Below are 57505 nucleotides of genomic sequence, written 5' to 3' on the forward strand. Positions count from 1 at the left end.
AGGCACCCGCGCCGACCGGATTCGGCACGGGCGCCTACACGATCGAGGCCTGGATCAAGCCCGCCGCACGGCCGGGAACCATCGTGGCCACGGACGGCGGCCTCGCCCTCTCCCTCGACGCGGACGGGCGCCTGACCCTCGCCCACGGAAGCGTCCTCCTGGCCTCCGGCACGGGTGTTCACGACGACGACGGCGCCGCCACCGTTGTCCCCCAGGGCAGGTACACCCACGTCTGCGCCCTCTACGACGGCGTGGAGGCCGCCCTGTACGTCGGCGACCTGCAAGTGGCCATCGGCCCGCTGGCGCCCGCCGCCACGCCGACCAAGCTGTTCATCGCCGCCAAGAGCCCCACGGACGACCTCTTCGCCGGCGTGCTGGACGAGATGCGCCTGTGGTCCCGGGACCGCAAGCCCGAGCGCGTGGCGGCGACCCGGGGCGAGCGGCTGGTCGGCGACGAGCCGGGGCTCGCCGCGTACTACCGCTTCGACGAGACCGTGCACGGAGGCGGCGGCACCTTCGACCAGACCGACAACGGCCTGGACGCCAGGATCAGGGGCACCGGCGGGGTCTGGTGGGTCGCCTCCGAGGCGCCGGTCGCCGACCACCCCGGCATCCGCCGCGACTGCTTCCGGGTCCTCGGCCGCAGCGTTGTCGGAGGCCTGTCCGCCGTGCTCCTGCACCAGCAGGAGGAGGCCGCGTCGGGACACGACGGGCGGCTCAGGCCGCTCAAGCGTCAAGCCCGGGTACTGCTCACCTGGACGACGAGCGCCTCGCACAAGGACAAGGACAAGAGGAGCCGGATCGCCGCACTCGACCTCGCGGTGGGCCGCGACGGCCGCCTCGCGCAGATGACCGACAACCTCGACCTCCCCTCGGTCGGCTCGGCCATCGAGGAGGTCGACCCGGCAGAGGAGAACCGTCTCAAAGCCGAGATCGCCGTCCTGGAGAAGGACCTCGCGACGGCTGAGGAGCAGCTGAACGGTCTGCGCCTGGACCTCAAGGACCCGGGCCGGATCCGGAACGCGTTCCGCGAGGCCCTGGGCACCGCCACCACCGCGGCGGGGATGCCCACCGCATCGGGCGGGAAGACGGACTGCTGGGTCTACATCGACAACGACATCGACATCAGGCTCCTGAAGGTCGCCGATCCCGACGGGGACGGGGAGTACGAGCCCGTCACCGCCGTGGAACTCGCCGACCCGTCCGACCGCCCGGCCCGGTGGCAGCTGGAGAAGGCGAACTCGTACCACCGGCTGATCAGCGCGGTGACCAAGGAAGTCCTCGCCCCGGATGGTGGTTCCGTGGTGCTGCGGCGCGACCCGGGGGCGGCCCTGTGGCTGGACTTCCAGGCCCGGGGCGCCGGATACCGGATGAAGACCGGCATCAACAAGGACGGCGGGACCAAGGGCACCATGGAGCGGGGCTACGGCAACCTGCTCCACTGGGACGACCGGGACAGGAAGCTGGTGATGCGCGGGGGCGAAGGCGACCGCGTCGCCGTCTACTGCGTCGCGATGACCCCGGCCGACGACAAGGCCAAGCAGGCCGCCGCAGCCCTTGCCGCCGCCGAAGTGCGCCGCCGGCTCGTCGCGGACGGCCCCGCGAACATCGCCGGCCACACCGACAGGATCACCCGCCTCAAGGACTCCCTGGCGGCCAAGCAGGAACGCCTCGGGCGCATCACCGGCGGCACCAAGGGCCGCAGCAACCGCACGCTGCCCATGGTCCAGCTCGGCCAGGACAGGCTCGGCCTCGGCTGGGCCGGCGCCGTCCTCGACTTCGCGACCACCTCGGGCTCGCCCTTCCTCGCCGAGAGCGGCACCGGACACATCGGCCTGTACTACCGCGACGACCACGACCGGTTCACCGGGCTCTTCTACGAAACGACCATCGGCCGGGCCGGCAAGGTGCTCGCCACATCGAACAACACCACGGTCCACCTGACCGCCCGGGACGCGGGCTGCGAACTCGCCAAGTACGAGGTTCGGGTCGCCGCGGACACCGTCGGCCCGTTCGCCGACCGCTGCACCCTCACCCTGACCGGCGGCGACGGCGGCTCCGAGACCTGGACCCTCCTGCCGCGCGCCGCGAGCGGGATCGTGGCCGCCCTCAACGGCGTCCGCGCCGAGCCGGTCGCGGTCGGAACCGTCGCCTCCTTCAAGGACGGGGCGCTGACCCTGGCCGCCCCCGGCGCGCGCCGGGCGCTCGCCGCCGGCGACCTGATCGACGTCGGCGGCACGACGTACGCGCTCACGACACAGGTCGCCGCGAAGGCGACCGGTCTGCGGCTCACCCACGGTCCGAGCGACGCGACCATCGCCGCAGGCACCGCCGTCCGACTCGTCTCGTACGCCCCTGAACTCGTGACGCACGAACGCCCCGGATCCGGCGGCGCATACGGCTCCCGCTTCGTCACCGCCGCACTGATCGGCGGCTCGGGGGAGGTCAAGGACGGTACGGCGACCGACGAGGGCGAGGCACGCCCGTCACGCTGGTGGGGGGACCTGCCGGGCCGTGCGCTGAACTTCGCCGCCACGACCGAGCCGCCCGCCCTGCCCCCGGCGCTGCGGTCCGCCGCCCGGCACGCCGACGACCTCACCATCGAGGCATGGCTCAAGCCGGAGGAAGGCGACGTGGCGCGCGTCGTCCATGCCAACCTGGGCGAGGAGTCGCAGTACACGCTCGCACTCGGCACGAAGGACACGACCGGGCGGCGACCGGTCGTCCTCGGCGTCGGCACGAACTTCGCCGCGTCCCGTGCCACCGTCGCCGCCGGCGAGTGGACGCACGTCGCCGCGGCGTTCGAGCAGTCCTGGGGGCTGCGCTTCGCCCATCAGGCCTACGCCGACACCCCGCATGCCGACGACCTGAACATCTCCAAGGACCTCACCCTGGAGGTGTTCCTCCAGACCGGGGAGCTCGGCTCCGCCCAGGGCGTGCTGTCCAAGGGCCGCGTCGACGACGGCGGGGGAGGGCGGGTCCCGTACCAGTTCGGCATCGAGGCCGACGGCCGGCTGTTCTTCGCCTTCGAGGATGCCGACGGCAACGAGGTGCGGCTGAACTCGGCGAACACCGGGCGGGGCAAGGTCAAGGCCGGCGCCTTCCACCGGATCGGTATGGTCCGCAAGCTCGGCGAGAGCCGTGAGGAGACGCGCCTGCCCAAGGACCTCGACACCTCCGACGCCGCCGCGCTGGAGAAGGCCGTCACCGCCTTCGTCGACTCCATCGTCGTCCGGCAGTGGTCCGACATCACCTTCTACATCGACGGCGCCGCCGCCGGGAACGTCCGCTACGCCGGAGCGCCCGACCTGGGCCACCCCGGTGTGCTGGAGATCGGCCGGGGCCGCCGGAGTTCCGGGGACCAGCCGTTCGCCGGAATCATCGGCGAGGCCCGGATCTGGAACACCGCCCGGGACGTGAAGGAGATCGGCGCGGACCTCCCCGTGACCGAGGGCCGGACGTGGGACACGCCCACGCTCCGCCCCGAGGGGCTGATCGCCCGCTGGCGGTTCGAGGAGAAGCTGGGCAACCTCGCCGCCGACGACGCCGGCAGCCACCAGGTCCGACTGCACGGCGTGAAGTGGGTGAAGAACCCCGACCCGAAGGGCAGCGCCTTCCGCCTGTACCTGAACGGCCGGCCCACGCAGAGCCTCCCGCTGGCCGCGGTCGACGCGCCCGCCCGGGGTTCCTACGGCTCCGAGCAGTTCGCCCTGGGCGGCCGGGTCGACGGGAACGAGGCCGCGGAACCGTACCTCGGCGTCTTCGACCAGGTGCGGATCTGGCGGGTGGCCCGCAGCGAGGAGCAGATCCTCGACAACCTCTTCGGCCGCCTGATCGGGGACATCGCGGACCTCATCGCCTACTACCCCTTCGACGACGAGTCGACCGAGGCAGAGGCGACCGCCGTCCGCGACCACGGCCCGCGCGCCCTGGACCTTCCGCTGCCCGAGGCCGCCGCGGCCCGCCCGGCGCCGCTGATGTCCACCGCGCCGATCTCCTCGGACTCCCCGGAGGTCCGCCCGGTCTTCGCCACCGGGCAGCCCGGCTACGTACGGACCATCAGCGGGACCCCGGCGGTCGGCGAGTACGCCGACCTCCAGCGGAACCGGCGGGACGGTTCGACGCGCGGCGTGCTCAAGCGGGCGTACGGCTACGTCCAGGACGGCGCCTGGAACCTGGTCACCGGTTACAAGCTGGGCGACCTGAAGTCCGAATGGGTCAGCCAGGTGCAGTTCGACCCGCAGCTCGTGGGCTACGTCGAAGGCGCGCCGCCGATCCCGTCGGAGAACCTGGTCGCCACCCGGCGCCTCAGCTCCCTGAGCTACATCAACGCCACGTCGGTGGAGTTCCAGCAGGCCGACCACGTGGTGCAGACCCTGTCCTCGGGCGGCGAAAGCAGCGTCGACACGTCGCTGGCCGTCCAGTTCAACAACACCGTGGACAACGACACCCTCCTGATCCAGGCGCCGCTCGGCATCGGTGTGGCGACCCCGGCCGCGAGCGTCGACAACGTCATCGGCCTCGGCGGCACCCTGGAGTACTCCAACGCCTGGGGCCACCAGACCGACGTCGCCGAGGGCGTGGACACCGCGCGCTCCACGACCGTGGGCCTCAGCGGCGGCTGGGAGCCGGACACCTCGAAGGACCAGATCGACCCGGACGGCGGCCGGCGTTTCGTACCGGCCAACACCGGCTACGCGCTGGTGCAGTCGGAGACCGCCGACGTGTTCGCCTTGCGGATCGAGCACAGCGGCGCGGTCGTGGCCTACCGGATGCTGCCCAACCCGGACATCCCCCGGGACTGGAACCTGCTGCCGTTCCCGCTCAACCCCCGCTACGTCAAGCAGGGCACCCTGGACGGCACCGTCGGTTTCACCGCGACCGGCAAGCTCCTCGACCCCGACTACAAGGACGCCTCGGACTACGGCGAGTACAGCTACTTCAAGCCGAGGGAGGCCTACGCGCTCAAGCGCCGGATCACCGAGGACCAGCAACGACGCCAGGCGTTCTACGAGGGCCTCTCGGCCGGGGCCTCGGATCCGGACCCCACGTTCCGGCGGGCCGAGGAACTCCTGAGCCGCTTCACCGGCCCGATCCCCGGCCCCGGCAAGGACCGGGGCGCCAAGGACGAGGCGGGCGCCTTCGCCCGCCGCGACCTCGTCAACACCTACGTCTGGTCCGCCGACGGCGGCTTCTTCGCCGAGACCACCGAGACCACGGACGTGGTCACCGAGACCACCACGGGCTCCTACCGGTTCAACGGCACGGCCACGGCCGGTCTGAACACCGGCTTCACGGTGTTCGGCGTCGGCATCGGCGTCCAGATCGACTCCGCCCTCGGGGGCGGCATCAGCCGGACCCGGGCGAAGTCGAAGGAGTCCACCCGCGCCTTCGGCCTCAACGTCATGGTCGACACCCCCGGAGACATGCAGAAGTACGACGCCGACGCCAACCCGGTCTACAAGGACGGCAAGCCCGTCGAAGTCCCGGGACGGGTCGACGCCTACCGGTTCATGACCTTCTACCTGGACAGTGACAAGAACAACTTCGAGGACTTCTACGGCAAGGTCGTGGACCGGAAGTGGCTGGAGGGAGCGGATCCCAACGCCGCGGCGCTGCGTCAGGCCCGGCAGTCCGAGGCCAAGCCCCCGTGCTGGCGCGTCCTGCACCGGGTGACCTTCGTCAGCCGCAAGCTCCCCCCGGTCTCCCCGGCCGGCGCCACCGGGCTGGAGAAGGCCATGCGCTCCGCCGACATCGCGAGCAACTACGAACTGGTGCGCCGCGTCGATCCGTTCGTCGACCCCGCGGTGAAGGACCGGGACGAGCTGACCCGCCAGGTCCGCACCGCCATCGGCGCCAACCTGCCGGAACTGGCCCGCCACTCGGACCGGATCGCCGAGTTCTACGCGGACTTCCACGGCATCGCCTGATCGCCGACCGGCACACGGAAGGAGCTCCGAACCCGATCCCGGTGGGGCGGCGCCCGGTTCGCCGCCCCACCGGCTCGCCTCCGAGCGCGGGGCCCGTCAGGCGGAACGACAAGCACACGGCTGGGCCGCTCGGACGCGGCGTCGTGGCTCGTTCCGGTGAACGCGTCCGGGTGTCGCGGCGTGCTGACCGTGCGCCGGGGTGCGGGGCGCGCGACGATCGACGGTGGCTCGGGCCCGGTGGGTCCGGATTCGGGGCCGGTATCCGCGTGGGCCGTGGTCGAACAGAGGCGGGCGGTGGGTGTGACGGGTGGGCCGGTGCGCAGGCTCCTGAGGGAGTGCCCCGAGGCAGGGGTGTGCTGCGTCCGTCTGCCTCCGGCGGGTGCCGGGGCGGGCTGCCACCGGTCGTGGCGCGGGACGCCTTCGTCGACGCCCTCGCACCCACCGCCGTCCTCGCCGCCGCGGTAGCGCCGACGACCGCCGCGGCCGCGGCACGCCACCCGCCCACCCCCGCACCAGCCCGCCCGAGCCGGCGGGTGCGGGCGCATCCCCTCCGTCCTGACCACCCCATCCGCCACACCCCCGTGAGGACCCGCCATGACGACCACCCTGGACGCGATCACCCAGGCGCTCACCGAGACGTTCCCGATCGACGCGGCCGAGATCACCCCCGACAAGACGTTCGATGAGCTGGGTCTGGACTCCCTGGCCCTGATCGAGATGAGCCTGATCGTCCAGGAGACGACCGGCATCACCCTCAGCGAAACGGCACTGCCCCAGACCGTCCAGGAGCTCGCCGACCTCCTCGACGCCGCCGACGCCGCGGCGGTCAAGACCCCGGCCACCGCGGACAGCCGCGCATGACCCGCATCACGGTCACCGGCCTCGGCATGGTGACACCGGCCGGCCTCACTCCCGACGCCACCTGGCAGACGCTCCTCACCGGCGCCTCCACCGCCCGGCGTGACGAAAGCCTCGACGGCCTGCCCGTGGACATCTCCTGCCGGGTACCCGACTTCGACCCCCGCCGGACGGTCCCGGGATACGGCTGGCGACTGGACCGGTTCACCGCCATGGCCGTCCTGGCCGCACGCCAGGCCCTGACCGACGCGGGCCTCGACCCGCAGACCTGGGACGGCGCCCGCGTCGGCGTGGTGATCGGCTCGGGTACGGCCAGCATGGAACGGTACGGGCAGGAGTTCGCCAAGATCGCCGACGGACGCCCCCTGGACGTCTCGCCCCTGGCCATCCCGCGCAGCGTGCCCAACATGTCCGCCGCCGAGATCGGACTCGACACCGGCGCCACGGGCCCGAACTTCACCGTCTCCACCGCGTGCGCGTCCGGCGCCACCGCCATCGGCGTCGCCCGCGACCTGTTGCGCGCAGGCACCTGCGACATCGTCCTGGCCGGCGGTGCCGAATCCGTCCGCCACCCCATCCCCGCGGCCTGCTTCCACCGCATGGGAGTCCTCTCCCGGCGCACGGAGGCTCCCGACCAGGCCTGCCGGCCCTTCGATTCCGCCCGCGACGGGTTCGTGCTCTCCGAAGGCGCCGCCGTCCTCGTCCTGGAACGGGCGGCCCACGCACGAGCCCGCCGCGTACGCCCCCGCGCCTTCCTGGACGGCTACGCCGCCACCTGCGACGCCCACCACTACGCCGCCCCCCACCCCCACGGCGCGGGCGCCGCGGCAGCCATGACCCGAGCCCTCGCCGACGCGGCCCTGCACCCCCACGACATCGGACACGTCAACGCCCACGGCACGGCCACCCGCCTCAACGACCTCGCCGAAGCCCGGGCCCTGCGCACCGTCTTCCCCACCCCGCCCCCCGTCACCTCGGTCAAGGGGGCGATCGGCCACGCGATCGGCGCCGCGGGCGCGATCGAGGCGGCCGTCACCGTGATGACCCTCCAGCACGGCCTGATCCCCCCGACCGCCAACCACGAGGACACCGACCCGGACGTCGACCTCGACATCGTCGCCAAGGCCCCCCGGCCCCTCCGCGCCCAGGCGGCGATGAGCACCTCCTACGGCTTCGGAGGGCAGAACGCCGCCCTGGTCTTCACGACCTGCTGACCGCGGCCGGGTGGGCGGCATCCGGCGACGCGTCCACGGGCCCCGTGCGCCCGTGGACCCGGCCGTGCCGTACCGACCGGGTCCATACGGGTACCGCGACCCCTTCTCGCGGAGATCGGACCGTTGCCGGGAAACGATCTCCTTGTGCACACTGCACTACCGGGTACCGGGCGATGAGGAGGAGCGGATGAGCACGGCCCACGAGGGACGTCGGTGGCCGGACGCGGTCAGTGTCGACAACGCGAGGACCACGCTGCTGCAGCTCCTCGCACGGGCGGGGGTCCCCTCCGGGGACGCGCGCCAGCTGATCGGGCTCGTCGAGGCGGGGGTCCTGGCCCTCGCGCACGACGAACTGAACGGCGCCGGACCGGGCGTCCCGGGGGACAAGGGCGAGGAGTACCGGTCGGGCTGGCTCGACGGGGCCGAGACGCTGGTGGCCGAGCTCGGCGCCGTCGCCGAGCGGACCCTGGCGGGGGTCACGGGGCCCGACGGGGACCAAGGCGGGGCCGGCGCGCATCCTCGGGCCCGGCGGATGGAAGTGGAGCGGGTCAAGGTCGCGCTCACCCCCCTGTACCTGTCGTTCACCGCGGTGTCCGAGCTGGATCCGGAGGTGACCGAAGAGGTGCTCGTCGCCGTCCTCGGGACGATGGGCCCCCGGCTGCGGGCCGGGTACGCCGGACGGCTGACGGAGTTCGCCACGCTCCACCGCGGCCGGCTCGAGCGGCTGTTCGCGGCCTTCGGACCGGACAGCGCCACCCAGGTGCACGGCCGCTACTCCCTCCTGCACTCCGCGACGAGCGTCGCCGTCCTGGAACGGCTCCTGGCCTCCCCGCAGGCACTGCGGGAGCAGTGGGAGGCCGCGGAACTGCCGCCCGCGTGGCTCGACGGGCTGACGGCCGCCTGGACCACCTCCGCCTGACCCCGGTGCACGCGCGCAGGAGGCCGTTCGTCGGGGCGTTGGCGGTGGGGAGGCGGGGCGCAACCCGGAACGTTCCGGATGCCCCGCGCCGCGCGCCCCCGGCTACCTTGCGGGTCGCCGGCGGCGGACCACGCCGCCGCGCGGGAAGGCCACGCGCCGCCGCCGCATCGAGGACGGCGAGGCCCGTGGATTCCGCACGTCGCATGGGCGGCGTCGACGGTGTCCTGGGCGCGCCGGCCGAGACGTCGCTGTTCAGGTTGGTCGCGGTGTTCTGGTGCTCGCCGGGGCTCGCCCTGCCATCGGGCCCCGGATACCGGGAGAGCCGGGCGTCGACCATCAGGTAGGTCTGCGCCAGGGTGCAGATGTCGTCCTCGGCCGCCGCGTATCCGTAGCCCGTTCCCAGCCCCTCCCGGTCCGAGGCGATGAGGTGCGGGATTCCGTATCCGGTGTACCGGATCGTCGGCCGGTCCGGCCCCTGCCCGGCGCCCCGGTGGCCCGCGGCCCGGCCGCCGACATCGTGCCGATCACCGCCACCGCGGCCACCGCGGCCACCGCGGCCACGGCCGCCCTCGGCGGCCTCGCTCTGCGTCCCCGCGCCATCGGGTCGCCCTTCCCCTGCGGCTCCGTCGTCTTCGGACGCGGCCGCGCTAGGAAGGGGCGATGAAATCCCGATGACCCTCACACCCGGCTACGTCCCCTCGGCGCAGTCGCCCCCGCCGGCGAGGGCGGCCAGGACCCGGTCGGGGGTGAGGGGCAGCTCGCGCAGGCGTCGGCCGGTCGCCCGGCTCACGGCGTTGCCGATGGCCGCCGCGGCGCCGACGATGCCGATCTCCCCGATGCCCTTGCTGCCCATCGGGTTGAGGTGCTTGTCGTGCTCGTCGATCCAGTGGGCCTCGACGGTGCGGACGTCGGCGTTCACCGGCACGTGGTAGGAGGCCAGGTCGCGCTCCGCGAAGTCGCCGAACGCCGGGTCGAGGCCGCCGTGTTCGGTCAGCGCCATGCCCAGCCCCATCACCATCCCCCCGATGAACTGCGACCGGGCCGTGCGCGGGTTGAGGACGCGTCCGGCGGCGAAGACCCCCAGCAGCCGGCGGACCCGTACCTCCCCGGTGACCGTGTCCGCCTGGACCTCGGCGAAGTGCGCCCCGAACGCGTGGCGCGCGTACGGGGACTTCTGCTTCGCCGACTGGGTGGTGTCGGCGGACGCGCAGAGCCCCGCGTCGGGCAGCGGGCCGTGGTGCCGGGCCAGCCGGTCGGTCAGGGCGGTGCAGGCGTCGTGCACTGCCCAGCCCCAGGACGCCGTCCCCGTGGAACCTCCGGCCACGGGGCCGGCGGGCAGCGCGCTGTTGCCCAGGGACAGCGCGACGGCCTCCAGCGGGACCCCGAGCGCGTCGGCGGCGATCTGGGAGAGGACCGTACGGGCTCCGGTGCCGATGTCGGTGGCGTTGACCTCGACGAGGAAGCTCCCGTCGGGGCGGGCGTGGGCCCGGGCCCCCGCCGGGGCGATGTACACCGGGTAGGTGGCGGCGGCCACGCCGCTCGCGACCAGGAACGGCCCCTCCCGCAGGGGCGGCCGGGGGCCGGCCCAGCCGAAGCGGCGTGCGCCCTCGCGCAGGCACTCCACGAGGTGGCGGCTGCTGAAGGGGCGGCCGCTGTCGGGCTCGGTGGCCGGGTCGTTGCGTACGCGCAGCTCGACCGGGTCCATGCCGAGGGCGTCGGCCAGCTCGTCCATGGCCGACTCCAGGGCGTACATGCCGGGGGTCTCGCCGGGGGCGCGCATCCAGGAGGGCGTGGGTACGTCGAGCGCGGCGACGCGGTGCGTGGTGCGGCTGTCCCGGACCGCGTACATCACCCTTGCCGGTACGGCGGCCTGCTCGACGAACTCGCGCACCCGCGAGGTGTGCGTGGTGACCTCGTGGCTGAGGGAGAGCAGCGTGCCGTCGGCGCGGGCGCCGAGCCGGACCCGGTGCAGGGTGGGGGCGCGGTGGCCGACGGCGGCGGCCATGTGCTGCCGGGGCAGCGCCACGGTGACGGGGCGTCCGCAGTGGCGGGAGGCCATGACGGCGAGGACGACGTGGGGCCGCGGCGTGCCCTTGGAGCCGAACCCGCCGCCCACGTGCTCGGCCAGGACGGTGACCCGGTCCTCGGGCAGCCCGAACAGTCCGGCCAGGACGGCGCGCACCACCGTGGTGCCCTGGCAGGAGTCGTACACGGTGAGGTGGCCGCGCCCGGCGTCCCAGTCCGCGGTGGCCGCGTGCGGCTCCATCGCGTGGTTGTGCAGGGGCGGCACCGCGTAGCGCACGTCGACGCGCACGGGCGCGGCGGCGAAGGCCGCGCCCGGGTCCCCCTGCTCGCGGTGCGCGGGGTAGCCGCCGTTGACCACCTCCGGCGTGTACAGGCCGGGGTGTCCCTCGCGCAGGACGACGTCGTGCGGCTCCGCCGCGTACGTGACGCGCACCGCGTCCGCGGCGGCGCGTGCCCCCTCCAGGGTGTCGGCGACGGCCAGCGCCACGTACCAGCCGCGGTGCGGTACCCGCAGGTCCTGGAGCAGCTGCAGGGTGGGGTCGTCGGACGGGCCCAGGCGCGGTGCGTCGTACGGGGTGAGGATGCCCAGCACGCCGGGCAGGGCCAGCGCGGCGGCGGTGTCCACGGCGGTGATCCGGCCGCGGGCGATCGTCGCGGGCACCGGCCAGGCGTAGGCCCGTCGCGGCAGGTGCCGTTCGGCGGCGTACAGCGCGGCGCCGGTCACCTTCTCCCGGCCTTCGCGCCGCGGGACGGGGGTGCCGAGCAGGGCCTCGGCGGCGGTGTCGAGGGTGGCGGAGGTGGGGCTCATCGGGGTCCTGTGGTCCTGTCCTGGTCGGTGGAGCCGCTCAGCGCGTGGCGGGGGAACCGGGGTGCGTACCGGCCAGCGTGGTGATGGTGTCGCAGGCGAGGCCGCGGGCGAGGGGGACCTTGTACGCGTTGTCGCGCAGGGGCCGCGCCCGGGCGAGTTCGGCGTCGACCGCGGCGCGCACGGCGTCGGGATGGGGCGCGGCCCCGGTCAGCAGCGCCTCGGCCGTGGTGGCCCGCCAGGGCCGGTGGGCGAGGCCGCCGAAGGCGAGGGCGATGCGGCGCACGCGGCCGTCGCCGGGGTCGAGGTCGAGGACGACGGCGACCGAGGCGAGGGCGAAGGCGTACGAGGCGCGTTCGCGGGCCTTGCGGTAGGACGAGACGGCTCCGGGGGCCGGGGCGGGCAGCAGCACCGCCGTGACGATCTCTCCCGGGCGGATGACGGTGTCCTGCTCGGGGCGGTCGCCGGGCAGCCGGTGGAACTCGGCGGCCGCCACCGTCCGGGTGGTGTCCGGTCCGCCGTACAGCTCGACTTCGGCGTCCAGCGCGGCGAGGGCCACGGCCATGTCGGAGGGGTGGGTGGCGATGCAGTGCTCGGAGTGTCCGAGGACCGCGTGGTCGCGGTGGATGCCGTCCCGTGCTCCGCAGCCGCTGCCCGGTTCGCGCTTGTTGCACGGCTTGGCGGGGTCCTGGAAGTAGGCGCAGCGGGTGCGCTGGAGCAGGTTGCCGCCGGTGGTGGCGACGTTGCGCAGCTGGCCGGAGGCGCCGGCGAGCAGGGCCTGCCCGAGCAGCGGGTGGCGGGCGCGCACCCGGGGGTCGGCGGCCAGGTCGCTGCCCCGGACCGTGGCACCGATGCGCAGGCCCCCGTCGGGGAGTGCGGTGATCTCGTCCAGGGGGAGCCGGGAGATGTCGATGAGGGCGGTGGGGGTCTCGACGCCCAGTTTCATCAGGTCCACGAGATTGGTGCCGCCGCCGAGGTAGCGGGCGCCGGGGTGCGCGGCATGCGCCTCGGCGGCCTCGCGCAGGCTGGTGGCGCGTACGTAGGCGAAGGGCCTCATGCGATCACCTCGGCGCCGGTCGTGGTCGCCGAGGCGTTCGCGGCGGCGTCGGCGACGGCCCGGACGATCGCCGGATAGGCGCCGCAGCGGCACAGGTTGCCGCTGAGCCGTTCCCTGATCTCCTCCGCCGTCAGCGCGACGGGTCCTGCCTGGGGACCGGCGGCGGTGATGTGCGAGGGGTCGCCGGCGGCGGCTTCGCGCAGGGCGCCGACGGCGGAGCAGAGCTGGCCGGGGGTGCAGTAACCGCACTGGAAGGCGTCGTGCTCGATGAACGCCCGCTGGAGCGGGTGGAGGGCGCCGTCGGGCCCGGCGAGGCCCTCCACGGTCGTGACCCCGCAGCCGTCGAGGGTGACGGCGAGCAGCAGACAGCTGTTGGCGCGCCGTCCGTCCACGAGGACGGTGCAGGCCCCGCACTGCCCGTGGTCGCATCCCTTCTTGGCCCCGGTCAGGTCCAGGTGCTCGCGCAGGGCGTCGAGGAGCGTGACCCGGTGATCCAGGTCGAGCTCGTGGCGGATCCCGTTGACGCGCAGGCTCACGCGCGAGCGGGTGGCGGCGACGGCCGCGCCCTCCGGCGTACCGTGCGCCTGCCGGGGTGGCGGGTCGGCTGCGTGGGCCACGGCGAGCTCCTTGTCGTCCGCTGGGCGAGGTCCGTCGCCCCTGACCAGCCTGCCCCCTCCCGCACCCGCACGCGCCCCACACCCCCGACGGCCTCCCCGGACCTCCCCCGTACGGCCGACGGAAGACGGTCGCCCGGCGGCGCCGGTCTCCAGGCTCAGGCGCCCGTACCCCGTCCGGCCGCCCGCCCCGGTCCGGCGGAAACCGCCGGCCCGGGGCGGGCCGGGAGTCCTCATCGACGGCCGCCGCTGCCCTCCCGCTGCCGCAGGACCGCCAGGTCCACCGCCCGGTCGACGGCGGGCAGGCAGGCGGCGACGTCCGTGTGGACCACGTACTCCACCGACGCGACCGTGTGCAGGCCCTGCACCAGGAAGGTGTACTCCCGGTCGCGCTCCAGCAGCAGGACGATCGGCTTGTCGAAGGCACTGGCCCACCCGATCTCGATGTGGGTGCCGGGGGAGGCCGGGTGGCCCGGCAGGGCCACGAACACGTCGGCCTTGCGGATCTCGTCCTGGTCGAGCTTGGTGCACTGTTCCGGCCGCATCAGCTCCGCCCCCCACGCCTCGCGGCGGTGGGCGTTGTGCACGGAGAGCCCCTGAGCCTCGAAGTGCTTGATCAGGACGTCGAACGGGGCCCGGGCACCGGCCGGCATCTCCCCGGTCTCGGGGTCCAGCAGCTGGATGAACGGCCCGGCGAGGAAGACCGAGCGGATGCCCAGGTCGGGGCGGATGCCGGGGGAGGCGGGGGAGGCAGGGCGGTCGAGGGGCGGCGTGATGGCCATGGGAGGTACCTCCGGGAGGAGAGCGGGTGCGCGGTCGCGAGCGGTCGAAGGGCGGACCGGATCAGTCCTTGAGGAAGCACTGGATGAACGCGTCGCCGGTCGTGCCGCCGTGCGTGTACTCGGTGGTGTCGTACGCGACGAAGGGGTGCCGCTCGACCCGGATCCGGCGGAAGTGCGGGAGGTACTGCCAGCGCAGCTCCGGCTTGGTGCTGAAGAACGGGATGAAGACGCCGCCGGGGCGCAGCACCCGGACGACCTCCGGCATGGCCCTGGCCCACAGCCCGGCGTCCGTCCAGACCTCCATGTCGAGGGCGGGGTCGAAGAACATCCCGTCGATGCTCTCCGACGGCAGTTCGAAGATCCGCTCGAAGAAGTCGCCGCGCTCGATCGTGAGGTTGTCGGGCACGTCGGGGTGGCGGGCCCGGAACAGGTCCTCGACCTCGCCGAAGAGTTCCAGCACCGTGTGGCTGCGGGTCGCCGGGTGGCCGGCGATGCGCAGGGCGGAGAGGCCGAGCCCGAGCCCGACCTCGTAGAAGTCCTTTCCGTACTCGCACAGCATGTCGGCGCTGGCCCACATCAGGTCCCGCTCCCAGGCCTGCATGGCCTGCTCGCCCCCGATGCTGAGGGTCACTTCGCCGTTCTGCTCGATCAGTTCGATCGCCGGCTTGTCAGCGGGCGCGGTGCCCCGCTCGGCTACGTCCTCGCTCTGCATGCTCTTCTCCTCGTGGGGGGTGGGGGTCGGTCAGGCGGTCCGGGGAACGACGCCGAAGTGGCGCCGGGCCGTGGAGACGGCCAGGTCCTGTACGGCGAACACGGTGAAGTAGTAGGCCTGCGGGGCGGTCCCGGAGGCGAAGCGCACGCGGAAGGCGACATCCTCGGCCCGCCCGCCGCGGAGCCGGAGCCTGGTGGTGGCGGGCTCCACGGTCGTGTCCTCGCGCAGGTACGTCGGGACGAAGAGGCCCAGCCGTACCGGCCCGGTACGGGCCGAGGTGACCGTGGCCCGTACCTCCAGCACCCCGCCCTGCGCGACCTCGTCGGCGGCGTGGGCGAGCAGCGCGGGCGCGTCCGGGATCCGGAAGGTGACGTCGCCGCACCGCATGCAGACGGCGCAGGTCGTGTCCAGGACGTGCGGGAGCAGGCCCCGCCGGGTGAACTCCTGGGCGGGGCGGCCGCAGTGGCAGGTGACCTCCCGGACGTCCGGGTCCAGGCCGCTGCGGTCGCCGAAGTACGCCGGATAGTTCATCAGCTCCGTCTCGGGATCGGCGGCGACCTGCTCGGTGATCACGTGGTCGAGGGACTGCAGGTCCGCCGTGAGCGAGGCCTCGATCTGCTCGGGCGACTGGTCGGCGAGGTGCGTGGGCCTGGCCACCCAGAGGTCGACCTTCCGGGCCAGTCTGGTCAGCCGGGGCCGCAGCGCGTGGTGGTGCGGCAGCAGGTCCGAGGCGAGGTAGGCGGTGAGCCGGGCGCCCACGGTCAGCAGCAGCGGATCGGGGCGGTGGTCGGCGGGAGCGGGCGGCGCCGGCGTGTCCTGCGGCGCGCCAGGCAGCCCGAAGCGCATGAACGCCGGGTAGGGGTGCGAGCCCGCCAGGCTGGCGTTGAGGGTGTCGACCGAGTCCGCGCCGGTGAGGGCGCCGTGCATCCAGGCGACGTTCTCGGGCCGGTCGGAGTCGTGCACCGACACCGCCGAGACCACCGTACGGGCCGGACCGTCGAGCGCGTTGAGCAGCAGCTGGTACTTCGGGTCGTAGAGGGCGAGGTCCGCGAGCGGACCGCTGTTGCACGCGCTGAGCACCAGCTCCACGGCCTCCACCCGGTTGAGGGGGACCAGCTTGTCCTCCGGCTTGTAGCAGGGCAGCCCGTACGCGCAGCGCGGGCCGAGCAGCCCGGGAGTGGCCGGAGCCGAGGCGTTCAGCCCGCAGATGGTGAACTCGCCGAGGTTGACGCTGTCGTCCTTGCCGTGGCCCTGGAACCCCACCCGCCGCCACCGGGTGCCCAGGATCTCCGCCTGGATGTCGGCGCGCTCGAAGTCCCGGTCGTCGTAGACCTGGACACCGGGCAGCCGCGGCGGCCGGTCCGTGTCGGTGAAGAGGCCCAGCGCGTCGACGTCGAGGGCGGGCTCCGCGTACTGCTTGGCGACGTTCCAGCAGACCGAGGCACCGTCGCGGCCGCTCAGCAGCGTCAGGCCGTGCCGCGGGCCCCGGTAGGTGGCCATCAGCAGGTCCCGGACGGGGTCGAGGGTGAGCCGGTCGTAACGGCCGACGACCAGGAGCGAACCGCCGTGCCGGGCCCGGAACGCCGCGACGTCCGCCAGCTCCTCCTCTCCCGCCCACGTCCGGGCGAACGGACGGGCCAGCTCCGCGAGCCCCTCGGGCAGGTGCCCCGCGCCCAGGACGACCCCGACGTCCAGTGGGTGCGGCCGCCGCAGACCGCCGTACAGCCGCCCGGCGAGCTCGACGCTCTCCGCCAGATCGGCGCGGTCCCCGGTCGGCACCGGCACCGGCAGGAGCCCGGGTGAGTCCAGGAACTCCCGGACGGCCCGGGCGAATTCCCGCCCGTCGACCGGGCGGAACAGGGGGCCCGGCCCGGCAGGCCCGTCGGTTCGCTGCTCGGTGAGCGCGGCGTTCATGGTGGACCACCTCGTGTCGTCGGCGCCGGAGGCGCGGGGTGAAGGGGACGGGGAGCGGGAAGGACAGGGAAAGGGGAGGACGGAGAGGGGGAAGGACGGGGTGGCAGAGGGCGGGGAGCGGCTGCGCGCGCGCCGGTACGGGTCACGGCTCCGGCCTGCCGGGCCCGGCCGTCATGCCGCGCGCTTCAGCACCGGCACCGCACGCCGGGCCAGCAGCCCCCGGCAGGCGAAGGCCAGCGCGGCGGCGGCCAGAGCGGTTCCGGTCGCCACCGCGAACACCGTCCGCGGCCCGAACGGATCCATCAGCAGCCCGCCGGCCTGCTGGCCCAGCGCGTCGCCCATGACGGTGGCCAGCGACGCCCAGGTGAACGCCTCCGCCATGGAACGCCCTTCGGCGATGCCGCTCACCAGGCTCATCTCGGTGGCGGAGACCAGGGCGATCGGTACGCTGCCCACCGCGAGCGCCACGGCCAGGCCCACCTGGGAGCCGGCGAGCAGTGTCAGCGCGGTGCCGACGGCGTAGGCCAGCAGGAGACGGGCCAGGCGCACCTGGGGGGCCACCTCCGACTGGGACCGACCGAGCCAGAGGGCCCCCAGCGCGCTGCCCACACCCCAGCAGGCGTACACGACGCCCGCGCCGCCCGGAGCCCCGTGCCGGTCGACGAACGCCGGGATGGCCAGGGTCAGCAGACCGATCGGCACCGCGGAGACGGCCATGATGCCGGCCAGCGCCAGCAGGGCCGGCTCCCGCAGCGGGCCCAGCGGGTGGCGCGGCCCCTTCGGAGCCTGCGGGGCGGCCTCGGTTCCGGCGGGCAGCCGGGTGTACGCGAGCCCGAGCGTGCCCGCGCCGCCCACCACCGCGATCACCGTCAGCGCCAGGCCCGCCGGGCCGGCCAGCATCAGCGCCGCCAGCATCAGCGGCGCGCCGATCACCAGGACCTCGGTGAGCAGCGCCTCCCAGAGGTAGGCCGTCTCGCGCTCCTCCTCCCGCAGGGGCAGCCGCGCCCAGAGCGAGCGCATGCAGGCGTTCGCGGGCGGCAGCACCATCCCCGCGACGACTGCCGCCGCGGGCTGCGCCCAGCCGCCCGGGCGGGTCGCCCACACCAGGACGGCGAGTGCCAGCGGGTAGGCGACGGCGGTCGCGGTGAGCACCGCCGCGCGGCCGCTGCGGTCGAGGCGGCGGGCGATCAGCGGGCTGCCCAGGGCCATCCCGATGGTGTAGAGCGCCGCGACCAGCCCGGCCTGGGCGTAACTGCCGCCCTGCTCACGGACGGTCAGGACGAGGGCCAGCGACATCAGGTAGACCGGCAGTCTGGAGACGACGCTCCACCAGGCCGCCCCGGCCACCCGGGGGCGTGTGAGCAGGTCGAGGAAGCGACGGGGCAGGCCGCTGGTCACGTGTCGGTCTCCGTTCCGGTGGCCGCGCGGCGCGGCCGGGGCGGGGTGCCGGGCCGCCGTTGCGGCGGCCGGCTCGGGCGGCGGTCAGGCTGGGACGGCGGAGGACTCCTGCGCCACCACCTCGATCGTGAAACGGGCCAGGACGTCGCGCATGCGGCTCTCGACCTCCCCGACCGAGGCTCCCACGACATGGGCGTACCCCGAGGCGTTGTGCGAGGCGCGGCGGGCCGTCACGGTGTCACCGGCGCGCACCTTGAGCACCGCGTCGATGACCCCGGGCATCCCCAGCAGCTCCTCCCGCGAGGTGATCCGCCGGATCGTCCCGGAACCGGGCAGCGGCAGCAGCAGATCTCCCGCACAGCGGCGTTCGCCGTACCGCAGGTCGGGCCGTCGGCCGAGGTAGACCGAAAGGGTGGCGCCGAACACGTCGAAGCCGTACGCGTGGCCGTGGTTCGCGGGGATCTCGCAGCCGGCGAGCCGCACGCCGATCTCGCCGGCGTACACCTCGCCGTCGATCAGGAAGAACTCCATGTGGGCGTAGCCGTGGTCGATGCCCATGCCCGTGACGATGCGCTGGACGAGGGCCCGCAGGTCCACGGCCGGACCCTCGCCGGTCCCGACGCTGATGTTGGCGTTCATCGCGCCGTCGACGATGTCCAGCGGGCGGCAGGGCATGGCGCTGGGCCACGCGTCGAGGACCTCGCCGCCGAGGACGATCGCGCAGACCTCCCACTCGGTCCCCCCGAGGTACGCCTCCACCATCCAGTCCCGGGCCCCGAGGTCGATCCCGGCGAGGTCGCCCGGCCCGTCGAGCCGGTGGGTGTCCACGCAGGCGAACGAGTCCACCGGCTTGAGCACCACCGGCCAGCCGTGCCGGCCGGCGAACCGCTCGATCCCGGCGCCCGACCGCACGCGCTCGAACTCCGCCGTGCGCAGGCCCAGTTCCCGGAAGCAGGCCTTCATCTCCGCCTTGTCGCGGACCAGGGCCACCTGCCGCTCGGTCAGGTGCGGCAGGCCGGTGAGCCGCGCGAACCGCTGGGCGGCCGCCTGCCGGGGCTCGGAGGGGTTGCAGAACCTGGTCGGCGCCGCCGGCAGCCCAGCCGCCCACTCCCGGTACCGCAGGGCCTCCTCGGCCGGCGCCGCGTCCTCGCGCACCCAGAAGGCGGGCAGGTGCGCGGTCTCCCGCAGGTGGTCCTCGGGCAGGTCCGGCCGGGTGCCCTCGAACCGCAGCAGGGCCAGTCGGCCGGCCAGCTCCCGGGCCGCGTAGCGGGTCAGGGACGACGGCCGGTCGTCCACCATCAACAGCACCTCGTCGCCGCTCACACCGCCTCCAGCACCCGGCGGACGGCCTTGGCCGCGCGCGCCTGTTCCGCTTCCGGGAGTTCCGGGGAGAGCGGCAGGCACAGGGTGCGGTCCAGCAGGTCCCTCGTGCGGGCGAAGCCGTCGCGGCTGAGGGCGAGGGGGCCCTCCGGGGCGTGGTTCCAGGGAAAGCCGTCGCGGTACAGCGAACGGCGGCCGGTGAGCACCGGGTGTTCGGGCAGCAGGTACTTCCCGAGCGTCCAGCTGGCGATGCCGGCCCCGGTGAGCGCGGCCACCGCGGCGTCCCGCAGCTCCTTGCTCTCGCACCGGAAGCGCAGGCTGACCTTCACGTCGCCGACCGCCCGGGGCCGGACCTCCAGGTCGGGGCGGCCGGGCAGTTCGGCCATGGCGATCGCGTACATCCGCTCCAGTCCGGCGAGCAGCTCGTCGAGGTGGCGGAACTGCTGGCACTGGACCGCCGCGACCTGCTCGCTGGTCACGAAGTTCTCCCCGAAGTGGGCGTCCTCGTCCCAGGTCGGGTAGTGGCCGGGCACCCGGGCCGAACCGTGGTCGTGGTAGCGGCGCATGGTCGCCCAGGCCTCGTCGGCGCCGGTGACGACGAGCCCGCCCTCGCCCGAGGTCAGGACCTTGTTGTGGTGGAAGCTGAACGTCCCGGCGTAGCCCGCCGTTCCCGCGTACCGGCCGTCGGGCAGGCGTGCGCCGAGTGACTGCGCGCAGTCCTCGATCAGGTAGGGCACGCCCGTCGGCAGCGGGGCGACGGTGCCCTCCATGTGGGCCGTGATCACGCGCTGCGCGTCCGCCGGCAGCAGCGTCGGGTCCATCGAGAGCGAGTCGTCGGCGTCGACCAGGACCGGGATCAGACCGCAGGACAGCACCGCTCCCGCCACCGCGACGAACGTCACGGCCGGGATGTACACCGGGTCGCCGACCGCCGGGCGGGTGGAGACCAGCGCCAGCCGCAGTGCCTCCGTGCAGTTGTGCACGGCCAGGGCGTGGCCCGCACCGAGCCGTGCGGCCACGGTCTGCTCCAGGCGGGAGGCCATGCTCTCGGTCTCGGTCTGGTACCGGAACAGGACCTGGTGCTCGATCACCTTCTTCAGCTCCGACATGTCGGACCAGTCGAGGTAGTTCGCTCCGTAGGGCAGGAAGCGCTGCCCGAGCCGCTTGTCGAGTGTGCTCATCGTGCGTCGGACTCCGTGATCGGCTGCGCGTCCCCGCCGACGACCATCTCCTGGCCCCGGTAGTTGCGCAGCAGCAGGCCGTCTGGGGTGGGGGTGTAGGAGGGCCGCGCGATGGGGATCTTGCCGATCCTGGTGGTCAGGACGTACTGGGGCACGCCGAACCCGGTGATGTGGCCCTGCAGGCCGTCCATGATCTCCCAGCCCTTCTCCACCGTCGTCATGAAGTGGGAGACCCCTGTGACGTTGTCGCAGTGGTAGAGGTAGTACGGACGGACCCGGATCCGCAGCAGCTCGGTCATCAGGGTGCGCATGACGGCGACGTCGTCGTTGATCCCGCGCAGCAGCACCGTCTGGTTCCCGACCGGGATGCCGTGCCGCAGCAGGCGGTCCACGGCCGCCGCGGCGTCCGGCGTGATCTCCTTGGGGTGGTTGAAATGGGTGTTCAGCCAGACCGGGTGGTAGCGCGCGAGCATGGAGCAGAGGTCTTCGGTGATCCTCTGCGGCAGCAGGACGGGGAACCTGCTGCCGATCCGGATGATCTCCACACTGGGGATCGCCCGCAGCCCGGCGATGATCTCCTCCAGCTTGCCGTCCTGGTAGGAGAGCGGATCGCCGCCGGTCAGCAGGACGTCCCGGATCTCGGGATGGTCGGCGATGTAGCGCAGGTCCTCGTCGAAGGAGCCGCCCTCGTCGTCACGGAAGTAGGTGCCGTCGACGTCGGTCGTGTGGAACTTGCGCGTGCAGTGGCGGCAGTAGACGGGGCATGCCTCGGTGATCAGCATGATCACGCGGTCCGGGTACTTGTGCACGACCCGGTTGGTCTTGCGGTAGTAGGTGTCCCCGACGGGGTCGACCTCGGCACCGGGGAACTCCATCAGCTCGCCGAGCGCCGGCACCGCCTGCTGCCGGACCGGACAGGCGGGGTCGTCCGGGTCCATCAGGGAGGCGTAGTACGGGGTGACGCTCCAGCGGTACTTGCCGGCCACCCCGGCGATGGCCTCCTCCTCGCCGGCACTGAGGTTGATCCACTGCCTGGCCTTCTCGACGTTGGTGATGCGCCGGCGCATGTGCCAGCGCCAGTCGTCCCAGTCGTTCTCGGGGATCCGGGGACGGACCAGTACGGGGCGGGTGGCGGGGACGGGTTCGCGGAGGGTGTCGGACATGGCGGCTCCAGCACGGCGCGGACGACGTGGGTGAGTGGGCCGGAAGCGGCGGGGCCGCACCGGCGTGCTGACGGGGAGGCGTGGGCGGGCGGCCCCCGGGGCGGGGTTCACCAGGGGGCGAGCGCGAGTTGGCGGAGGGTACGGGCGACCCGCTGCGCGCCGCGCAGGTCGTCCAGGGCCGGGTCGAGCAGGTGCCACGGCCCGGCCGCCGGAGGTTCCCACAGGCCCGGGTCTGCGGGGTCCTCGGCCGAAGGCAGCGGCAGGACCTCGCCGACCTGTGCGGCGAGGGCCCGCTGGGCGGCCCCCAACGGCGCCAGCAGGGCCAGCGGCGCCCGGCGCGCCTGGGCGAGGGCCAGTGCCCCGAGCACCGGCGAGGCGAGGAACACGGCGGCGTCGGCGTGAAGGGCGTCCGGGTCCGCCTCGGCGGCCCGGAGCACCCGGACGCCCGGATGCGCCGCCAGCGCGGACCGCACGCCCGCGAGCCCGGTGTCGGCGACCACGGTGCAGCTCCCGGTGCGGTGCAGCGCGGCAGCGGCCAGCTCGCGCAGCGCTCCCGCCGCGAAGGCCCCCGCTTCGGCATCCGGGACGCCCCACAGGGACAGCATCACGAGGGTGCCCGAGCGGGTCCGGTTCCGTCTGGTGCGCCGCGGCGCGAGGATCCCGGTGGGCCGGGCGCCCCGGGCACCGGGGCCGGGCGGCGGCAGCCACCCCGGCCGGTGCACCCGTACCAGCGCGCGCCCCGGCGGCGCTCCGCCGTCGTCCGGGCCGGCGGGCCCCGATTCCAGGTGGACCACCGGTACGCCCAGCTCCAGGAGCCGCCCCGTGGCGGCCGCGTCGTCGCAGACCAGCGCCGCGGCCGGCAGGGGTTCGCCCTCGGACCGGCCGGTCCGGCGCAGGCCCCCGAGGTGGGCGGCCACCCGGGCGAGGGCGAGGACCGAGTCCAGCCGGTCCTCGCGGGCCCCCAGCAGCACCCGCGGGCCGGGGGCGCCGCCTTCCGGCGCGGCCGGAGCGGCCCCGGACGGGTTCAGTAGTGCCATGCGCCCACCGTCCCCAGCCGCGCCACGTCGTCGCTGTATCCGGCGGCGGTGGTGGAGCACCCGCTGCACACCTCGGGACCGCGCTCGCGGAAGTAGTCGGCGTGCGCCCGGAACACCGGGGTGTCCAGCCGGACCACCCCCTGCTCCCGCAGCGGCGCGCCGCCCGGCCCGTCGTCGCCCTCCCGGTGCGGGATGCAGCTGCACGCGTACATCCGCCCGTACTTGCCGTCCACGTAGATGACGTCGTCGGCGACGTGGCACAGGGGTTCGGCGGCGCGCGGGGTGACGGAGCCGGTGAAGTACCGCTCCTGTTCCCGCGGGGTGTCCCCGTAGAAGCGCTTGCCCATCGGGACCAGCAGGGCGGCCGGGTCGGCGTCGTAGAGCGGATCGCAGACGGCGCGGACGTGGTCGGCGTCGGGGTAGGTGATCGTGCGGTCGAGCTTGAGCGCGGACAGCTCCCACTGGCGCACCCCCGCCTGCGTCAGGACCTCCTGGAGGCGTGGCATCTCGGCGTAGTTGTGCGGTCCCACCACCGTGTTCACCCTCGGGAGGACGCCCAGCGCGGCGGCCTCCCGCAGGCCCCGCAGCCCGCTGTCGAACAGGCCGGGGGTGCGCCGGTAGACGTCGTGGGTGGCGCCCGAGGCGCCGTCCAGGCTGACGATCACCTGGGCCAGGCCGGCCGCGGCCAGCGGGGCGGCCATGCGGGGCAGCAGCGCGCCGTTGGTGATGAGGGACATCTTCATCCCGGCGGCCGTGCCCGCGCGCACCAGGTCCACCACGTCGGGGTGCATCAGCGGCTCGCCCCCGGTGAAGCGGACGTAGCCGACACCGGCGTCCCTCGCCTTCGGCAGCAGGTCGGCGAAGTCCTCCGGGGAGAAGCGGTACGTGTCGCGGGAGAGGGCGAACTCGCACATGAAGCAGTCGGCGTTGCAGGCTTCCAGGATCCTGATGAAGAGGTAGCGATCGCGTGTACGCACGGGGCGGAGACCTTCCAGGCGACTCACGGGACGGGTGGGGCGGTACGGGGGGAGCGGCGCGGGCCGGCGGCGCGGGCCGGCCGCCGGGCCGGCCGGACCGTGCGGGCGCGTCAGGACGGAGGACCGGACGCGGCCAGGACTTCGAGCAGTGCGTCGGCCACCTGGGCCGAGCCGCGGGTGCCGACCGCGGTGGTGAGCGCGTCCCACGCGCCGACGCCGGCGGAGCGGCGCAGCGCGTCCAGGACGCCGTCGCGCAGGGCGCGGCCGACCTCCTGACGGCCCCCGCCCTGTACGGCGGACCCGATGGCGCCGTAGATCCGTTCCAGAGCGTGGTCCTCGCCCTTCGACCGGAGCGCCAGCACATCGTCCTCGACGAGCACCTCCTTGGGCCAGAGCACCCGCAGCCGGGCCCCGAGCGCCTGGCTGTGGTAGCGGCCGTTGAAGATCTGGCTGAGGTTCTGCGGAGGCAGGCAGACGGTGGGGACGCCCAGCCCGCCCGCTTCGAGCAGGGTGGTCAGACCCGGTGAGGTGAGCAGCACGTCGCAGGCGTCGAGCCGCTCCAGGAAGGCGCCGTGCCCCAGCGGGCCGGCGGTGGTCCGCGGCGGGGCGGCGCAGGAGTCGACGAGGCCGCCCGCCAGGCCGCCGGGCAGGTTTCCGGCGATGTGCACCTCCTCGACCCCGTGGGCGGCGAGGGCCTCGAGGGCGGCCGGGACGACCAGGCGCGGGTAGTGCTCCGGAGCGAGGAGGTTCGGCGCGCGCAGACCGCCCAGGCTGATCAGCGCCCTGCGGTACGGACGGTCCACCCTCCGCCGGGCTCCCCGTTCCGGCTCCGAGGCGCGGGGCCGGGCGATGACCGCCTCGACCCAGCGCAGCCCCCGGGCGTCGGCCAGCACGCTCCGGCACTCGGGCGGCAGCTCGACGCTCTTCTGGGCGCAGTACACGGTCGCGTCCAGCGGCAGCGAGGCCCGGTCGCCCTCGGACCAGAGGAAGGGCAGGCTGTCGACGAAGACGGTGGGCACACCGGCGGCCAGCAGCGCCGTCGCCGCCGCGCCGTCGAGGACCACCACGGCGGCCCGCACCCCCTGCGACCGTACGAACTCCCCGACCGAGGCGGCCGCTCGGCCGGGATCGTCCGGCAGGTCGTACCAGCCGTCCACCGCGTGTTCGGCGAGCAGGGGGCGGCCCAGTCCCGATGCCATTCCGACGAATCGCAGGGGAGGCGTCGAACGGTCCCGCAGCGCGGAGAGCACCGCGCTCAGTTTTCCCGAACTTCCCCACCCGAATTCCGCCCCGACGAGTGCGACGGTGGCAGTGCCCGGGGAATCGGAGGGAGACGCGGAGTGCGGTGCGGGGATGGGCGGCATCGGCTGACTCTCGCATTTCGGTGGAGGAATGGCGTTACCGGAAAAGGGGAGGAGGGTGTGGCGCACGCATCTGCACACACGCAGGCGCAGCCGCCCATGGAGGGATCGGCGAACGCTTCCCGAAGTCCCCGTCGAGCACCACCATTCCGCATGCGGGTGCATGCTGCAAGGAATCGCCGGGGCCCCGAAACCGACGAGTGAATAGCCTGATCAGTCGCATAATCGACAGTCGGTGGAGAGCAATTGGATATGCGCCACAGGGTCGAAAACCCGCCAGCCGGGACGTCGTAACCGAATCGCCCCGAAGGAATCCGGCCGCTAGCATCTGCTCCCATGGGCTACCTCGAAGCCGCTTCCCTGGGGCACGTCCTCCCCGACGGACGCGAGCTGTTCAGCGATGTCTCGTTCCGGGTTTCGGCAGGCCAGACCGTCGCGCTCATCGGCGACAACGGTGCGGGCAAGACGACCCTCCTGCGCACCCTCTCGGGCGAAATCCCGGCGCAGCAGGGGGCGTTCCGCAGCCAGGGCGCCGTCGCCGTCATGCCGCAGTTCATCGGCAGCCTGCGCGACGACCGCACCGTCCGGGACCTCCTGCTCACCGTCGCCCCGCAGCCCCTGCGGACGGCGGCCGCCGCCCTCGACGCGGCCGAACTCGCCATGATGGAGACCGAGGACGAGCGCACCCAGATGCGCTACGCCCAGGCCCTGGTGGACTGGGGCGAGGCCGGCGGGTACGACCACGAGGTGCTCTGGGACACGGTGACCGTCGCCGCCCTCGGCGTCCCGTTCCAGGTCGCCCAGTTCCGGGAGGTGACGACGCTGTCCGGCGGCGAGCAGAAGCGGCTCGTCCTGGAGGCCCTGCTCCGCGGTCCGGCCGAACTGCTGCTGCTGGACGAACCGGACAACTACCTCGACGTTCCGGGGAAGCGCTGGCTGGAGGAGCAGCTCACCCAGACCCGGCAGGGCGTGCTGCTGATCACCCACGACCGGGAGGTGCTGAGCCGCACGGCCGGCCAGGTCGTGACCCTGGAGGGCGGAACGGCCTGGACCCACGGCGGCGGGTTCGCCACCTGGGGCGAGGCCCGTGAGGCCCGCTGGCAGCGGGCGGCGGAGCTGCGCCAGCGCTGGAGCGAGAAGCACGACCAGCTCAAGGAGCTGGTCCGGACCCTGCGTCAGCAGTCCGCCATCAGCGACGAGATGGCCTCCCGGTACCACGCGGCGCAGACGCGCCTGGCGAAGTTCGAGGCGGCCGGGCCGCCGCCCGCACCGCCGCGCCGGCAGCGGGTCGCACCGGACCTGCGCGGCGGCCGCACCGGCATCCGCGCCGTCACCTGCAAGAACCTCGAACTGAGCGGACTGATGCGGCCGTTCGACCTGGAGGTGTTCTTCGGTGACCGGGTCTGCGTGCTCGGCTCGAACGGATCGGGAAAGAGCCACTTCCTGCGCCTGCTGGACGAGGTCTCCCCCGACACGGCCGCGACCGTGGCCCACACGGGCGAGTGCAGGCTGGGAGCGCGCGTCCGGCCCGGGCTCTTCGCCCAGACGCACCGGCACCCGGAGTGGGCCGGCCGGACCCCGGCCGACATCCTCGGCGCTGGCGAGGGCGACCGCCCCGGCCTGGACCTCCAGGGCGCCATGTCGGCCCTGAGCCGCTACGGCCTGGCGGGCGCCGGCCGCCAGAACTTCGAGACCCTCTCGGGGGGCCAGCAGGCGCGCTTCCAGGTGCTGCTGCTGGAACTGGCCGGAGCGACCCTGCTGTTGCTGGACGAGCCCACCGACAACCTCGACCTGATCTCGGCCGAGGCGCTGGAGCAGGCGCTCGCCGGATTCACCGGAACGGTGGTGGCCGTCACCCACGACCGCTGGTTCGCCCGGGTCTTCAGCCGGTTCCTGGTCTTCCGGGAGGACGGCCGGGTGGTGGAGACCGACGAACCGGTGTGGGACGAGGGCCGGGTCAGCCGCGTCCGCGGCTGACCACCGGGCGCGGTCTACGGGGCCGCCGGCAGGACGTGTTCGCCGGTCTTGTCCGTGCTCAGGCACAGGGAGCAGACGACCGCGGCATGGGCGACGCAGGCCGCGAGGTCGGGGCGCTCGTAGGGCTGGTGGCAGACGTGGCAGTCGAGGGTGACCCCGCTCGGGTTGCCGTCGGCGTCCAGCAGGGGCTCGGCGATGCCGTCGTCGGCGCGGCGCAGATAGTGGCGGCCCTTGGTGACGACCGCCGCCAGCGGGGTGACGACGAAGGCGATGACGGCCGCGGCCACGGGCGAGTACGGCTGGAGGCCGTCGCCCAGGAGGCGGAAGTACACGGCGATCGACAGGCCGGAGGCGGAGACGAAGGCCACGACCCCGACCGGATTGACCGCGTGGAGCATGCCCCGGCGGAACTCCGGCCGGAGCGGGGACAGCTTCAGCACGTACTTGTTGATGCCGATGTCGGTGGCGATGGTGACCACCCAGGCGATCGCGCAGTTCGAGTAGAAGCCCAGGACGCCGCCCAGGAAGCCGAACATGCCATGCGGCCGGGGTAGTGCCGGGTGACGCGGGTGAAGGCGTTCGTCCAGGCCAGCGAGCCGGAGTAGGCGTTCGTCACGTTGATCTTGATCTGGCTGATGACCACCAGGACCACGGCCGGCGGGACGACCGCCCAGGGCGGCATCATCGCGTCGAAGGCCCCGCGGAACTGCCGGATGGGCTCGGGCGCGGCGGCCGGCCCGGCCTCGGCGAGGACGTAGACGGCGAGGAAGACGCCGATGGCCTGCTTGAGCGCACCGAGCAGCACCCACCCGGGCCCGGCCAGGACCACCGCGGTCCACCAGGCGCGCCTGTTCGCCTCGGTCCTGGGAGGCATGAAGCGCAGGTAGTCGATCTGTTCGCCGATCTGCGCGATCAGCGACAGGCACACGCCCGCTCCGAGCATGACGGAGGCGGCGTCGACGGCGCCGTCGCCGTCCGTACCGGCGTAGGACAGGAACCGGCCGACCGTGCCGGGGTCCTCGGCGACCAGGTAGACCAGCGGGCCGACCATGAGCAGCAGCCAGATCGGAGTGGTCCACACCTGGAGCCCGCTGAGCGCCTTCATGCCGTACACGACCAGCGGGATCACCATGAGGGTGGAGACGGCGTAGCCGAGCCACAGCGGCAGTCCGAGGCCGAGCCTGAGGCCCTGGGCCGTGATCGAGCCTTCGAGGGCGAAGAAGATGAAGGTGAAGCTGGCGAAGATGATGCCGGTGAGGACCGAGCCGTGGTATCCGAAGCCGGAGCCGCGGGTGATGAGGTCCAGGTCGATGTTGTAGCGCGCGCCGTAGTAGGCCAGGGGGAAGCCGGTGACGAAGATGACGACCGCGGCGACGGCGATGGCCACGAGGGCGTTGCCGGTGCCGTGGGCCAGTCCGATGCCGGCGCCGATGGAGAAGTCGGCCATGTAGGCGATGCCGCCGAGGGCGGTGGTGGCCACGACCATGGGCGTCCAGCGGCGGTAACCGCGGGGTGCGAAACGGAGGGTGTAGTCCTCCAGCGTCTCCTTGACCGCCTGGTCGGGACCGGTCCTCGCCGTGTCCGGCACGGTCTGGGGTGACTCGGTGGTGCTCATCGCGACGCCTCCCGGTGGGGGTGGGTGCCAGCGCTGCGCTGCGGTCGGCCACGCTAGGAAGCGGTTGTTGCCCCGGGCGCGCCGTGCGGTGAACACCATGTTGCTGCGGGCCGCGCGCGCGGGCGCGCACGCCGCGCCGGGCCCCCCGGGGAGGGCCCGGCCGACCGGCCGCCCCGCAGGAGGCGGGGCGCGTTCCGCCTACTTGGCGGTCTTCCAGAGGGTCAGCGTGGTGACGTAGTCGGGCATGTCGGACGACAGGCCGCCCCCCTTGGCGGGGGGCACCACATCGTTGATCCGCAGCATCGCCAGGTGGCCCTCGCTGGTGACGGTGCACAGCACGGTGCCCTTGGCGAGGGTCGTGCCCAGGTTCAGGGTCTGCCGGGGGAGTGCGGCCGGCAGGGTGTCGGTGTCCACGCCGGTCCTGCACGCCTCGGGCGTGGTGCCGCCGCTCTTGCCCGTGGGGGTGAGGAACCTCAGGTCGGCGTCGCCCCAGTCCTGGTAGGTGAGTTCCATTCCGGCGGTCTTGCCGATCTCTCCGTCGGTGAAGATCTTCGGTGCGTCCAGGTCGACGTGCGTGCCGGTGTTGAAGGCCGGTGCGCGCAGGGTGAGGGGCTTGTCCTCGAAGACGAGCGTGTACGCGGCCTGCTGGGACGGAGAGGGGGAGGACGCGGAGGACGCCGCTGAGGCGGGGGCCGACGCCCCGGTGGGCTTGCGGTCCGTCCGGGCGTCGTCGGGCGTGCCCGCGCCGCCGTCCGGGCTGACGACCGCCCAGGTCACGAGCGCGGTGAGGCCCACGGTCACCGCGATGCCCGCGGTGAGCAGGGCGGGGCGCGCCCGCCGGGGGGATCGCGCAGAGGGGCCGTGCGGCGGCTGCGGGGGGTGGGCCGGGCCGGGTCTCGGCGGGGCCGTCGCCGTGGGCTGCCCGGACCAGTGGGCGCCGGCATCGGGGCGGGTCGGGGTCGGCGTGGGCTCCGGGGGGTGGGCGGCGGCCGCCTCCCGGCGGGCGATGCGCTCCAGGAGCGGCGCCGGCAGCCAGCCGTCGAACGCGCGCAGCGGCCGCCCCGCCGCCCGTTCGCTCAGCACGGCCAGCTCGTCCGTCGTGATGCGTGCCGCGGGATCGGCGGTGAGGCAGCGTTCCAGCAGGGTCCGCAGCGCGGCCGGGTGGCCGCTGAGATCGGGCGCCGTCCGCCCGGTGTTGGCGATCCTCACGGCGAGCGCGGTCGCGCCGCCCTCGCCGTAGGGGTGCCGGCCGCTCGCCGCGACCGCTGCGATCAGGCCCAGGGAGAACACGTCGGCGGCCGCGGTGACGTGCTCGCCCAGGGCCTGTTCGGGTGACATGTACTGCGGGGTGCCGACGATGCCGCCGGTGTGCGTCAGCTGTGTGCTCTCGGCCGCCCGCGCGATGCCGAAGTCGATGACGTACGGGCCGGTCGAGCCGAGCAGGATGTTGGCCGGTTTGAGGTCGCGGTGGACGACGTCCGCCGCGTGGATGGAGCCCAGCGCCCTGGCCGTACAGCCGACCAGCTGGAAGACGGCGGGCAGGGGGAGGGGACCGCAGGAGGCGAGCGCGTCCGCCAGCGTCAGGCCGGGGACGAAGGCCGAGGCGATCCAGGGGAGCGGCCCCGTCGTGTCGTGGTCGACGACCGGCACCAGGTGGTAGCCCTGCACCCGGCGCGCGGCCCGCACCTCCTGCTCGAAGCGGCGCCGGAAGTCCGGGTCCTGGCCGTACTCGCGGCGGATCACCTTGAACGCCACGGGCTGCCCGCCCCGGGTGCGGGAGAGGTACACGGTGCCCATTCCGCCCTCGCCGAGCCGGGCGAGGAGCCGGTAGCCGGAGGTCTCGCGCGGGTCGAGTGGGTTGAGCGGGGTCAGTACGTCATCGCTGTCGTTCGTCACGGTGCCCCACCCTAGACGTTGTGACGTGCCGTCAAAGAGACAGGTGGAAAGGGTTGTTGGACGTCCTGTGCGACGCAGGGGCGGAGTGCTCCGATCCGCAGTGTTCGCCGGCGACACATGGCGACACACGGCGCCGGCGACCCGCCGTACCGGAACGCGCGGCCTAGGGTGGCCCCATGGGGCACGACAGCACTGCCGGAGGGCCTGGGGGCACGGGGGACCCGCGGTTCGAGGCCGCCCTGCTCAAGGAGCGCATCTACGCGACGATCACGATGGTCTCGGTGGTCATCGGGTTGCGGGCCGCCGGACACGTCGACGCGGCCGGCGCCGCCGCGACGCTGGTGACGACGGCCGTCGGGTTGTGGCTGGCGGCGGTCGTGGCCGACCAGCAGGCCCACCGGGTGGTGCACGGCAGGCTGGCCACCGGGCGGGAGCTGCGCGAGATGCTGTCGGTCAGCAGTCCGCTGCTGCTGTCCGCCGCGGGCCCGCTGGTGCTGGTCGCCGCCGCCGCGGTGGGCGCGATGGCCGTCGACACGGCGCTGCTGGCCGCGGCGGTGGTGAGCGTTGCCGGTCTGTTCGGCTGGGGCTGCTACGGGGGCGTGCGCATGGGAGGCGGCATCCTGGCCGCCGTTCTGGCCGGTGGCCTCGACGCCGCGATCGGCCTGGCCGTGGCCCTGGTGAAGGCCGCCGCCGGACACTGACCGGGGCGGCCGGACGCGCGCCCTCCCGGACGCCGGTAGGGGAAGCCCCGGGGCGGCCGCGGGATCGCGCGAGCGCGGCGGGCCGCGGAGGCTCCCGCAGGCGGGGGTTCAGGACGCTAGCCGGCTCTCAGTGCGGCGAGGAGCCTGGTGTGCAGCAGCTGTGCGGCGGGGGAGCGCTGGCCCCTGCGGGTGATGAGAGCGAGGCGGGCGTGCGTGGCGGCGTCGGTGAGCCGGACGGTGCGCAGGCCGGAGCCCTGCGCGGAGGACGCGCTGAGGACGGCGGCGCCCGCGCCGCGCTCGGCGAGGCGGAGCAGCGCGGCCGGGGAACTGGCGTCGATGTCCACGCGCGGCTCGAGGCCGATCCGGCGGCAGGAGTCCTCGTAGGCGGCGCGGATGCCGGTGCCCGGGGAGAGGGAGAGGATCTTCTCGCCGCGCAGGTCGGCGAGGCGCAGTTCCGTCCGGTCGAGGGGGTGCCCGGCCGGGACGAAGGCGGCGATCGGCTCGTCGACGACGGTGCTCGCCTCCAGGCCAGGGGCCGCGTCGCCCGCGTAGCCGATCAGGGCCAGGTCGAGGTGGCCGGAGAGGACCTGGGTCTGGAGGTCGTCGGAGTGGCCCTCGTGAAGGCTGAGTTCGATGCCGGGGTGGGTCCGGCCGAGGTCGGCGACGGTGTCGAGGAAGGGCGGGATCGAGCAGCCCGTGATCATGCCGAGACGGACCCGGCCCCGGACGGCGGTGGAGAACTCGGCGGCGGTGTGCCGGATGGCCTCGAGGGTGGCGAGGGCGTTCTTGGCGAGGGGGAGGACGGCCTCACCGGCCGGGGTGAGGCGGACGCGGCGGCCGGACCGGTCGAGCAGCTGCTGGCCCAGCTCCGACTCCAGTTTGGCCACCTGGGTGCTGATGCCGGACTGGCTGACGTGCAGGCGCCGGGCGGCGGCCGTGAAGGTGCCTTCGTCCAGGATCGCGGCGAAGTAGCGCAGCTGATGGATTTCCATATCCAGCAATGATAGATCCCATCCGCTCCATCTGTTGGACGGATCAAAACTGTGCCTGGAGGATGGAGGCATGACGACGACGAAGACCGCGCGCGAGCTTGCCGAGACCTACTTCGCCGCCTGGGAGGCGGGTGACTTCGAAGCCCTGAGGGGGGTGCTGGCCGAGGACGTCGCATTCGTCGGAGCACTGGGAACGGCGTCGGGGGTGGAGGAGGCGCTCACCGGACTGAAGGGGCTCGGCCGGGTGCTGGAGAAGATCGATGTGAAGGTGCGGGTGGTGGAAGGCGATGAAGTGGTCACCTGGTTCGACCTCTGCACGAGCGTGGCGCCGCCCGCCCCGACGGCGAACTGGATGCACGTCGAGGAGGGTAAGGTCACCCGGATCCGGGTGACCTTCGACCCCCGCGGACTGCTGGCGGGATTCGAGCGGCGGCACTGAACCGCCGGGCGGTGGACGGCGCCGGGCCCGGCGGAGGGCTCCGACGGCGCCGGAGCCGCCCCCGGGCCGCCCGTCAGCTCGGGCCGGCACCGGCCGCGGGCGGGTGGGTGTCCACCTGGGCGATGACCAGGGCGACGTCGTCGGCGGCGTCACGGTGGCGCAGGGCCGCCAGGAGCCGGTCGCAGGCCGCCTCGGGGGAGAGCCCCGGAGCGGAGAGGAGGCTGAGCAGCAGGTCGAAGCGGTCGTCCAGGGCGGCGTCACGGGTCTCGACGAGGCCGTCGGTGTACAGGACCAGCCGGTCGCCGGGCAGCAGGTCGAGGACGGTGCTCTCGAACCCGGCGTCGCCGAGACCCCCCGTACCGAGCGGCACGCCCACCGGAAGGTCGACCAGCTCGGGGGGCCGCCCCGTCCGGACGACGACGGGCGGCGGGTGGCCGGCCAGGGCGACGCGGCAGCGCGAGCGGTACGGGTCCCAGGTGGCGTAGACGCAGGTCGCCATGGTCCCGTCGAGTTCGGCGGTGATGTGGTCGAGGTGGCGCAGGACTTCTGCCGGATCGAGGCCGAGGTCCGCCAGGGTGCGGGTGGCCGTGCGCAGCTGCCCCATGGTGGCGGCGGCGTGGACGCCGTGCCCCATGACGTCGCCGACCACGAGGGCGGTCCCGTCCTCGGGCTGGGGGATGGCGTCGAACCAGTCGCCGCCGATCCCGCTGGCGGCCGCCGCGGGCTGGTAGCGGTAGGCGATCCGCAGGCCGGCGGCCCGGGGCGGGGGGTGCGGCAGGAGGTGGCGCTGGAGGGTCAGGGCGGTGTCGGCGGCGCGCTGGTACCAGCGGGCGTTGTCGATGGCGATGGCGGCGCGCGTGGCCAGCTCCCCGGCCAGCGTGACGTCGTCGCGGCCGAAGGGGCGCGGATCGCGGGTGCGCAGGAGGCCGAGGGCGCCGAGGACCTGGCCGCGGGCGCGCAGGGGCACGGCCAGGTAGGAGTGCGCGCCCTCCCGGGCGAGGAGGTCCGCGGCCGCCGCGTCGCGCGCGATGCGCGTCAGGTCGGCCCCGGTGACGTGCGGGACGAGGACGGGATGCCCGCTGGTGACGCAGCGGGTGACCAGGCGCTCGGCCGGGTAGGTGGTGCGCTCGCCCACCGGGTCCGCGGCGCGGAGGGCGGCCGTCTCGTAGGAGCTCGCCAAGGCCAGGGCCATGAAGAGGGCCTGCCCCGGCGGGGTGCCGGGGGCCGGGGGCTCGCGGCCTTCGAGGACGGAGTCGAGGATGTCGACGGAGGCCAGGTCGGCCAGGTCGGCCACGATCACGTCGGCGAGTTCGTGGGCCGTCCGCTCCAGGTCCAGCGTGGTCCCCACGGTGACCGACGCCCGGGCGATCAGGTCCAGGCGTCGGCGGGCCTCGGCCGCCTCCCGGGCCGCACGGTGGCTGTCGGTGACGTCCATGACCACCAGGGCCACGCCGATCACCCGTCCGCCCGGGTCCTCCAGCCGGTAGTACGACCCCGACCAGGCGCGCTCCCCGTGCGGGTCGGCGGGAGTGCGCCCGGTCCCGAACTGGTCCAGCAGCGGCACGCCCGTGTCCAGGACCTGCCGCATGGACGCTTCGATCACGTCCGTGTCCAGGAACGGCAGCGCCTCCCGGGGCGTACGGCCCAGGTGCTCTTCGGCGGGCAGGCCGTTGATCCGCTCCAGCGTCGGGTTGACCAGGACGTAGCGCAGGCCCGTGTCCAGCACGGCGAGCCCGAGCGGAGACTGGGCCACCAGCGGCACCGACAGCGCCAGATCGCGCTCCACGTCCCGCAGGACCGCCTCGTCGCAGGCGATGCCCAGGGCGTACACGCCGCCCTGCCCGTCCTGCAGCCGCATGTTGCGGAACTCCGCGGGCCTCGTCGTGCCGTCCTTGTGGCGCACGGGGAAGACGCCCGCCCAGGCGCCGCCACCGCCCATGACCTTGGCGAACAGTTCGAGGACCAGGTCGACGTCCTCGTCGGCCACCAGCAGTTCGGCCGCGTAGCGGCCCAGCGCCTCCGCCGCGGACCAGCCGAACAGCTCCTGCGCCTGGGGGCTCCACAAGGTGATCCGCCCTTCGGCGTCCAGGACCACGGCGGCCACGCTCAGGACGTCCAGCAGACCGCCCGGCTCGGAGGGAACCACCCGCACGGGCGCGTGCCCGGTGCGGAACGCCTCGGACGCGACCATGGCCGGACCTCCTTCGCCCACCCGCGGCATCGGCGCAGTCGTGGTGCGGGTGAGGACACGCACCAACCAGAATCGCATCCGTGGCCCGTCCGGTCGATGCGGCGGGCGTCTGCAAGGCCCCGCGCACCCGGCACGACGCTCACCCGCCGCGCCGGGCGGCCGGGGCACCCGCTCGCCGGAGGAGGGCCAGGGCCCGGGCGCCGGGGCTGCCGGGGGCCGCCTGGTAGACGACGAGCTGCAGGTCCCCGGGTGCCGCCCGGACGTCGAAGGCGAGGTACGTGAGGCTGAGCGGACCGGCGTGCGGATGCAGGAACTCCTTGGTGCCCTGGGTCTTCTCACGGATCACGTGCCGGTTCCAGAGCCGGTCGAAGTCCGCGCTGCGTCCGCGGAGGGCGTCCACGCGTTCCCCCAGCCACCGGTCGTGTGGATGGGCGCCGACGGCCCGGCGCAGATGCCCCGCCGTGGCCTCCGCCGTGTCCGCCCACCGGGTGTAGAACCGCGGGGCGGCCGGATCGAGGAAGACCATGCGGGCGAGGTTGTCCATCCGCTCGAACGGTGCGTGCAGGTCCTGGGCCAGTGGGTTGGCGGCCAGGACGTCCAGGGCGCGGTTGATCACGAACGCCGCGGCGTCCCGCTGGCCGTCCAGGAGCTGCGACAGTCCGGGAGGGAGCGCGTCCGCGGTACGCGCCCGCGCGGTTCTCGGCGCGGTGCCCGCCAGCCGGTGGAGGTGGGCCAGGCCGTCGGCGTCCAGCCGCAGGGCGCGACCGAGTGCTTCGGTCAGCTGGGCCGAGGGGTTGCGCTCCCGCCCCTGTTCGAGCCGGGTGTAGTAGTCGGCGTTCACGCCGGCCAGGACGGCGACCTCCTCGCGGCGCAGCCCGGGGACCCGCCGCACGCCGTGGCTGGTCATGCCCACGTCCTGCGGGCTGGTGCCCGCCCTGCGGGCGCGGAGGAACTCCCCGAGGGGGCTGTGGGTGCCGGCCATGGGCACAGGGTAGGCCGCGGACCGCACCGCCGCGTGGGTGCGGTGCACCCAGGCGGCAGCCGTCCTGGTGGGCGCGGCTGCGACCCGGCCAGACTCCGGGCCGTACGCCGCACCGGGCGGCGCACGTCGCAGAGGAGTTCCGCAGATGAACAACACGTCCAAGGTCGTCGCCGTCACCGGGGCCGGCAGCGGCATCGGCGAGGCCACCGCGCGCCGGCTCGCCGCCGACGGCCACCGCCTGTTCCTCGGCGCTCGGCGCGCCGACCGGCTGGCCGCGGTCACGGCGGAGATCACGGCCGAGGGCGGCACCGCGGCCTTCCGGCGGCTGGACGTCACGGACGCCTCCGATACCGCGGAGTTCGTCCGCGCCGCCCAGGAGCTGTACGGGAGGGTCGACGCGGTCGTGAACAACGCGGGCGTGATGCCGCTGTCCCCGCTGGAGGCGCTGCGGATCGCGGACTGGGACGGCATGATCGACGTGAACCTGCGGGGGGTGCTGCACGGCATCGCCGCGGCCCTTCCCCTCATGCGCGCCCAGGGGAGCGGGCACTTCGTGAACATCGCGTCGGTCGGCGCGTACGAGGTCTCGCCGACCGCCGCCGTCTACTGCGCGACCAAGTACGCCGTCCGCGCCGTCTCCGAGGGCCTCCGGCAGGAATCGGGCGGCGACATCCGGGTCACGGTCGTCTCCCCGGGCGTGACCGAATCCGAGCTGGCGGACCACATCGCCGATCCGGTGGCCAGGAAGGAGATGGCCGGCTACCGGGCGGTGGCCCTGCCCGCCTCCGCCATCGCGGACGCCATCGCCTACGCACTGGCCCAGCCGCCGCAGGTCGACGTCAACGAGATCGTCGTCCGCCCCGCGGCGGGCGCCCGGTAGCCGTCGGGGAATGGTGGCGCGGGCGCGGTGGGTCGTCAGCCGTCGGTGGCGTTCCTGGCGGCAGGCCTGACGAAGGTCGGCCGGACCTTTGGAAGGCCGCCGCGCCGGGCATGGCCCGGGGAGCCGAGTGCTTCTCTCCGCAGTAGGGCAAAGCGATCGGAGCCGTCGAGGCGCTCGGCGCCGCCTCCCTGCACCTGCGCCGCAAGGAGGCGAAGGCGGTACCGGTCAGCGGACGGTTCCCGAGCGAAGGCGCCAGGAAGACGGAGGCTCTGCACGGCCTGCGCGTGCACGTGCAGGCCGTGCAGAGCCTCCAGCCGTCCGAGGATGGCGCGGAGCACCTGGGCGCGGTCCGCCGCGGTCTGAGGCAGTCGTGCGGGGCATGACTGCTGGTGCCGCACAGTGGACAACCGCACACTGTCCGCTCCCACGGCGTCGACCACCGCACCCACCGCGTGCAGCGCCCAGCACTGGCGGAACGCAGCGTCTCATCGGCGACCGCGACCGCGAGAGCCGGCAGGAACTCCCCCTGCGGGCAGGCAGGCGTACAGGCGGGCGTAGGTGGTCAGACGAGTACCGCCGCCCGCCGAGCCGAAGGCGCCGGAGGTGTCGAATTCGCCGAGCTGCGGCGTCGACCGGCCAACTCGGCGAAGACCAGCTGCTGGCGGTAGGTCCGCGAGGTCCGGAGAACATCCTGCGTCGCAGGTCGGTGAACTCGTCATGGAGCCGGTCGACCGCCTCGGCCACCCCGTCGGCTCGATGGCTCGGGTCGCCGGAGGCCACCAGGGCGAGCAGATCGCCAGGGCGCGACCGTGATCGCGGCCAGGGCCAGCGTGGCACCGTCTATCGTCACCTCCGGCCTGGTGACGTGAACGGCCCCGAGCCTCACCGCCTCGACCGAGATCACCGGCGTGATCAACCGCTTGCGCAAACCCACGGACGTCCCCCGCGCTCCGCCGGACCATCCGCCGCGGTGAGGAGAAGGAAGCGGGGCTGGGATTCCTCGGGACAGGGCCTCGGCCCCCTTCCCCGCGCGAGCACCGGTGCGAGGTCATCCGGCGGACCACGCCCGTATCCGCCGCCCTCGCAGGCCGTCCGGCCCTTCGCCCTATTACCCTCCGGGGCCGCTGTGTCGGTGCTCTGCGGCATGATGACCGGCGTGGACACCGCGATTCTGATAGATGTCTGGCAGCGGCTTCTCGCCGACCCTCGCAAGTCGTGGGTACTGTTCGAGCATGGTACTTGTGTCGTGCTGACTGCTCCGGAAGGGAAGCTCGCTGAACAGGCCATCGACCTCCTGAAGAAGTTCGGCCCGTCTCATGCCGGATCTTCGGCAGGAGACTTCGGGGTGATCGACCTCAAGGACGTCGAGGGATGGGTTGTCACCGGGCATCACAACGACGTTCTTACCTATGTCGGCCCCGATGAGCATGAGGATCGGTCGCAGATCGCTGTCGGACTGTTCGGACGTTCCAAGCGGCACCGGGACGGCACCGAACTTCACGTCGTGCACGTTGAGGACAAACGAGGCTCAGCGGAGCCGGCACTGTGAGTTTCTGCTGTTGGCGTAGGGCAAGCGCTGGCGGGACTGGATGTAGGCCCGCATCAGATCGGCGGCGGGCGGGCAGGGGGACGGTGGGTCTCACAACTGGACGGTGCCGGTCCCCACCATCGCTGGCCGCACGGCAGCGATCCGGCAACACGTCCTGGAAATGACCGCACCGGTCGTCGCTGAGGCTCTCCGCTGTCACCGGGTCATTACAGCCAAGCTCGCGCCCGAGGCCGGAGGCGCCTGGAGCGGACACGCCGCCGGAGACCACTGGCGCTCACCACCCGGCTGGACCCCACAGAACAGTACTGAATCTGCGGTCGGCCGAATGAACCTGCTACTCCGCCGGAAGAGGACTCAACGGGATCTGGGACGCCGCCCAGCGCGTGAGCGTGAGCAGATCCTCGCCAACGATGTCCTCAAGCCGGTCGAAGTCCTCCGGCAGCACGTCGAGCAGGAAGTGCTCGACTTCCCGGTCGGCCCGCCTGATCAGGACGAGGCAGCGATAACAGGGCTTGGGAGGACGCTCGAGAAGGATCGCTCGCAGAGACCCCGTCGCATCGTCGGCCAGGTACTGATCAAGCCATTCAGGCTCGCGTCCCCTGCCGAGGTTGAGGCGCTCGGTCTTCGAACTCAGCTCTACGAGGACCTGCTTGTTCACACGCTTGATCTCTTTGGGGACGTTCAGCGGCATGGAGGCAGGTTATCCACCAACGGTCAGACCGCGAAGGGCTGCCAGCACAGACCATGACCTGCGGCACCCCAACACACAGTGACTGCACCGATGCTTTGACAGCAGTACTCGCGACAGTTGAATACGCGAGCCCACCGTACCGAGGCCGTTGAGGCCAGCGACTTCAAGGAAACTGACGGACTTTCCGTGGGAACCCGAGGGCGGACCGTCGTGTTCTCGTGCGTTCGTGCCCCAAGTCGAGGTGAACACACGGGGTGGGCGCCGAGCGGGCCCACCCCTGGGTGCCTTCCCTGAAAGCGGTGCTGACATCGTAGGAGTCATGCGAGCAGACGGAACGCCACCGGAACCGGAAACCTCTGTGCAGAGTGGGCTCACATCTCTGGGGGAGGTGGCGTGTCGTTATCAGGCGAATGAGATACGCCCGGAGGATCTGCCGATGATCGCTGCTGAGGCGCTCGCAGCCGGACTGGACACCCCGACATTGTGCGAGCTCGCCGGTTGGCCCCGCAACGCGGATGCCCGCGATATTCGCGAAGCGTTCGAGCAAGCACTTACCGAGTCCGGGACCGGGCTGCCGGAACGGGGCCTGGCACGGCGCCACGCTCTGCGCCGGATGGCGGCGAGACTCATCGCTGGAGAGATAGCTCTCGCTGACCTGGTGACGGACGACTGGTGGGAGACGGAGGTCCAGACCGCGGCGGAGCAAGCGTTCGTCGCGCTGATCCCGCAATGTGATTGCTGCGTCGAGTACACGTTGGGTCTTGACCAGCAGACGTGGGAGGCCCAGTTGCGGAATGCTGCCTTCGCCCTGACATCGTCTCCGCCGATCGGCCCCGGATGCTGACTCTGCCTGGCGTGCTCATCCTCAGTGAAGGCGTGGACTGGGCAGCAGACGTCATTGAAGTGGCTGTTCAGCGGCCTGGTGCAGCAGGGCGGGTGCGGAGTTCGCGTAGCGCATCGCAGTCTTCTTGTCGAGGCCGAACACCTTGGCGAGGTGGAGCGGGTCGGGCCCGTGCGTCAGCGCCTCTTCGAGTTGGCGGTCGACGCGGAGCCGCTCCAGCGTCGCGTCCTGCCCGCGCATCGCTGCGCTGATCCAGTGGTAGCTGGCGCGGCTGGTCCTGGTGGCGGTCTGGTTGCTGATCAGCAGGCGGAGGTTCGCGGTGTTCGGCCACCGGTTTCGCCGGTGCTCCAGCCAGTCCAGCTGTAGCTTCAGGGTGAGGTCGTCGAGCGGGCGGATACGTCCGGCGAGGGTCAGCCGACGGTTGCCGATGTCGAGGTCGTGCTCGGCCAGGCTCGCTGGAGCTGAGACGCGTTCCAGACTCCCTTGTTCACGGCGATCAGCCGCAGGTTCCATCTCATCGGGTCAGTCCTTCCAGCCGCTTCGCGTCCCGTTCCATCCCTGCGACCCAGGCGTGTTCGAACCGGGTCTGCTGCACGTGGATATACCGCATGGTCGTGGCGATCCAGGCATGTTCGAGAACCTCCTGGGTTACGGGCAAGTCAGGTCCGTTTCGGTAGAGTTGGGACGCGCAGAAGTGCCGCCGGACGTGCGGCGTCAACCGGTCCGTCCAGCTCGGCAGATGAGCCTCGACCGCATTGTCGAGACCGTTGAGCAGGGCGTCCTCGCCAGCTCGCCGCCCCAGCTGGTGAGCAACGTCCCGATCTCCGGCTCACTCGGCGGGGTCCGCAGCTGGGCGTCCTTGGCCCCGCGCGGCCGGTTCATCTTGTCGGTCGGGCACTCGACCACCCGGCCGGTCGTCCGATGGATCTCGACCTTGTGCCGCAGCTCCAGGAACATCAAATACGTGCTCAACGCCTGCGACCGGCCCAGCTGGTGCCGCTGGGCGAGAGTCGCAGAATGCGCCCGAAGTACACGTTTGGGTCAGCGGGCTCCATGTTCCACAAGGGCCGGCCAAACCAGGTCCTGCTGATCCAGGTGGCCGACATCCCCGCGGATGGTGCCGTCCGCCGGCCCTGCTGAGGCCCGCATCGGTCTCGAATCGCTCCAGTTCCTCAGCCGACGCGGGCGCCCAGTGCTCACGCAGGTTCCGTAAGACTGCCAGCGCCGCCAACCCGAGCCTCCTCGCCTTCGGCCCGACTGTGAATCGGTCGGACGAGACGAGAACGCTTCAAGAATCCCGAAGTTATGTCACAAGCACACTCGACGGGTACGGGCAGGAGGCTCCGGGGCCCGGGCGGCCCTCAGCCGCGGTTGCGGTAGCCCGGGTGGACCCCGGGGGTCAGCCCCTGCTCGGCGGCGATGCGCGCGAGGAGGCCGGAGAGGTGCGTGCGCTGCTCCGGGTCGAGGGCGGCGAGCAGGGCGTCCTCGTGGGTCGCGGCCGCACGGGAGACGGCGCCCAGGAGGCGCGTGCCTTCCGCCGTGAGGTGGAGTTCGTAGTTGCGGCGGTCTTCGGTGCTGCGCCGCCGCTCGACGAGGTCCTTGCCCTCCAGGTTGTCGATCAGCGTGACGACGCGGCTCGGTACGACGCCGAGCTCCTCGGCGAGGGCCCGCTGACTGCGGCCCGGCTGCGCGGCGATCATGCGGAGCAGTCCGACGTCCGCCGGCACCAGTCCCAGGTGGCCGACGCGTTCGGCGAAGCGCGCGGCGGCGTGGGCGCCGATCTGGGCGAGGAGGAACGCGGCTCCGCGCGGCCCGGTGGCCGGGGCGGGGCCCGCCGTACGCGGTTGCGGGGGAGTGTCCACCCGCCTATCGTAAGCCACGCGCAATGATTCTCCTCACTGAACGATTTACCTCAGAGAATGGATCCAGCCGTGACCGCCACCCCGGACACCGTCACCCCGCAGGCGCGCAACCGCCGCGACCCCCAGGCCGGACCGCCGCCAGGCGTCCTCGCGGTGGTCTTCACCGTGCTCTTCCTCGCCGGGCTCGTGCTCGCCATCCTCCTCGCCGGAGGCGACCCCTTCCCCTCGCCCTTCGGGTCCGCCGACACGGTGACCTCCTACTTCCGTGACCACACCGGTGCGGTCCAGGTCTCCGGGGCCCTGCAGTTCGCGGCCTCCGTGCCGCTCGCGATCTACGCCGCCACCGTCTCGGCCCGGCTGCACAAGCTCGGGGTCCGTGCCCCCGGCGCCACCATCGCCCTCGCCGGGGGTGTCCTCGCCTCGGCCTTCCTCGCCTGCTCGGGGCTGGTCACCTGGGTGCTGTCCCGGCCCGAGGTCGCGGGTCGCCCCGACGTCGTACGGGCCCTGCAGTACCTGGCCTTCGGCCTCGGCGGCCCCGCCCACGTCGTCCTGCTGGGGCTGCTGGTCGCCGGCATCGCCGTACCCGGGCTGCTCGCCGGCCTGCTGCCCCGCGCCCTGGCGGTGGCGGGTCTGGCGGTCGCGGCCGTCGCCGAACTGTCCACGCTGGTCCTGCTGGCCGACGCCGCCGCCCTGCTGCTGCCCGTGGCCCGGTTCGCCGGCCTGCTGTGGCTGGTCGCGGCCGGGTTCCTGCTGCCGCGCCGCCGCGTCCGCACGGAGGGCTGACCGACATGACGAACACCGCCCCCGACCCGACGGAACGGATGCTCCGCTTCCACCAGCCGGAGAGAGTCCTGCGACACCTCGGCCCCGCCCCCGACGAGGCCGCGCTCGCCGCCCTGTTCGGCCTCGACCGGGCCGGCTACCGGGCCCGCCTGGAGGGGTTCGAGGAACGGAACCGGTCGGCCGCCGCCGCGCTCGCGGCCGATCCGGGAGCGGCAGCACTCCGTGCAGGGCTGCCGTTCCGGCCGGGCCGGCACGTGGTGGCCGTGGGGGAGAGCACCACCGCCGACCGGCTCTCCTGGTTCGAGATCCTGCGGCACCTGCTCCCGGAGGGCGTCCGCTGCACCAACACGGCGGTATCCGGCAGTACGACGACCCAGGCCCTGGCGAACCTCCCGCAGCTCGCCTTCCACCGGCCCGACTGGGTGCTGTGCATGCTGGGGGCGAACGACGCCCAGCGGCTGGACGGCGTCCCGCTCGTCGCCGCCGCCGAGACCCGCCGCACCCTGCTGGCCTTGCGCGACGCGACGGTCCGCCGGACCGGAGCCCGCTGGATCTGGCTCACCCCGCCCGGTGTCGACCCCGGCCGCGCCGCGGAGTACGTCCACTTCCGGCGCGCGGGGCTGAACTGGGCCGGGGCGGACCTCGACGCCGTCGCGGACTTCCTGCTCGCGCAGCCCGAGGCCACGGTCGACACCCGGGCCGCCGCGCAGGGCCACCTGGAGGAGGACGGCATCCACCTCACCCCGGCCGGCCAGCAACGCATCGCGGCGACCGTGCTCGACGTGCTCGGTTCGCTGCCGGCCGGGGAGGAGGACGTCTCCGGCCCGTCGGCTCCCCGTCCGTGACGGGCGGGCCGAGCTCCTGGACCACCCCGGACCGCCGTTCCGTCACCCCTCCCGTCCTCGTGAACCGCGGACGCCGCCCGCGGTGTCAGTGGGCGGAGGCGGAGCCCGGTGCGGCGCCGGGGTCGTTGGGGTGCGGTTCCAGCGGTGTCACCCGGAACGACATCCAAGCGTGCAGCGGAAGGGTGCCGAGCACCTCGGTGCGGAGCTCGTCCTCGTCGGCGGCCCGCCAGAGGCCGATGCTCCGCAGTTCGCCGACGGGACGCCACAGCCGGTCCAGGTGGCCGGCCGCCGCCAGTTCGCGGGCGCGCACCGCCTCGGCGGCGCGACGGTCGTCGACCTCGGCGCGCGGGGTGCCGTCAGGGATGGCGGTGGTGATCTCGACCAGGAACTCACGCATGGTCCGGCTCCGTTCGCTCGGGCGCCGGGCAGGGCCGGGCGCGCGGGGTGCCCACCGTGCCGCGAGCACCGCGATGCGCCCATCCTGTCCCCGCCGGAGGGCACGCGCCACGACCCGGCCCCCCCAGGTGTCGCAGGTGAAACAGATCGACGCCGGTGAAACCGGGATGCCGAGACGGGCACCGGTCGGGTAGCGTGCGGACCATGTCGAGTCCTGAGTCAGACAGGGTGGGGGCTTTCGGTCACGCGCCGTCAGCCCCCTGAACCACTGAGCTCGTAGCCCTGTGGCCGCGCCGCACTCCCTTGCCGGACGAGTGCGGTGCCAGGGGCTGGCCGCGGTGACGAGATGACCTCTCGTGCCTCTCCTCACCTCGGAGCCACCCCATGCCCCTCCCCCTCTACCTCCTCGCCATGGCGGTCTTCGCCATGGGGACCTCGGAGTTCATGCTCGCCGGCCTCCTGCCGGACATCGCCTCGGATCTCGACGTCACGGTCGCAACAGCAGGCGGTCTCACCTCGGCCTTCGCGATCGGCATGATGGTGGGCGCCCCCCTCGTGGCCGCGCTCGCCCGCAACTGGTCCAGGCGCTCCAGCCTGCTCGGGTTCATCCTCGTGTTCGCGGCAGCCCACGTCGTGGGCGCCGTCACCACGAGCTTCCCGGTCCTGTTCGCCACCCGGGCCGTCGCCGCGCTCGCGAACGCCGGGTTCCTCGCCGTCGCTCTGACAGCCGGCGCCGCGCTGGTCCCGCCCGACAGGAAGGGACGTGCGCTGGCCGTGCTGCTGTCGGGCACGACGGCGGCCACGATCGCCGGTGTCCCCGGCGGATCGGTACTCGGCACGCTGCTCGGCTGGCGAGCCGCGTTCTGGGCGGTCGCCGCTCTCTGCCTGCCTGCCGCCCTCGGCATCCTGAAGGGGATCCCGGCGGGACGTGTGAAGGAGGGGACGAAGGGCGTGCCGACCCTGCGAGCGGAGCTCGCCCGGCTCACCGGGCGGCGATTGGTCCTGGCCATGGTGCTCGCCGCGCTCGTGAACGCGGCGACGTTCGCAAGCTTCACCTTCCTCGCCCCCGTGGTGACCGGCACCGCCGGCCTGGGCGAGTGGTGGATCCCTGTCGTCCTGGTGCTCTTCGGCGCCGGTTCGTTCGTCGGCGTCACGGCCGCCGGCCGCCTGTCCGACGGGCGTCCCGGCCCGGTCATCGCCGTCGGAGGTCCGCTGCTGCTCCTGGGCTGGCCGGCGCTGGCAGTGCTGGCCGACGGCCCGGTCGCCCTGCTCACCCTCGTGTTCGTGCAGGGCGCTCTGTCGTTCGCGCTGGGCGGCACGCTGATCACGCAGGTCCTCTACGCGGCTGCGGGAGCCCCCACCATGGCCGGCTCGTATGCGACCGCGGCACTCAACGTCGGCGCGGCCATCGGCCCCCTCATCGCCGCCAGCACCCTCGGCACCGGATTCGGGAACCTCGGGCCGCTGTGGGCGAGCGGCCTGCTCGTCGCGATCGCACTGCTCATCGCCTTCCGGTTCCGCACGGTGGTCGCGGCCCGCCGGAGCACCGAGGCACTCGGGTGACGCGGCGAACGCCCGCCGTCTCCCAAGGCGGGGCGGCCTGGTGGGGACCAGACCGCCGTCACGGGCCGGGTACCGGACGCTGCCGCCGCCCCGTCTGACACGGCCCCACAGCAGCGTCCGAGACACCGATCGAGCCACCGCCGCCCCGAGGCCGGCGGAGATCACGTGAGGGGTACCAGGGCCGACCAAGGGGGAGGCGGACCAGCACCTGTCGACCACCGGGCGGCTGACGGCGTTCGCTCCGTTCCAGGTGGTCTCGGACGGTACCTACATGGTGGTGCTGCGTCAGTCCGTCGGCGCGGGCGATCCCGGGGCGGTGTACAAGCTGGCCGGGGGCGGCTCCTGGGGGGACGCGGCCCGGGCCGACTACGTGCTCGGTGGCGGCCGCGAGAAGCTGCCGCTGGTGCGCGACACCCTGCTGTGCGACCGGTTCGTGCTGGTGGACGGCAGGCTCAAGCCCGTCCTGGAGGCGCGCTCCACCCAACTGCCCGAACTCCTGCCGCACGCCGTCGAGATCATCGGCTACCTCGGCCGGTACTTCGGCATCGACGACTGAGCCGCCGCCCGGCCCTCCGGCTCGCCGGAGGGCCGGGCACCCTCTCCTATGATCTGATCAACTCCCGGTGTCCCGCGCGCTGGTGGGCGCAGGCCGGGGGGTTCCACAAGGAGAGGCAACGGGGATTTTGGCATTCATAGGAAAGCACCGGAAAGCAGTGATGGCGGCCTGCGCGGTGGCGGTGGTCACGGGCGGCGGGCTCCTCGCCCCCACCGCGTTCGGTACCGAGGACGCCGGCAGCGGGGCGGAGGCCTCCGAGACGGTCGCGATCCCGCCGGTCGAGGCCGCGTTGGACGCCCACGCGGCGGATTCCGCGACCTACACCAGCGACGACACGGCCTTCAAGGGCGGCGTGCTGACGCTCGGCGACACGGCGGCGACCGCTCCGCGCTCGGGCATCGGCGTCGCCGCGGCCGCCGCGGCAGGCACCACCGACCCGCCGTCGGGCGAGGGGTGGAAGCTGAGCGGCGCCACCAAGTGGCTGACGACCGGCTACACGATCAGGTTCTACGACCAGAAGTCCGCGGACTGGCTGGCCCCGTACGCGAAGGCCACCGCCGCCGACCTCCAGCGGATCACCACGCTGCCGGTCACCGTCGACACCAGCCCCGTGGGCTGGGACCACGTCCGCGCCAAGGGCGAGGTGATCGTCGGCGTGCTGCACCGCCCGTGCGTCCCGCCCGCCGACGAGGGCAGCATGGGGAGCACCGGCTGGAAGGTGGTCCGCGACGGCTCCGGGACCGCCAACCTCAGCTGCGGCTTCACCAATTCCTCCGTGCCGCAGACCGTGACCAGCGGACACGCCTACATCGACGACTCGTTCTTCACGCCGCAGGGCAAGCCCACGGCCGCGATGGGCGAGACGTACATGAGGAACCACATCAGCCACGAGATCGGTCACACGCTCGGCCTCACCCACACCAACCGCAGCCTGAACAAGGGCGACTGCGTCAAGGGCACCGACTCCGGGGAGTTCCCCGTCATGTGCTCGCCGACGTACGCGTACCAGGACAAGCGGGCGGGGAGCTACGTCCAGCAGTTCGACGTGCAGGGGCTGCGGCTGCTCGCCGCCGGGGCCGGCGCCGCGCTGCCCCCGCAGGGCAAGGTGACGGGCCTGGGCGGCAAGTGCCTGGACGTCAAGGGCGGCAAGGCGGCCAACGGCACGCCGATCCAGCTCTACACCTGCAACGGCTCGGCCGCCCAGTCGTGGATCCTCGGCAAGGACGGCACGTTCCGCGCGCTCGGCAAGTGCCTGGACGACTCGCGCAACCTGGCCGCCAACGGCAACAAGATCCAGCTCTACGACTGCAACGGCTCGCCCGCGCAGCGCTGGACGGTCAACGCCAAGGGCCAGATCGTGCACGCGGCCTCCGGCAAGGTACTGGACGTGGCCGGCGGCAAGACCGACAACGGCACGGCGGTACAGCTGTACGCGGCGGGCGGCGACAAGCGCCAGGTCTGGGTCGCACCCAAGTAGGCCGGCGTCCGGACGGGACCTCCGCGGAGGCGGACCCGGGGCGGGGCCTTCCCCGCCCCGGGACCGCCCGCCGGGGCACCGAGCACGGCCCGGGCCCGGCACGCAGCGCCGGGCCCTGGAGCTCAGGCCGGCGTGCCGTGTCGACGGGGTCCCGAGCCGCGCCAGCACGGCAGGTTCAGCTCCAGTCGATGTCCTCCAGGCTCTCCAGCGGCATCCGCTCCTCCAAGGACTCGGGCACCGCGAAGGTGTCCGCATCGGTCATCACGGAGGGGAAGCGGATGTGGGCCTGCTTCGCGATCTCGGCGACCTTGACCTGGAACACGCGGAACTCGTCCAGTTCGAGGGACTCGGGCAGGACCAGGTTCTGCGCCAGCAGGAACGCCTTGGCCTTGAACGCGCCCCGCTCGGAGAAGACGATGATCTTCCAGAACGCGCGGGGGATCCGCACACCGCGGAACTCCCGGTCGTCGTCCTGGAAGACCGGCCCGCCGAAGACGCTCACCTTGAGGTCCTCGACGTCGACGTCCGCGAACACCGCGTCCTCCAGCCTCCCCCAGAGGCCGTTGCGCTTGCTCTGGTTGAAGTCGTCCATCTGCGGAGTGATGTTGGTGTAGAAGAACGAGTCGTGGTTGGCCCTCTCGGCTTCGGGCAGCGGGCCCCAGCAGAGGTCGGCGCGGCGGGCGATGTGGCCGCGGTCGAGCCGGTTGGCGGCGCCCTTGTACAGCGCGTTGTCCACCTGGTCCCCGGCCGCTACGCGCGGGTCCTTGACGAAGTCGATCCCCTTGCGGTTGACGGCCTTGAGGGCGCCGCCGTCAATGTTCCAGGCCACCCAGATCGCGAAGCGCCGCGTCTTGCTCAGCGCCAGCGAGAAGTGGGTGTACGGGATCACCTCGGAGCCGTCGACCCGTACGGCGGTGTCCTTGATCGAGGGGTTGAGCGACGGGGTGGGCACCGGCACGGAGAGGAACCCGGGGGCGTACCCGGCGGTCAAGGACTCCAAGGAGGCGGCGGCCGGCCGGTCCAGGGTCACCTTCAGCTGTTCGAAGACGGCGCGCGGGAAACAGGCCAGCGCCCGGTCCACGGGGTCGGACTCGTCCTCGCCGCCGAAGTGCAGGCCGGCCAGTACGTCGGACGGCCTGCCGGCCCGCGTCTTGAACATCCAGGCCGAGCCGGAGTCGCCGTGCGTGCTGATCTGACCGCCGGGGGCGGGGTGGCGGGGGTCCGGGCCGATCTCGAAGCACTCGATCTCCGTGATCCCGATCGGCGGTCCGTAGGGGACCCGGACCTTGGCGAAGGGGCGGGTGACGATGCCGTGCGTGACGCCGGTCGTGCGGCCGGACTTGACGACCCTGTCGTCGATGTGGGGCTCGCCGAGCTGCTTCGGTGTGACGCCGAGGTCGAGGATGCCCGCGTCGACGCCGCGTTCCGTGATGGTCGAGACGGCGCAGTCGCCGGCGGTGCCGAGGTGGGCGCGCCGCAGGACACCGAGGCGGTTGGTGGCGAAGCGGCTGTCGTCGTCCGTTCCCGGCTGGACGATCTCGTCGCCGGTCCTGCCGTTGCGTCCGTTCAGCACGTGCCAGTTGCTGAGCATGCAGGTGGCGCCGTCGTTCTTGTCGAAGACGATGCAGCCCAGGGTGCCGGCGTGCAGGTGGACGCTGCCCACGCTCACTCCGGGACGGACCGGGTCGACGCGCTTCTGCCGCTCCGGGGTCTGTGCCTCGGGGACGACGAGGAAGTGCGGCTGGTAGCTGCGTTCGATCACGTCGGTGCGCAGGCTCCGGCCGTCGCCGAGGTCGATGACCGGGGGGATCTGCGCGGTGTTCAGCGGGGCCAGGCCCTCCGGGGTGACCTTGGTGTCGACGGTGAACTGGAGGGCGAGTTCCTTGGTCCGCCGCCCCTTCGTCTCCCGGTAGCCGATGCCGATCGAGGAGATGTTGGGGTCCTTGAGGTATCCGGACCCGTGGGTCCGGATGTACCGCTTGGCCGAGGCGATGAGCTGTTCCTGCCCGTCCGCCGTGGCGGCGGCCCCGGAGGTGGCGGACGTACGCTTCTTGGCGGTCATCGGGGTCTCCTTACGCAAAGGAGTCGAGTTCCCCGAGCTGGTTGAAACGGAAGCGACCTGACGCGCCGCGAGCGGGCACGGCCCCTCGCCGTGCGCGTATACGTCCAGCCTACGGCGGCGCCACGGGGCGAGCGCGCCGAGTGGTGAGGGCGCCTGGCCGCGGGGAGCCCGCTGCCGGAGGTACGCGGGCGCCCGAGGGCGGTCGGTCCGGCCCCGGGCCGACCGCCCTGCCGCGACGAGGGGGCGCCGGGCGATGGACCCCCACTGCCCGTAGGGCAGATCGAGCACGCGGTGCGGCCGCGCAGGGGGTGAGACGTACTCGCGGCGATGAGGTGGCTCCGAGCCGCGGCGTAGGCGGGGGAGAGGCCCAGGCCGGATGACGCGGGCGCCCCGGTCGGGTACGCCGAGGAGGGCCTCGACGCCCTGAGGACCGGGAGCGCCGGTCCGCTCGACGGCGGCTGGTCCAACTCCCGCCGACAGCAAGGGAGCTGGCGCCGGACGAGCTCGTCGTCCCGTTCGCTGCTCCGGACGGTTCCGGTGAAGTCCGCGACCCCGCGCACGAGTTCCTCGCCCGGGTGCGGCCCGGGATACGCCAGTGGCTCACCGGCGCCGACGTGGCCGAGGCCCCGCGACGCCTCGCGGACCATCCGGACGACACCATCCCCGAGGAGGCCGATCTCCGCGCTGTGCCTCGCGCTCGTGGCCACGTACCGCCAGGACGAGGCGAGCACCTCGCGCCGACGCGGCGCTGGCCGCATGGGGCCAGGCACCTCCGTGCCACCTCGAACCCCTGGAACACCCCGGGGCCCGGACGACATGATCCTCTCAACGGCGCAGCAGTGAGGCGCCGGGGGGAACCGGGCCGGCGCCGAGGGGCGCACGCCCGGAGCGCCACGTCATCACGGGTCAGTGCAACCACGCACACGTGACCCATCCGCGTCCGAAATATGGGGGATTGTCATGTCTGCTCGCCGCCGCCTGACCACGCTCGCGTCCGTCACCGCCACCCTGGCCGTCAGCTCGTCCGTGCTGCTGTCCCTGGGCACCGTCCCGGCATCCGCCGCCAGCGTGGCGACGTGGGACAAGGTCGCCCAGTGCGAGAGCTCCGGCAACTGGAGCATCAACACCGGCAACGGCTACTACGGCGGCCTGCAGTTCTCGGCGTCGACCTGGCGGGCCTACGGGGGTACGGCCTACGCCGCCTACGCCCACCAGGCGACGAAGAAGCAGCAGATCCTGATAGGCGAGAAGGTCCTCGCCGGCCAGGGCCCGGGCGCCTGGCCGTCCTGCGGCCGCATCGCCGGACTGGGCAGCGACCACGCCGACCCCTACCCGGACGCGCCGACCCCGCCGGCCCCCGCGCAGTCGTGGAAGGCGCAGGTGCTGATCGGCTCCGGCAACGGCATCTACCACGCCACCCGCTTCGACAACGGCACCTGGACCCGCTTCGGGAACGTCGACAGCCAGGCGACCGCCGTCCCCGGCGGGGTGCGCACCACGGCCGAGGCGGGCATCAACGGCGACACGCACGTCCTGGCCGTCAGCAACGAGGGCAGGCTGTACCACACCATCCGCAACGCGGACCGCACCTGGGGCACCTTCGGGGACGTCCACGCGGCCGCCGGCGCGCTGCCCAACGTGACGCAGGTGGCGGCGGTCTCGTCGGGTACGGAGCTCCAGGTCGTGGTGGTGGCGGACGGGAAGGTCTACCACACGGTCCGCCGCGCGAACGGGACGTGGGCGCCGTTCGGCGCGGTCGGCAACCCGGGCGGGGCGCCGGTGACGAAGGTGGCGGTGTCCCAGACGGGCACCGACACCCAGGTGGTCGCGGTCTCCGGCGGCTCCCTCTTCCACACGGTCCGCCACGCCGACGGCACCTGGACCGAGTGGGGCAACGCCTCGAACGAGACGGGCGTGACCGGCATCGACGACGTGGCCGTGGCAGGCACGGCTGGTGACCTCCAGCTGGTGGTGACCACGGACGGCGGTGCCAAGCGGTACCACGGGGCGCGTCTCGCGAGCGGCCAGTGGGTCCTGAACGACCTCTCCGCCGTCGTCCCGGCCGGCGTCACCGTCACGGACGTCGCCGCCGCGGCCGTCGACAACGAACTCCAGGCCGCCTTCGTCACCACCGACGGCCGCGTCCTGCACACCCTCCGCCACACCGACGGGACTTGGACCGGTGCCGCCCCCATGGACCTGACCGGCGTCGGCGGTGACCACACCGGCGTGTCCATCACCGCCACCTTCAACTGACCAGCGCACGACACCCACGACACCCCTGTCACCTCCGAGGAGCCACCATGTCCACCATCACCCGTCGTGCGCTGACCTCCGCCACCGGCCTCGCCCTGGCCGCCTCCGGCCTGGTCGCCTTGGCCGCCTCCCCGTCCTACGCCGCGGGGCCCGCCTACCAGATGCCCTTCAGCTGCAACCAGGCCTGGCTGGGCAACACGTACAGCGGCCACAGCCCGTCGGTCCAGTCCATCGACTGGACGCACGGCGGCACCACGGCCAACCAGCCGGTGCTCGCCAGCGCCGACGGCGTCGTCAGCACCGCCACCACCCTCACCAACCCGGACGGCTCGTACCGCAGTTACGGCAAGTACGTGGTCATCGACCACGGCAACGGCTCGACGACCCTGTACGCCCACCTCAACGGCTACGACGTCAGTGCGGGAACCCGCGTCGTACGCGGCCAGAAGATCGGCATAGTGGGCAGCACCGGCAACTCCTCCGGCGCCCACCTGCACTACGAGCAGCGCTACAACGGCACCGTCAAGCAGTCCGTCTTCGACGGCGACCCCTTCCAGATGGGCTCGACGCTCACCAGCCGCAACTGCGCCGACACCACGACCCCGCCGGCCCCGACCGGCCAGTGGCGGGCGCAGGTCGCGGTCGAGTCCGGCGGCGGGCTCTACCACGCGGTGCGCAACGCCGACCGGACCTGGACCGCGTTCGGCGACGTCCAGGGCGTCACCGGCGCGGTTCCGGGCGGGGTGCGCACCACGGCCGAGGCGGGCATCAACGGCGACACGCACGTCCTGGCCGTGACCAACGAGGGCAAGCTCTACCACTCCATCCGCTTCGCCGACCGTTCCTGGTCGGACTTCGGCGACGTGCACGCCGAGGCGGGCCCGCTCGCCAACATCACGCAGGTGGCGGCGGTTTCGTCGGGTACCGAGGTGCAGGTCGTGGTGGTGGCGGACGGGAAGGTCTACCACACGGTCCGCCGCGCGAACGGGACGTGGGCGCCGTTCGGCGCGGTCGGCAACCCGGGCGGGGCGCCGGTGACGAAGGTGGCCGTCTCGCAGACGGGCACCGACACCCAGGTGGTCGCGGTCTCCGGCGGCTCCCTCTTCCACACGGTCCGCCACGCCGACGGCACGTGGACGAACTGGGGTGACGCCTCCGCCGAGACCGGGGTCTCCGGGATCGACGACGTGGCCGTGGCAGGCACGGCTGGTGACCTCCAGCTGGTGGTGACCACGGACGGCGGTGCCAAGCGGTACCACGGGGCGCGTCTCGCGGGCGGCCAGTGGGTCCTGAACGACCTCTCCGCCGTGGTTCCCGCTGGTGTGACGGTCACGGACGTGGCGGCGGCGCAGGTGAACAACGAGTTCCAGGCGGCCTTCGTGACCACCGACGGGCGGGTCCTGCACACGATCCGCGCCGTGAACGGCACCTGGTCGCCCGCCGCCCCGGTCGACCTGACGGGCGTCCCGGGCACCCGCACCGGAGTCTCCATCACCGGCACCTACAACTGACGCGGCAGCAGTACCCCGCCCTCCCTTCTTCTTCCGGACTTCCTTCCGCAAAGGACACCCACGCCATGTTCAAGACCCCGAAGTCGACCCGCGTCCGTTCCTTCCTGCTCGCCACCGCCCTCCTCGCCCCCGTACTGGGGATGGCCTCGGCGGCACCCGCCGCGGCGGACGCCCCCTCCGTCGCCGACATAGCCCGCTCGCAGGTCGGCAACGACTGCACCCCGTACTACGGTTGCGTCTACCCGAGCGCCTGGTGCGCGGAGTTCTCCCGCTGGGTCTGGAAGCAGGCCGGCGCCAACACCTCGGGCCTCAACGCGGCCGCCGCCTCCTTCTACGGCTACGGCCAGCGCAACGGCACGCTCCACACCAGCGGCCCCCAGGTGGGCGACGCCGTCCTGTGGGACGACGACGGCTCGGTCAGCGGAGAGGCCAACCACGTCAGCCTCGTGGTCGCGGTCTCCTCCGACGGCTCGCAGATCCAGACCGTCGGCGGCAACGAGAGCCACAAGGTCTCCGCCAAGGGCTGGTTCAACTGGCGCACGTACGTCAACCCGGGCGCGGGCCGTGCCCTCGCCTTCGTCTCCCCGGTCGGCGTCCCCGGCACCCCGCCCCCGAACACCACCCCGCCGGCCCCGACCGGCCAGTGGCGGGCGCAGGTCGCGGTCGAGTCCGGCGGCGGGATCTACCACGCGATCCGCAAGGCGGACCGGACCTGGACCGGCTTCGGCGACGTCCAGGACGTGGCCGGCGAGGTTCCGGGCGGGGTCCGTACCACCGCCGAGGCGGGCATCGACGGCACCACGCACGTCTTCGCGGTCAACAACGAGGGCAAGCTGTACCACACCGTCCGGCTCGCGGACGGGAACTGGGCGGGCTTCGGCGACGTGCACGCCGAGGCGGGCCCGCTCGCCAACATCACGCAGGTGGCGGCGGTTTCGTCGGGTACCGAGGTGCAGGTCGTGGTGGTGGCGGACGGGAAGGTCTACCACACGGTCCGCCGCGCGAACGGGACGTGGGCGCCGTTCGGCGCGGTCGGCAACCCGGGCGGGGCGCCGGTGACGAAGGTGGCGGTGTCCCAGACGGGCACCGACACCCAGGTGGTCGCGGTCTCCGGCGGCTCCCTCTTCCACACGGTCCGCCACGCCGACGGCACGTGGACGAACTGGGGTGACGCCTCCGCCGAGACCGGGGTCTCCGGGATCGACGACGTGGCCGTGGCAGGCACGGCTGGTGACCTCCAGCTGGTGGTGACCACGGACGGCGGTGCCAAGCGGTACCACGGGGCGCGTCTCGCGAGCGGCCAGTGGGTCCTGAACGACCTCTCCGCCGTGGTTCCCGCTGGTGTGACGGTCACGGACTTGGCGGCGGCGCAGGTGAACAACGAGTTCCAGGCGGCCTTCGTGACCACCGACGGGCGGGTCCTGCACACGATCCGCGCCGTGAACGGCACCTGGTCGCCCGCCGCCCCGATCGACCTGACGGGCGTCCCGGGCACCCGCACCGGCGTCTCCATCACCGGCACCTACAACTGATCCGGAACTACTCCTGATCCGGAACCGCTCATCCGGACGCACCACGGGCCCGGGACGACCACCGTCCCGGGCCCGTTCCCGTGCACCTCGGACGGCGGCAGCGACCTCCGCAGGGCACTGCCCGGCGGTTCGAGACACGCACCCGCAGAATGGGGGTGCTCCAGTCAGCCGTATTGCCCGTCGAGAGGACTGCCATGGACCACCTCCCCCCTGACCCGACGGTGCTTCACCCGTTGCCCGGCCAGCCGCGCGTGGTCCTGCTGAAGCCGCTGGTGACCTCGCCCCTGATCGAGGTGGGGGAGTACTCCTACTACGACGATCCGGAGGATCCGACCGCGTTCGAGACCCGCAACGTGCTCTACCACTACGGGCCGGAGAAGCTGCGCATCGGCAAGTTCTGCGCGCTGGGAACCGGGGTGCGGTTCCTCATGAACGGGGCCAACCACCGTATGGACGGCCCCTCCACGTTCCCCTTCCCCATCATGGGCGGATCCTGGGCCGAACACTTCGATCTGATCACCGGCCTCCCCGGCCGGGGCGACACCGTCGTCGGCAACGACGTCTGGATCGGCTACCACGCCATGGTCATGCCCGGAGTTCGCATCGGACACGGCGCGGTGATCGCTTCCGGCGCCGTGGTCGTGGACGACGTGCCCGACTACGGCATCGTCGGAGGCAACCCGGCCAGGCTCCTGCGCACCCGCTACACCGACGACGAGATCGCCCGCCTGTGCGCCCTCGCCTGGTGGGACTGGCCCGTGGAGCACCTCACCCGACACCTCCGGGTCATCATGTCCGGCACCGTCAGCGAGCTGGAGGACGTCGCACCACGGGCCTGAGCCCGAGGGCGTGGGGGCGAGCCAGAGGGTGTGGCGGGTCGCCGGGGAGCGGAGGGGGCGTTGCAGGAGGGCCTCGGCTCGGGCCACGCGCTCGCGTACGGCGGTGGCCGACAGCGACAGGGCGGCTGCGGTGGTCTCGGTGCGGGCGCCGTGGTGGAGCCATGAGCCATGAGCCATGCGCTGGGCGTGGGCCCACCGGGCTACGGAGGCCTGGGCCAGCAGCCCGTCCAGGCGGCGGAGCGCGGTTGCGCCGGGCTGCGGTGGCGGGGTGGGGGATCCGCCGGCGGGCCATGGCGCGTCGACGGCGAGCAGGGCGAGGGCGAGGACCGACCGGTCGGCGAGTCGCTCCAGATCCAGGGAGAGTCGGCCGGCGAGGTGCGTGAGGCGTGCGGACAGGGCGTTGCGGTGGACCCCGAGGTGTTCCGCGGCCCGGGAGGAGTACCCGAGCCAGGCTGCGGCGGTGGCGAGCAGTTCCCTGCCGCCGAGGCAGAGCAACATGTGCCTGACCTCCTACAACACCCTCGTCTACCTGGAGACCTGCCAGGACGGCAACTGGTGAGCAGTGGGAGGAGATCTGGACGGCGAACGGCTGGAAGCTCCAGCATCGCGGCGCCGACTGGGTGCAGGGCTTCGGCGCTTCCCGCGTCAGACGAGCACCAGGGCCGCCAGGCCGAGGTGGATGCCGCCGGTCACGTACGACAGGCGGCGGTCGCGGCGCGGAGTGCCGCGGAGGCGGCCGGCGAGTGCGGCGCCGACGAGCGCGCAGCAGAGGTCGAAGGCGAAGGCGACGGCCAGGAAGACCGCGCCGAGCAGGAGCATGTGCGCGCGGGTCTGAGCGGAGGGCAGGCCGGTGGGCACGAACTGCGGGAGGAAGGCCAGGAAGAACAGGACGACCTTCGGGTTGAGCACGTTCACGAGGACGGCATCGCGATAGAGGCGCAGCAGCCGCCGTCGATCGGTACGGTCCGCCGCCGTGGTGGCGGCCCCGGCGCCCTCGGCTCCGGCTTCCTGCGTCTCCGCGGCGGCGGAGGGTGTGCGGCGCAGCAGTGCCCGTACGCCCAGCCAGGCCAGGTAGCCGGCGCCCGCGTAGCGCAGGACGGCGAAGGCGAGGGGATGGCCGGTGATGACGGTGGCCAGTCCGCAGACGGCGACGAGCAGGTGGACGAGGGTGCCGCTCTCCACTCCGAGGGCCGAGACGATGCCGGCCCGCCGTCCGCCCCGCACGCTGTGCGTGATGATGTAGATCAGGTTGGGTCCCGGCACCGCCACCAGGACGAGCGTGGCGAGGGCGAAGGCGGCGAGCGTGTTCATCCGCGTTCCAGTGCCGTGCGCATCAGGCCGAGGGGCGGGGCCCCGAGGTCGAACAGGGCGCCGTGGAAGCGACGGAGCGAGAAGCCGCCTCCCCAGCGGGCCATGGCCTGCTCCCGCAGGTCGAGGACGGCGAACTTGCCCCAGGTGTAGCGGCCGTACGTGGGGTCGAACAGCCCCCGCTCGGCCTCGTGCAGGGCGGCGGGCCCGGTCAGTGCGACGTCCGCGGTGAACCGGGCCGCCGCGTCCGACAGGGTCATCGCTCCGGTGTGGAGGCCGATGGCGCAGGCGAAGCGGGTGACGCGGCGCAGCGCGTCCTGGGCGACCGCGACCGCGACGCGCGGGTCGCCGGAGCGGAAGCCCTGCTCCAGGGCCAGTTCCTCGCAGTAGTGGGCCCAGCCCTCGATGAAGGCGTCCGAGTGGAGCGTGCGGCGGACGTCGGTCGCCGTCCGGCGCAGCGCCCTGCCGTGGCTGGCGTGCCCGGGGGCCACTTC

The 57505-nt window shown here is 73.1% G+C and carries 44 protein-coding genes and 3 pseudogenes (2 of these 47 only partly in view); 19 read left to right on the forward strand and 28 right to left on the reverse strand.

Going from position 1 to position 57505, the window contains the following annotated elements; translation table 11 throughout:
• From ACIRBY_RS28770 to ACIRBY_RS28785, 4 genes are all read left to right on the forward strand, one after another.
• Positions 1-5930, forward strand: partial view of a LamG-like jellyroll fold domain-containing protein gene (locus ACIRBY_RS28770; protein WP_403905799.1) — the 3' portion only. Its footprint begins 1054 nt before the window's first position; 5930 of the gene's 6984 nt are visible here — the last part of the coding sequence; its start codon lies beyond the left edge, outside the window; the stop codon is at positions 5928-5930.
• 594 nt (positions 5931-6524) lie between these two features.
• Positions 6525-6791, forward strand: coding sequence for an acyl carrier protein (locus tag ACIRBY_RS28775; protein ID WP_403905801.1), 267 nt, complete (start codon positions 6525-6527; stop codon positions 6789-6791).
• Entirely contained in the window at positions 6788-8002 is a 1215-nt protein-coding gene (locus ACIRBY_RS28780; RefSeq protein WP_403905804.1) for a beta-ketoacyl-[acyl-carrier-protein] synthase family protein, read from the forward strand. The genes ACIRBY_RS28775 and ACIRBY_RS28780 overlap by 4 nt, the downstream gene beginning before the upstream one ends.
• A 187-nt stretch (positions 8003-8189) precedes the next feature.
• Positions 8190-8921 carry a hypothetical protein gene (locus ACIRBY_RS28785; protein ID WP_403905807.1) on the forward strand — a complete coding sequence of 244 codons (732 nt, stop codon included), beginning with the start codon at positions 8190-8192 and terminating at the stop codon, positions 8919-8921.
• A gap of 304 nt (positions 8922-9225) precedes the next feature.
• Here the strand turns inward: ACIRBY_RS28785 and ACIRBY_RS28790 are convergent.
• From ACIRBY_RS28790 to ACIRBY_RS28855, 14 genes and pseudogenes are all read right to left on the reverse strand, one after another.
• Positions 9226-9603: pseudogene (locus ACIRBY_RS28790) on the reverse strand (penicillin acylase family protein); the annotation flags it as partial.
• Positions 9604-9609: 6 nt separating this feature from the next.
• Positions 9610-11754 (reverse strand): xanthine dehydrogenase family protein molybdopterin-binding subunit, encoded by a 2145-nt coding sequence (locus ACIRBY_RS28795; protein ID WP_403905810.1) that lies wholly within the window; start codon positions 11752-11754, stop codon positions 9610-9612.
• Between the two features lie 37 nt (positions 11755-11791).
• Positions 11792-12808, reverse strand: a complete 1017-nt coding sequence (locus ACIRBY_RS28800; RefSeq protein WP_403905812.1) for an FAD binding domain-containing protein — start codon at positions 12806-12808, stop codon at positions 11792-11794.
• Entirely contained in the window at positions 12805-13425 is a 621-nt protein-coding gene (locus ACIRBY_RS28805; RefSeq protein ID WP_403905815.1) for a 2Fe-2S iron-sulfur cluster-binding protein, read from the reverse strand. The genes ACIRBY_RS28800 and ACIRBY_RS28805 overlap by 4 nt, the downstream gene beginning before the upstream one ends.
• 230 nt (positions 13426-13655) lie before the next feature.
• Positions 13656-14204, reverse strand: a complete 549-nt coding sequence (locus tag ACIRBY_RS28810; protein ID WP_403905817.1) for a nucleoside 2-deoxyribosyltransferase — start codon at positions 14202-14204, stop codon at positions 13656-13658.
• Between the two features lie 61 nt (positions 14205-14265).
• The gene (locus ACIRBY_RS28815; RefSeq protein ID WP_403905819.1) at positions 14266-14916 is read right to left on the reverse strand and encodes a class I SAM-dependent methyltransferase; all 651 of its coding nucleotides are present in this window, start codon (positions 14914-14916) and stop codon (positions 14266-14268) included.
• Between the two features lie 30 nt (positions 14917-14946).
• Positions 14947-16830 (reverse strand): hypothetical protein, encoded by a 1884-nt coding sequence (locus ACIRBY_RS28820; protein WP_403905822.1) that lies wholly within the window; start codon positions 16828-16830, stop codon positions 14947-14949.
• A gap of 171 nt (positions 16831-17001) precedes the next feature.
• Positions 17002-18228 (reverse strand): MFS transporter, encoded by a 1227-nt coding sequence (locus tag ACIRBY_RS28825; protein WP_403905825.1) that lies wholly within the window; start codon positions 18226-18228, stop codon positions 17002-17004.
• Positions 18229-18312: 84 nt separating this feature from the next.
• Positions 18313-19551: an ATP-dependent carboxylate-amine ligase gene (locus ACIRBY_RS28830; RefSeq protein ID WP_403905828.1), complete on the reverse strand. Its 1239-nt coding sequence runs from the start codon at positions 19549-19551 to the stop codon at positions 18313-18315.
• The gene (locus tag ACIRBY_RS28835) at positions 19548-20729 is read right to left on the reverse strand and encodes a DegT/DnrJ/EryC1/StrS family aminotransferase (RefSeq protein ID WP_403905830.1); all 1182 of its coding nucleotides are present in this window, start codon (positions 20727-20729) and stop codon (positions 19548-19550) included. The genes ACIRBY_RS28830 and ACIRBY_RS28835 overlap by 4 nt, the downstream gene beginning before the upstream one ends.
• The gene (gene blsG / locus ACIRBY_RS28840) at positions 20726-21892 is read right to left on the reverse strand and encodes an arginine 2,3-aminomutase (protein ID WP_403905832.1); all 1167 of its coding nucleotides are present in this window, start codon (positions 21890-21892) and stop codon (positions 20726-20728) included. The genes ACIRBY_RS28835 and blsG overlap by 4 nt, the downstream gene beginning before the upstream one ends.
• A 107-nt stretch (positions 21893-21999) precedes the next feature.
• Positions 22000-22929 (reverse strand): CGA synthase-related protein, encoded by a 930-nt coding sequence (gene blsF / locus ACIRBY_RS28845; RefSeq protein WP_403905835.1) that lies wholly within the window; start codon positions 22927-22929, stop codon positions 22000-22002.
• Complete coding sequence (gene blsE, locus ACIRBY_RS28850) at positions 22917-23906, reverse strand: cytosylglucuronate decarboxylase (protein ID WP_403905839.1); 990 nt, start codon at positions 23904-23906, stop codon at positions 22917-22919. The genes blsF and blsE overlap by 13 nt, the downstream gene beginning before the upstream one ends.
• A 110-nt stretch (positions 23907-24016) precedes the next feature.
• Entirely contained in the window at positions 24017-25270 is a 1254-nt protein-coding gene (locus ACIRBY_RS28855; RefSeq protein WP_403905842.1) for a hydroxymethylcytosylglucuronate/cytosylglucuronate synthase, read from the reverse strand.
• A gap of 333 nt (positions 25271-25603) precedes the next feature.
• On the opposite strand from ACIRBY_RS28855, the gene ACIRBY_RS28860 reads away from it, so the two are divergent.
• Positions 25604-27244 (forward strand): ABC-F family ATP-binding cassette domain-containing protein, encoded by a 1641-nt coding sequence (locus tag ACIRBY_RS28860; RefSeq protein ID WP_403905845.1) that lies wholly within the window; start codon positions 25604-25606, stop codon positions 27242-27244.
• A 14-nt stretch (positions 27245-27258) separates the two neighbouring features.
• On the opposite strand, the pseudogene ACIRBY_RS28865 reads toward ACIRBY_RS28860, so the two are convergent.
• A pseudogene (locus ACIRBY_RS28865) lies at positions 27259-28859 on the reverse strand (purine-cytosine permease family protein).
• 198 nt (positions 28860-29057) lie between these two features.
• Positions 29058-30755 (reverse strand): serine/threonine-protein kinase, encoded by a 1698-nt coding sequence (locus ACIRBY_RS28870; protein ID WP_403905848.1) that lies wholly within the window; start codon positions 30753-30755, stop codon positions 29058-29060.
• A gap of 176 nt (positions 30756-30931) precedes the next feature.
• Between ACIRBY_RS28870 and ACIRBY_RS28875 the strand changes: the two genes are divergently transcribed.
• Positions 30932-31456, forward strand: a complete 525-nt coding sequence (locus ACIRBY_RS28875; RefSeq protein ID WP_403905850.1) for a hypothetical protein — start codon at positions 30932-30934, stop codon at positions 31454-31456.
• A gap of 116 nt (positions 31457-31572) precedes the next feature.
• Here the strand turns inward: ACIRBY_RS28875 and ACIRBY_RS28880 are convergent, their stop codons facing one another.
• Complete coding sequence (locus ACIRBY_RS28880) at positions 31573-32448, reverse strand: LysR family transcriptional regulator (RefSeq protein ID WP_403905853.1); 876 nt, start codon at positions 32446-32448, stop codon at positions 31573-31575.
• Positions 32449-32518: 70 nt separating this feature from the next.
• On the opposite strand from ACIRBY_RS28880, the gene ACIRBY_RS28885 reads away from it, so the two are divergent.
• Positions 32519-32887: a nuclear transport factor 2 family protein gene (locus ACIRBY_RS28885; protein ID WP_403905855.1), complete on the forward strand. Its 369-nt coding sequence runs from the start codon at positions 32519-32521 to the stop codon at positions 32885-32887.
• A 73-nt stretch (positions 32888-32960) separates the two neighbouring features.
• Here the strand turns inward: ACIRBY_RS28885 and ACIRBY_RS28890 are convergent, their stop codons facing one another.
• Positions 32961-35078, reverse strand: coding sequence for a SpoIIE family protein phosphatase (locus ACIRBY_RS28890; RefSeq protein WP_403905857.1), 2118 nt, complete (start codon positions 35076-35078; stop codon positions 32961-32963).
• Positions 35079-35217: 139 nt separating this feature from the next.
• Positions 35218-36060, reverse strand: a complete 843-nt coding sequence (locus ACIRBY_RS28895) for a helix-turn-helix domain-containing protein (protein ID WP_403905859.1) — start codon at positions 36058-36060, stop codon at positions 35218-35220.
• A 145-nt stretch (positions 36061-36205) separates the two neighbouring features.
• Between ACIRBY_RS28895 and ACIRBY_RS28900 the strand changes: the two genes are divergently transcribed.
• On the forward strand, positions 36206-36940 hold the full coding sequence (locus tag ACIRBY_RS28900) for an SDR family oxidoreductase (RefSeq protein WP_403905861.1): 735 nt from the start codon (positions 36206-36208) through the stop codon (positions 36938-36940).
• A gap of 1144 nt (positions 36941-38084) precedes the next feature.
• Positions 38085-38489 (forward strand): hypothetical protein, encoded by a 405-nt coding sequence (locus ACIRBY_RS28905; RefSeq protein ID WP_403905863.1) that lies wholly within the window; start codon positions 38085-38087, stop codon positions 38487-38489.
• A 334-nt stretch (positions 38490-38823) separates the two neighbouring features.
• Here ACIRBY_RS28905 and ACIRBY_RS28910 read toward each other — a convergent pair whose 3' ends face one another.
• Entirely contained in the window at positions 38824-39180 is a 357-nt protein-coding gene (locus ACIRBY_RS28910) for a hypothetical protein (protein WP_403905866.1), read from the reverse strand.
• Between the two features lie 436 nt (positions 39181-39616).
• Between ACIRBY_RS28910 and ACIRBY_RS28915 the strand changes: the two genes are divergently transcribed.
• Positions 39617-40024 (forward strand): hypothetical protein, encoded by a 408-nt coding sequence (locus ACIRBY_RS28915; protein WP_403905869.1) that lies wholly within the window; start codon positions 39617-39619, stop codon positions 40022-40024.
• Positions 40025-40075: 51 nt separating this feature from the next.
• On the opposite strand, the gene ACIRBY_RS28920 is transcribed toward ACIRBY_RS28915, so the two are convergent.
• The 3 genes from ACIRBY_RS28920 to ACIRBY_RS28930 all read right to left on the reverse strand — a co-directional run bounded on the left by ACIRBY_RS28920 (position 40076) and on the right by ACIRBY_RS28930 (position 41883).
• A complete protein-coding gene (locus ACIRBY_RS28920; protein ID WP_403905871.1) occupies positions 40076-40534 on the reverse strand; it encodes a hypothetical protein in 459 nt (152 codons plus the stop codon).
• 1 nt (position 40535) lies between these two features.
• The gene (locus tag ACIRBY_RS28925; RefSeq protein WP_403905925.1) at positions 40536-40823 is read right to left on the reverse strand and encodes a tyrosine-type recombinase/integrase; all 288 of its coding nucleotides are present in this window, start codon (positions 40821-40823) and stop codon (positions 40536-40538) included.
• A gap of 559 nt (positions 40824-41382) precedes the next feature.
• Positions 41383-41883: a MarR family winged helix-turn-helix transcriptional regulator gene (locus ACIRBY_RS28930; protein ID WP_403905874.1), complete on the reverse strand. Its 501-nt coding sequence runs from the start codon at positions 41881-41883 to the stop codon at positions 41383-41385.
• 69 nt (positions 41884-41952) lie between these two features.
• Between ACIRBY_RS28930 and ACIRBY_RS28935 the strand changes: the two genes are divergently transcribed.
• Together ACIRBY_RS28935 and ACIRBY_RS28940 are read left to right on the forward strand one after the other, a co-directional pair.
• A complete protein-coding gene (locus tag ACIRBY_RS28935) occupies positions 41953-42666 on the forward strand; it encodes a hypothetical protein (RefSeq protein ID WP_403905877.1) in 714 nt (237 codons plus the stop codon).
• A gap of 5 nt (positions 42667-42671) precedes the next feature.
• Positions 42672-43511 carry an SGNH/GDSL hydrolase family protein gene (locus tag ACIRBY_RS28940; RefSeq protein WP_403905880.1) on the forward strand — a complete coding sequence of 280 codons (840 nt, stop codon included), beginning with the start codon at positions 42672-42674 and terminating at the stop codon, positions 43509-43511.
• An 85-nt stretch (positions 43512-43596) separates the two neighbouring features.
• On the opposite strand, the gene ACIRBY_RS28945 is transcribed toward ACIRBY_RS28940, so the two are convergent.
• Positions 43597-43908, reverse strand: coding sequence for a muconolactone Delta-isomerase family protein (locus ACIRBY_RS28945; RefSeq protein WP_403905883.1), 312 nt, complete (start codon positions 43906-43908; stop codon positions 43597-43599).
• 383 nt (positions 43909-44291) lie between these two features.
• On the opposite strand from ACIRBY_RS28945, the gene ACIRBY_RS28950 reads away from it, so the two are divergent.
• From ACIRBY_RS28950 to ACIRBY_RS28960, 3 genes are all read left to right on the forward strand, one after another.
• Positions 44292-45470 carry a Cmx/CmrA family chloramphenicol efflux MFS transporter gene (locus ACIRBY_RS28950; protein ID WP_403905886.1) on the forward strand — a complete coding sequence of 393 codons (1179 nt, stop codon included), beginning with the start codon at positions 44292-44294 and terminating at the stop codon, positions 45468-45470.
• A gap of 271 nt (positions 45471-45741) precedes the next feature.
• Positions 45742-46026, forward strand: a complete 285-nt coding sequence (locus tag ACIRBY_RS28955) for a hypothetical protein (RefSeq protein ID WP_403905889.1) — start codon at positions 45742-45744, stop codon at positions 46024-46026.
• Between the two features lie 127 nt (positions 46027-46153).
• Positions 46154-47503 carry a ricin-type beta-trefoil lectin domain protein gene (locus tag ACIRBY_RS28960; protein ID WP_403905892.1) on the forward strand — a complete coding sequence of 450 codons (1350 nt, stop codon included), beginning with the start codon at positions 46154-46156 and terminating at the stop codon, positions 47501-47503.
• 175 nt (positions 47504-47678) lie between these two features.
• Here the strand turns inward: ACIRBY_RS28960 and ACIRBY_RS28965 are convergent, their stop codons facing one another.
• Positions 47679-49565 carry a DNA/RNA non-specific endonuclease gene (locus ACIRBY_RS28965; RefSeq protein ID WP_403905895.1) on the reverse strand — a complete coding sequence of 629 codons (1887 nt, stop codon included), beginning with the start codon at positions 49563-49565 and terminating at the stop codon, positions 47679-47681.
• 960 nt (positions 49566-50525) lie between these two features.
• On the opposite strand from ACIRBY_RS28965, the gene ACIRBY_RS28970 reads away from it, so the two are divergent.
• The 4 genes from ACIRBY_RS28970 (at position 50526) to ACIRBY_RS28985 (ending at position 55703) form a co-directional block, all read left to right on the forward strand.
• A complete protein-coding gene (locus ACIRBY_RS28970) occupies positions 50526-51821 on the forward strand; it encodes a transglycosylase family protein (protein ID WP_403905898.1) in 1296 nt (431 codons plus the stop codon).
• 47 nt (positions 51822-51868) lie between these two features.
• Positions 51869-53332 (forward strand): M23 family metallopeptidase, encoded by a 1464-nt coding sequence (locus ACIRBY_RS28975; protein ID WP_403905900.1) that lies wholly within the window; start codon positions 51869-51871, stop codon positions 53330-53332.
• A gap of 65 nt (positions 53333-53397) precedes the next feature.
• Positions 53398-54864, forward strand: a complete 1467-nt coding sequence (locus ACIRBY_RS28980) for a CHAP domain-containing protein (protein WP_403905903.1) — start codon at positions 53398-53400, stop codon at positions 54862-54864.
• Positions 54865-55058: 194 nt separating this feature from the next.
• The gene (locus tag ACIRBY_RS28985; RefSeq protein WP_403905905.1) at positions 55059-55703 is read left to right on the forward strand and encodes a CatB-related O-acetyltransferase; all 645 of its coding nucleotides are present in this window, start codon (positions 55059-55061) and stop codon (positions 55701-55703) included.
• A 27-nt stretch (positions 55704-55730) separates the two neighbouring features.
• Here the strand turns inward: ACIRBY_RS28985 and ACIRBY_RS28990 are convergent.
• The 3 genes and pseudogenes from ACIRBY_RS28990 to ACIRBY_RS29000 form a co-directional block, all read right to left on the reverse strand.
• Positions 55731-56201, reverse strand: a pseudogene (locus tag ACIRBY_RS28990) (helix-turn-helix domain-containing protein); the annotation flags it as partial.
• Positions 56202-56348: 147 nt separating this feature from the next.
• On the reverse strand, positions 56349-57014 hold the full coding sequence (locus ACIRBY_RS28995) for a LysE family translocator (RefSeq protein ID WP_403905908.1): 666 nt from the start codon (positions 57012-57014) through the stop codon (positions 56349-56351).
• Positions 57011-57505 carry the end of a DUF885 family protein gene (locus ACIRBY_RS29000; protein WP_403905910.1) on the reverse strand. 1068 nt of this gene lie beyond the right edge of the window, so only the last 495 of its 1563 coding nucleotides appear in the window; its start codon lies beyond the right edge, outside the window; its stop codon occupies positions 57011-57013. Before ACIRBY_RS29000 ends, ACIRBY_RS28995 begins: the two co-directional genes overlap by 4 nt.

The organism is Streptomyces sp. NPDC096136 (genome assembly GCF_044763325.1).
Taxonomy (GTDB): domain Bacteria; phylum Actinomycetota; class Actinomycetes; order Streptomycetales; family Streptomycetaceae; genus Streptomyces.

Excerpts from the sequence above, each read along its gene's own strand:
- ACIRBY_RS28860 (WP_403905845.1), top strand. The coding sequence starts at position 25,604 with ATGGGCTACCTCGAAGCCGCTTCCCTGGGGCACGTCCTCCCCGACGGA.
- ACIRBY_RS28875 (WP_403905850.1), top strand. The coding sequence starts at position 30,932 with ATGGGGCACGACAGCACTGCCGGAGGGCCTGGGGGCACGGGGGACCCG.
- ACIRBY_RS28975 (WP_403905900.1), top strand. The coding sequence starts at position 51,869 with ATGTCCACCATCACCCGTCGTGCGCTGACCTCCGCCACCGGCCTCGCC.
- ACIRBY_RS28795 (WP_403905810.1), bottom strand. The coding sequence starts at position 11,754 with ATGAGCCCCACCTCCGCCACCCTCGACACCGCCGCCGAGGCCCTGCTC.
- ACIRBY_RS28900 (WP_403905861.1), top strand. The coding sequence starts at position 36,206 with ATGAACAACACGTCCAAGGTCGTCGCCGTCACCGGGGCCGGCAGCGGC.
- blsF (WP_403905835.1), bottom strand. The coding sequence starts at position 22,929 with ATGGCACTACTGAACCCGTCCGGGGCCGCTCCGGCCGCGCCGGAAGGC.
- ACIRBY_RS28950 (WP_403905886.1), top strand. The coding sequence starts at position 44,292 with ATGCCCCTCCCCCTCTACCTCCTCGCCATGGCGGTCTTCGCCATGGGG.
- ACIRBY_RS28955 (WP_403905889.1), top strand. The coding sequence starts at position 45,742 with ATGGTGGTGCTGCGTCAGTCCGTCGGCGCGGGCGATCCCGGGGCGGTG.
- ACIRBY_RS28890 (WP_403905857.1), bottom strand. The coding sequence starts at position 35,078 with ATGGTCGCGTCCGAGGCGTTCCGCACCGGGCACGCGCCCGTGCGGGTG.
- ACIRBY_RS28810 (WP_403905817.1), bottom strand. The coding sequence starts at position 14,204 with ATGGCCATCACGCCGCCCCTCGACCGCCCTGCCTCCCCCGCCTCCCCC.
- ACIRBY_RS28835 (WP_403905830.1), bottom strand. The coding sequence starts at position 20,729 with ATGAGCACACTCGACAAGCGGCTCGGGCAGCGCTTCCTGCCCTACGGA.
- blsG (WP_403905832.1), bottom strand. The coding sequence starts at position 21,892 with ATGTCCGACACCCTCCGCGAACCCGTCCCCGCCACCCGCCCCGTACTG.
- ACIRBY_RS28980 (WP_403905903.1), top strand. The coding sequence starts at position 53,398 with ATGTTCAAGACCCCGAAGTCGACCCGCGTCCGTTCCTTCCTGCTCGCC.
- ACIRBY_RS28800 (WP_403905812.1), bottom strand. The coding sequence starts at position 12,808 with ATGAGGCCCTTCGCCTACGTACGCGCCACCAGCCTGCGCGAGGCCGCC.
- ACIRBY_RS28940 (WP_403905880.1), top strand. The coding sequence starts at position 42,672 with ATGACGAACACCGCCCCCGACCCGACGGAACGGATGCTCCGCTTCCAC.
- ACIRBY_RS28895 (WP_403905859.1), bottom strand. The coding sequence starts at position 36,060 with ATGGCCGGCACCCACAGCCCCCTCGGGGAGTTCCTCCGCGCCCGCAGG.
- ACIRBY_RS28815 (WP_403905819.1), bottom strand. The coding sequence starts at position 14,916 with ATGCAGAGCGAGGACGTAGCCGAGCGGGGCACCGCGCCCGCTGACAAG.
- ACIRBY_RS28880 (WP_403905853.1), bottom strand. The coding sequence starts at position 32,448 with ATGGAAATCCATCAGCTGCGCTACTTCGCCGCGATCCTGGACGAAGGC.
- ACIRBY_RS28945 (WP_403905883.1), bottom strand. The coding sequence starts at position 43,908 with ATGCGTGAGTTCCTGGTCGAGATCACCACCGCCATCCCTGACGGCACC.
- ACIRBY_RS28995 (WP_403905908.1), bottom strand. The coding sequence starts at position 57,014 with ATGAACACGCTCGCCGCCTTCGCCCTCGCCACGCTCGTCCTGGTGGCG.
- ACIRBY_RS28985 (WP_403905905.1), top strand. The coding sequence starts at position 55,059 with ATGGACCACCTCCCCCCTGACCCGACGGTGCTTCACCCGTTGCCCGGC.
- ACIRBY_RS28970 (WP_403905898.1), top strand. The coding sequence starts at position 50,526 with ATGTCTGCTCGCCGCCGCCTGACCACGCTCGCGTCCGTCACCGCCACC.
- ACIRBY_RS28820 (WP_403905822.1), bottom strand. The coding sequence starts at position 16,830 with ATGAACGCCGCGCTCACCGAGCAGCGAACCGACGGGCCTGCCGGGCCG.
- ACIRBY_RS28965 (WP_403905895.1), bottom strand. The coding sequence starts at position 49,565 with ATGACCGCCAAGAAGCGTACGTCCGCCACCTCCGGGGCCGCCGCCACG.
- ACIRBY_RS28775 (WP_403905801.1), top strand. The coding sequence starts at position 6,525 with ATGACGACCACCCTGGACGCGATCACCCAGGCGCTCACCGAGACGTTC.
- ACIRBY_RS28905 (WP_403905863.1), top strand. The coding sequence starts at position 38,085 with ATGATGACCGGCGTGGACACCGCGATTCTGATAGATGTCTGGCAGCGG.
- ACIRBY_RS28780 (WP_403905804.1), top strand. The coding sequence starts at position 6,788 with ATGACCCGCATCACGGTCACCGGCCTCGGCATGGTGACACCGGCCGGC.
- ACIRBY_RS28855 (WP_403905842.1), bottom strand. The coding sequence starts at position 25,270 with ATGCCGCCCATCCCCGCACCGCACTCCGCGTCTCCCTCCGATTCCCCG.
- ACIRBY_RS28785 (WP_403905807.1), top strand. The coding sequence starts at position 8,190 with ATGAGCACGGCCCACGAGGGACGTCGGTGGCCGGACGCGGTCAGTGTC.
- ACIRBY_RS28910 (WP_403905866.1), bottom strand. The coding sequence starts at position 39,180 with ATGCCGCTGAACGTCCCCAAAGAGATCAAGCGTGTGAACAAGCAGGTC.
- ACIRBY_RS28885 (WP_403905855.1), top strand. The coding sequence starts at position 32,519 with ATGACGACGACGAAGACCGCGCGCGAGCTTGCCGAGACCTACTTCGCC.
- ACIRBY_RS28920 (WP_403905871.1), bottom strand. The coding sequence starts at position 40,534 with ATGGAACCTGCGGCTGATCGCCGTGAACAAGGGAGTCTGGAACGCGTC.
- ACIRBY_RS28915 (WP_403905869.1), top strand. The coding sequence starts at position 39,617 with ATGATCGCTGCTGAGGCGCTCGCAGCCGGACTGGACACCCCGACATTG.